Origin of the sequence: Marinobacter sp. EhC06 (genome assembly GCF_001650915.1) — a bacterium.
Taxonomy (GTDB): Bacteria; Pseudomonadota; Gammaproteobacteria; order Pseudomonadales; family Oleiphilaceae; genus Marinobacter.
The window spans coordinates 1-57,671 of sequence record NZ_LXYO01000023.1; the positions used below are offsets into that span (position 1 = coordinate 1).

The 57,671-nt window shown below is 55.9% G+C and carries 55 protein-coding genes and 1 pseudogene (1 of these 56 running past the window's edge); 35 read left to right on the forward strand and 21 right to left on the reverse strand.

The window, feature by feature from the left end; translation table 11 throughout:
* A partial coding sequence (locus A8B84_RS09970) for a hypothetical protein (RefSeq protein ID WP_227512785.1) occupies positions 1–649 on the forward strand: 649 nt, incomplete at its 5' end.
* A 75-nt stretch (positions 650–724) separates the two neighbouring features.
* Here A8B84_RS09970 and A8B84_RS09975 read toward each other — a convergent pair.
* Together A8B84_RS09975 and A8B84_RS09980 are read right to left on the reverse strand one after the other, a co-directional pair.
* Positions 725–1,225 (reverse strand): cyclic nucleotide-binding domain-containing protein, encoded by a 501-nt coding sequence (locus tag A8B84_RS09975; protein ID WP_064229053.1) that lies wholly within the window; start codon positions 1,223–1,225, stop codon positions 725–727.
* A 100-nt stretch (positions 1,226–1,325) separates the two neighbouring features.
* The gene (locus tag A8B84_RS09980; protein ID WP_064229054.1) at positions 1,326–2,981 is read right to left on the reverse strand and encodes a sigma-54 interaction domain-containing protein; all 1,656 of its coding nucleotides are present in this window, start codon (positions 2,979–2,981) and stop codon (positions 1,326–1,328) included.
* 214 nt (positions 2,982–3,195) lie between these two features.
* Between A8B84_RS09980 and A8B84_RS09985 the strand changes: the two genes are divergently transcribed.
* The 6 genes from A8B84_RS09985 to A8B84_RS10010 all read left to right on the forward strand — a co-directional run bounded on the left by A8B84_RS09985 (position 3,196) and on the right by A8B84_RS10010 (position 9,608).
* On the forward strand, positions 3,196–4,422 hold the full coding sequence (locus tag A8B84_RS09985; RefSeq protein ID WP_064229055.1) for a CaiB/BaiF CoA transferase family protein: 1,227 nt from the start codon (positions 3,196–3,198) through the stop codon (positions 4,420–4,422).
* A 16-nt stretch (positions 4,423–4,438) separates the two neighbouring features.
* Positions 4,439–5,218 carry an enoyl-CoA hydratase-related protein gene (locus A8B84_RS09990; protein ID WP_064229056.1) on the forward strand — a complete coding sequence of 260 codons (780 nt, stop codon included), beginning with the start codon at positions 4,439–4,441 and terminating at the stop codon, positions 5,216–5,218.
* A 26-nt stretch (positions 5,219–5,244) separates the two neighbouring features.
* Positions 5,245–6,903: a class I adenylate-forming enzyme family protein gene (locus A8B84_RS09995; RefSeq protein ID WP_064229057.1), complete on the forward strand. Its 1,659-nt coding sequence runs from the start codon at positions 5,245–5,247 to the stop codon at positions 6,901–6,903.
* Positions 6,904–6,912: 9 nt separating this feature from the next.
* Positions 6,913–7,680: an enoyl-CoA hydratase/isomerase family protein gene (locus tag A8B84_RS10000; RefSeq protein WP_064229058.1), complete on the forward strand. Its 768-nt coding sequence runs from the start codon at positions 6,913–6,915 to the stop codon at positions 7,678–7,680.
* A gap of 2 nt (positions 7,681–7,682) precedes the next feature.
* Positions 7,683–8,270, forward strand: coding sequence for an SDR family NAD(P)-dependent oxidoreductase (locus A8B84_RS10005; protein ID WP_064229059.1), 588 nt, complete (start codon positions 7,683–7,685; stop codon positions 8,268–8,270).
* A 90-nt stretch (positions 8,271–8,360) separates the two neighbouring features.
* On the forward strand, positions 8,361–9,608 hold the full coding sequence (locus tag A8B84_RS10010) for an IS256 family transposase (protein ID WP_064229060.1): 1,248 nt from the start codon (positions 8,361–8,363) through the stop codon (positions 9,606–9,608).
* Here A8B84_RS10010 and A8B84_RS10015 read toward each other — a convergent pair.
* Positions 9,593–10,336 (reverse strand): sulfatase-like hydrolase/transferase, encoded by a 744-nt coding sequence (locus A8B84_RS10015; RefSeq protein ID WP_064229061.1) that lies wholly within the window; start codon positions 10,334–10,336, stop codon positions 9,593–9,595. The two genes, A8B84_RS10010 and A8B84_RS10015, sit on opposite strands and share 16 nt — an antisense overlap.
* 312 nt (positions 10,337–10,648) lie before the next feature.
* Here A8B84_RS10015 and A8B84_RS10020 point away from each other — a divergent pair, with 312 nt between their 5' ends.
* The 4 genes from A8B84_RS10020 (at position 10,649) to A8B84_RS10035 (ending at position 16,234) form a co-directional block, all read left to right on the forward strand.
* On the forward strand, positions 10,649–11,602 hold the full coding sequence (locus tag A8B84_RS10020) for an alpha/beta hydrolase (protein ID WP_064229062.1): 954 nt from the start codon (positions 10,649–10,651) through the stop codon (positions 11,600–11,602).
* Between the two features lie 35 nt (positions 11,603–11,637).
* Positions 11,638–12,558: a transporter gene (locus A8B84_RS10025; RefSeq protein WP_082905140.1), complete on the forward strand. Its 921-nt coding sequence runs from the start codon at positions 11,638–11,640 to the stop codon at positions 12,556–12,558.
* Positions 12,559–12,632: 74 nt separating this feature from the next.
* Entirely contained in the window at positions 12,633–14,279 is a 1,647-nt protein-coding gene (locus tag A8B84_RS10030) for a flavin-containing monooxygenase (RefSeq protein WP_064229063.1), read from the forward strand.
* Positions 14,280–14,527: 248 nt separating this feature from the next.
* Positions 14,528–16,234, forward strand: a complete 1,707-nt coding sequence (locus A8B84_RS10035; protein WP_064229064.1) for a sigma-54-dependent Fis family transcriptional regulator — start codon at positions 14,528–14,530, stop codon at positions 16,232–16,234.
* On the opposite strand, the gene A8B84_RS10040 is transcribed toward A8B84_RS10035, so the two are convergent.
* A complete protein-coding gene (locus A8B84_RS10040; protein WP_064229065.1) occupies positions 16,223–16,519 on the reverse strand; it encodes a fumarylacetoacetate hydrolase family protein in 297 nt (98 codons plus the stop codon). The genes A8B84_RS10035 and A8B84_RS10040 overlap by 12 nt on opposite strands.
* Positions 16,520–17,438: 919 nt before the next feature.
* Between A8B84_RS10040 and A8B84_RS10050 the strand changes: the two genes are divergently transcribed.
* The 9 genes from A8B84_RS10050 to A8B84_RS10090 all read left to right on the forward strand — a co-directional run bounded on the left by A8B84_RS10050 (position 17,439) and on the right by A8B84_RS10090 (position 26,839).
* Positions 17,439–19,811: a TonB-dependent receptor gene (locus A8B84_RS10050; RefSeq protein WP_227512786.1), complete on the forward strand. Its 2,373-nt coding sequence runs from the start codon at positions 17,439–17,441 to the stop codon at positions 19,809–19,811.
* A gap of 12 nt (positions 19,812–19,823) precedes the next feature.
* Positions 19,824–20,615: a DUF3450 domain-containing protein gene (locus A8B84_RS10055; protein WP_064229067.1), complete on the forward strand. Its 792-nt coding sequence runs from the start codon at positions 19,824–19,826 to the stop codon at positions 20,613–20,615.
* A complete protein-coding gene (locus A8B84_RS10060; RefSeq protein ID WP_064229068.1) occupies positions 20,612–21,994 on the forward strand; it encodes a MotA/TolQ/ExbB proton channel family protein in 1,383 nt (460 codons plus the stop codon). Before A8B84_RS10055 ends, A8B84_RS10060 begins: the two co-directional genes overlap by 4 nt.
* Complete coding sequence (locus A8B84_RS10065; protein WP_064229069.1) at positions 21,978–22,502, forward strand: MotA/TolQ/ExbB proton channel family protein; 525 nt, start codon at positions 21,978–21,980, stop codon at positions 22,500–22,502. Before A8B84_RS10060 ends, A8B84_RS10065 begins: the two co-directional genes overlap by 17 nt.
* Before the next feature lie 22 nt (positions 22,503–22,524).
* A complete protein-coding gene (locus A8B84_RS10070) occupies positions 22,525–22,935 on the forward strand; it encodes an ExbD/TolR family protein (protein ID WP_064229070.1) in 411 nt (136 codons plus the stop codon).
* Between the two features lie 15 nt (positions 22,936–22,950).
* Positions 22,951–23,565, forward strand: a complete 615-nt coding sequence (locus A8B84_RS10075) for an energy transducer TonB (RefSeq protein WP_064229071.1) — start codon at positions 22,951–22,953, stop codon at positions 23,563–23,565.
* A gap of 143 nt (positions 23,566–23,708) precedes the next feature.
* A complete protein-coding gene (locus A8B84_RS10080) occupies positions 23,709–24,878 on the forward strand; it encodes a tetratricopeptide repeat protein (protein WP_161487089.1) in 1,170 nt (389 codons plus the stop codon).
* 54 nt (positions 24,879–24,932) lie between these two features.
* A complete protein-coding gene (locus A8B84_RS10085) occupies positions 24,933–25,610 on the forward strand; it encodes a response regulator transcription factor (protein ID WP_064230054.1) in 678 nt (225 codons plus the stop codon).
* Entirely contained in the window at positions 25,610–26,839 is a 1,230-nt protein-coding gene (locus tag A8B84_RS10090) for a sensor histidine kinase (RefSeq protein ID WP_064229073.1), read from the forward strand. The genes A8B84_RS10085 and A8B84_RS10090 overlap by 1 nt, the downstream gene beginning before the upstream one ends.
* A 129-nt stretch (positions 26,840–26,968) precedes the next feature.
* Here the strand turns inward: A8B84_RS10090 and A8B84_RS10095 are convergent, their stop codons facing one another.
* Both A8B84_RS10095 and A8B84_RS10100 read right to left on the reverse strand, forming a co-directional pair.
* A complete protein-coding gene (locus A8B84_RS10095) occupies positions 26,969–28,594 on the reverse strand; it encodes a GMC family oxidoreductase (protein ID WP_064229074.1) in 1,626 nt (541 codons plus the stop codon).
* The gene (locus tag A8B84_RS10100) at positions 28,591–30,570 is read right to left on the reverse strand and encodes an alkyl/aryl-sulfatase (RefSeq protein WP_064229075.1); all 1,980 of its coding nucleotides are present in this window, start codon (positions 30,568–30,570) and stop codon (positions 28,591–28,593) included. Before A8B84_RS10100 ends, A8B84_RS10095 begins: the two co-directional genes overlap by 4 nt.
* A gap of 144 nt (positions 30,571–30,714) precedes the next feature.
* Here A8B84_RS10100 and A8B84_RS10105 point away from each other — a divergent pair, with 144 nt between their 5' ends.
* Complete coding sequence (locus A8B84_RS10105) at positions 30,715–31,611, forward strand: LysR family transcriptional regulator (RefSeq protein ID WP_008177359.1); 897 nt, start codon at positions 30,715–30,717, stop codon at positions 31,609–31,611.
* A gap of 66 nt (positions 31,612–31,677) precedes the next feature.
* Here A8B84_RS10105 and A8B84_RS21500 read toward each other — a convergent pair whose 3' ends face one another.
* The 6 genes from A8B84_RS21500 to A8B84_RS10130 all read right to left on the reverse strand — a co-directional run bounded on the left by A8B84_RS21500 (position 31,678) and on the right by A8B84_RS10130 (position 37,341).
* Positions 31,678–31,764 (reverse strand): hypothetical protein, encoded by an 87-nt coding sequence (locus A8B84_RS21500; protein ID WP_138103187.1) that lies wholly within the window; start codon positions 31,762–31,764, stop codon positions 31,678–31,680.
* A 29-nt stretch (positions 31,765–31,793) separates the two neighbouring features.
* Positions 31,794–33,023, reverse strand: coding sequence for a cytosine deaminase (gene codA / locus A8B84_RS10110; protein WP_064229076.1), 1,230 nt, complete (start codon positions 33,021–33,023; stop codon positions 31,794–31,796).
* A gap of 33 nt (positions 33,024–33,056) precedes the next feature.
* A complete protein-coding gene (locus A8B84_RS10115) occupies positions 33,057–33,758 on the reverse strand; it encodes a PucR family transcriptional regulator (protein ID WP_064229077.1) in 702 nt (233 codons plus the stop codon).
* Entirely contained in the window at positions 33,759–35,042 is a 1,284-nt protein-coding gene (codB, locus tag A8B84_RS10120; protein ID WP_064229078.1) for a cytosine permease, read from the reverse strand.
* Between the two features lie 250 nt (positions 35,043–35,292).
* Positions 35,293–36,474: an acyl-CoA dehydrogenase gene (locus A8B84_RS10125; protein WP_053113905.1), complete on the reverse strand. Its 1,182-nt coding sequence runs from the start codon at positions 36,472–36,474 to the stop codon at positions 35,293–35,295.
* 90 nt (positions 36,475–36,564) lie between these two features.
* Positions 36,565–37,341: an enoyl-CoA hydratase gene (locus tag A8B84_RS10130; RefSeq protein WP_064230055.1), complete on the reverse strand. Its 777-nt coding sequence runs from the start codon at positions 37,339–37,341 to the stop codon at positions 36,565–36,567.
* A 215-nt stretch (positions 37,342–37,556) separates the two neighbouring features.
* Here A8B84_RS10130 and A8B84_RS10135 point away from each other — a divergent pair, with 215 nt between their 5' ends.
* Genes A8B84_RS10135 through A8B84_RS10155 form a run of 5 tightly spaced genes read left to right on the forward strand, consistent with a single transcriptional unit; the run spans position 37,557 to position 42,590 of the window.
* Complete coding sequence (locus tag A8B84_RS10135; protein ID WP_064229079.1) at positions 37,557–39,221, forward strand: AMP-binding protein; 1,665 nt, start codon at positions 37,557–37,559, stop codon at positions 39,219–39,221.
* 35 nt (positions 39,222–39,256) lie between these two features.
* Positions 39,257–40,024 (forward strand): SDR family NAD(P)-dependent oxidoreductase, encoded by a 768-nt coding sequence (locus A8B84_RS10140; RefSeq protein WP_064229080.1) that lies wholly within the window; start codon positions 39,257–39,259, stop codon positions 40,022–40,024.
* 32 nt (positions 40,025–40,056) lie between these two features.
* On the forward strand, positions 40,057–40,839 hold the full coding sequence (locus tag A8B84_RS10145) for an enoyl-CoA hydratase-related protein (RefSeq protein WP_064229081.1): 783 nt from the start codon (positions 40,057–40,059) through the stop codon (positions 40,837–40,839).
* A gap of 57 nt (positions 40,840–40,896) precedes the next feature.
* Positions 40,897–42,036: a cyclohexanecarboxyl-CoA dehydrogenase gene (gene aliB / locus A8B84_RS10150; RefSeq protein WP_064229082.1), complete on the forward strand. Its 1,140-nt coding sequence runs from the start codon at positions 40,897–40,899 to the stop codon at positions 42,034–42,036.
* Positions 42,037–42,044: 8 nt separating this feature from the next.
* Positions 42,045–42,590 carry a MarR family winged helix-turn-helix transcriptional regulator gene (locus A8B84_RS10155; protein WP_264753893.1) on the forward strand — a complete coding sequence of 182 codons (546 nt, stop codon included), beginning with the start codon at positions 42,045–42,047 and terminating at the stop codon, positions 42,588–42,590.
* A 121-nt stretch (positions 42,591–42,711) separates the two neighbouring features.
* Here the strand turns inward: A8B84_RS10155 and A8B84_RS10160 are convergent, their stop codons facing one another.
* From A8B84_RS10160 to A8B84_RS10170, 3 genes are all read right to left on the reverse strand, one after another.
* Positions 42,712–43,545, reverse strand: a complete 834-nt coding sequence (locus A8B84_RS10160; protein ID WP_064229084.1) for a nucleotidyl transferase AbiEii/AbiGii toxin family protein — start codon at positions 43,543–43,545, stop codon at positions 42,712–42,714.
* Positions 43,511–44,566, reverse strand: a complete 1,056-nt coding sequence (locus A8B84_RS10165) for a type IV toxin-antitoxin system AbiEi family antitoxin (protein WP_064229085.1) — start codon at positions 44,564–44,566, stop codon at positions 43,511–43,513. Before A8B84_RS10165 ends, A8B84_RS10160 begins: the two co-directional genes overlap by 35 nt.
* A 168-nt stretch (positions 44,567–44,734) precedes the next feature.
* A complete protein-coding gene (locus A8B84_RS10170; RefSeq protein WP_064229086.1) occupies positions 44,735–45,127 on the reverse strand; it encodes a glutaredoxin family protein in 393 nt (130 codons plus the stop codon).
* 160 nt (positions 45,128–45,287) lie between these two features.
* On the opposite strand from A8B84_RS10170, the gene A8B84_RS21715 reads away from it, so the two are divergent.
* Positions 45,288–46,130 (forward strand): FAD-binding oxidoreductase, encoded by an 843-nt coding sequence (locus tag A8B84_RS21715; protein ID WP_201257884.1) that lies wholly within the window; start codon positions 45,288–45,290, stop codon positions 46,128–46,130.
* Positions 46,131–46,145: 15 nt separating this feature from the next.
* Positions 46,146–47,003 (forward strand): annotated as a pseudogene (locus A8B84_RS21720) (FAD-linked oxidase C-terminal domain-containing protein); the annotation flags it as partial.
* On the opposite strand, the gene A8B84_RS10180 reads toward A8B84_RS21720, so the two are convergent.
* Both A8B84_RS10180 and A8B84_RS10185 read right to left on the reverse strand, forming a co-directional pair.
* The gene (locus A8B84_RS10180) at positions 46,981–48,135 is read right to left on the reverse strand and encodes a putative sulfate/molybdate transporter (protein ID WP_064229087.1); all 1,155 of its coding nucleotides are present in this window, start codon (positions 48,133–48,135) and stop codon (positions 46,981–46,983) included. The pseudogene A8B84_RS21720 and the gene A8B84_RS10180 sit on opposite strands and share 23 nt — an antisense overlap.
* Before the next feature lie 38 nt (positions 48,136–48,173).
* Positions 48,174–49,058 carry a helix-turn-helix transcriptional regulator gene (locus tag A8B84_RS10185; protein WP_064229088.1) on the reverse strand — a complete coding sequence of 295 codons (885 nt, stop codon included), beginning with the start codon at positions 49,056–49,058 and terminating at the stop codon, positions 48,174–48,176.
* Between the two features lie 118 nt (positions 49,059–49,176).
* Here A8B84_RS10185 and A8B84_RS10190 point away from each other — a divergent pair, with 118 nt between their 5' ends.
* The 7 genes from A8B84_RS10190 (at position 49,177) to glp (ending at position 54,903) form a co-directional block, all read left to right on the forward strand.
* On the forward strand, positions 49,177–49,875 hold the full coding sequence (locus A8B84_RS10190; RefSeq protein ID WP_064229089.1) for an ABC transporter permease: 699 nt from the start codon (positions 49,177–49,179) through the stop codon (positions 49,873–49,875).
* Positions 49,872–50,615 (forward strand): ATP-binding cassette domain-containing protein, encoded by a 744-nt coding sequence (locus A8B84_RS10195; protein WP_064229090.1) that lies wholly within the window; start codon positions 49,872–49,874, stop codon positions 50,613–50,615. The genes A8B84_RS10190 and A8B84_RS10195 overlap by 4 nt, the downstream gene beginning before the upstream one ends.
* Before the next feature lie 68 nt (positions 50,616–50,683).
* Positions 50,684–51,490, forward strand: coding sequence for a substrate-binding domain-containing protein (locus tag A8B84_RS10200; RefSeq protein ID WP_064229091.1), 807 nt, complete (start codon positions 50,684–50,686; stop codon positions 51,488–51,490).
* Positions 51,491–51,671: 181 nt separating this feature from the next.
* Positions 51,672–52,541 (forward strand): formate dehydrogenase accessory sulfurtransferase FdhD, encoded by an 870-nt coding sequence (locus A8B84_RS10205; protein WP_064229092.1) that lies wholly within the window; start codon positions 51,672–51,674, stop codon positions 52,539–52,541.
* Positions 52,542–52,553: 12 nt separating this feature from the next.
* Positions 52,554–53,141, forward strand: coding sequence for a molybdenum cofactor guanylyltransferase MobA (gene mobA, locus A8B84_RS10210; RefSeq protein ID WP_064229093.1), 588 nt, complete (start codon positions 52,554–52,556; stop codon positions 53,139–53,141).
* Positions 53,138–53,629, forward strand: a complete 492-nt coding sequence (gene mobB / locus A8B84_RS10215; RefSeq protein WP_064229094.1) for a molybdopterin-guanine dinucleotide biosynthesis protein B — start codon at positions 53,138–53,140, stop codon at positions 53,627–53,629. Before mobA ends, mobB begins: the two co-directional genes overlap by 4 nt.
* Positions 53,630–53,655: 26 nt before the next feature.
* Entirely contained in the window at positions 53,656–54,903 is a 1,248-nt protein-coding gene (glp, locus tag A8B84_RS10220; protein ID WP_064229095.1) for a gephyrin-like molybdotransferase Glp, read from the forward strand.
* Here the strand turns inward: glp and A8B84_RS10225 are convergent, their stop codons facing one another.
* The 4 genes in view from A8B84_RS10225 to A8B84_RS10240 are tightly spaced (at most 17 nt apart) and all read right to left on the reverse strand, a layout consistent with a single transcriptional unit that may run on beyond the window.
* Complete coding sequence (locus tag A8B84_RS10225; protein ID WP_064229096.1) at positions 54,904–55,380, reverse strand: DUF6505 family protein; 477 nt, start codon at positions 55,378–55,380, stop codon at positions 54,904–54,906.
* The gene (locus A8B84_RS10230) at positions 55,377–56,081 is read right to left on the reverse strand and encodes a biotin/lipoate--protein ligase family protein (RefSeq protein WP_064229097.1); all 705 of its coding nucleotides are present in this window, start codon (positions 56,079–56,081) and stop codon (positions 55,377–55,379) included. Before A8B84_RS10230 ends, A8B84_RS10225 begins: the two co-directional genes overlap by 4 nt.
* Complete coding sequence (locus tag A8B84_RS10235) at positions 56,078–56,926, reverse strand: Mrp/NBP35 family ATP-binding protein (RefSeq protein WP_082905141.1); 849 nt, start codon at positions 56,924–56,926, stop codon at positions 56,078–56,080. Before A8B84_RS10235 ends, A8B84_RS10230 begins: the two co-directional genes overlap by 4 nt.
* Before the next feature lie 17 nt (positions 56,927–56,943).
* Positions 56,944–57,671, reverse strand: the end of a protein-coding gene (locus A8B84_RS10240; protein ID WP_064229098.1) for a 4Fe-4S binding protein. It continues 1,252 nt past the right edge of the window; the window shows 728 of its 1,980 coding nt (coding positions 1,253–1,980); the start codon falls outside the window, past its right edge; it ends in the stop codon at positions 56,944–56,946.

Genomic DNA, 57,671 nt, shown 5'->3' on the forward strand with positions numbered 1-57,671 from the left:
AAATTCTACTTTTGATCACCGCTGTTTTTCGGGGGGATTACCCTATCAGAAGTACTTTTCATTAAACCCACCAAATACCCGAGTACCTCAAAAACTCTGGCACCAGTACCAAGAAACTCGAGCCCGATATTACGATGCCCGATACATGGCGCGATCTGCCGCCTTACAATACCTGGACTTCATAAACAAGGAACACCCCACAACCCGGCCCCACCGTGGAGTTGGGTTTCATGGCATTACACTTGGCATGGGTGCAGGCAGAGGTAACGCCAAAGAGTTTTGTTATTTCTCAGTCAATAAGCTTGGATCGGCCAAGAAATTCTACATTGATGAGCAATTGACGCTTTCAAAGGCGTGGCAGCAGGCTGTTTTTCATTGGGGAGAAATCTATGAGATTAGAGAAAAGGACGTTGCTGAAAAGCTGAAGCTTGTACCCTATCCCGGTCAGTTCAAAGCACTTAGGAAATACTTAAACGAATATGAGGACTACGATCTTCCGCCAAGCGTGCTTCACCACGTTTATACGGAACAACGTAGCGAGATCGAGAAGCAGAAAACCCAGAAAGATACCGACGGAAGGCTCGAGCAAGATGAGTTATTAACCATGTACGCTAACCTTGAGCGCGAAGTATCGGAATTCAGCAATTAGAAGGATTCTCGCCTTTTCTTCAGATAAGATTGCAGTTCACTCTGACGAGCGGAAAGCACTGTCATTAGTCGCAATTTAAACGGTGTCGACTAGTCGGACATCCTTTTTCGCCAGTGCATATGCCATATTAATGATAGCCCTGGCCATTCCTCGCGTGAGATTCAACATCATCAAACCAAAAGCATCAGGATCTTTTCCGTGTAGCTGGAAAAAAAGATCAGAACTTACCTCAAGGACAACAGATTGAGACTTCGCAACCGTCATTGCCGCTCTGTCTCGCAAGGCGATCATCGCCGCAAAGCCCATATCCTCTCCGGCTTCGTGGCAACGAACAAATGACCATCGATCCTTTTTTCCAGCCATAAAAGTCTCACTCGCCCCTTCGAGCACGATATAAAACGCATCACTTCTATCGCCTCGAGAATAAAGGGTATCCCCGACATCCAAGCTGATTAGTTTGCCTTCTCGGAGTAAGTATAGAATTATCTCGTCCGGCAGGGCGCCAAAACTGGAGAGTTCACGGAAATAGGAAATGCCTTTCGCTTCCCAGAAATCAAGGCCGTCAGTTTCATGCATGAGCCTGTCTCCCTTCCGCCGATCCACACCTTAATATTAACTCTCCTTCCTCTACTAAGCATCAGTGCCGCTCCGGGAATTCGGCGACGGTTTAACTGATTTATCCAAAATCCCCTACGACACACAGATCCGACTCATCCTCATTCAGTTTTTTGTAAAGGTAGGACCTAGAGATCCCGAGCTCTTCTGCAACCCTCTTTTTGTTGCCATTGTGTCTGGCCATCGCTTTCCTGATCAACGATAACTCATAGCTCTGGAGCAAAGACTTCATTGAACCCGTCTCATCCTCTTGTTCAGGTATTGTCGGAGTCCAGATCTTCATACCCTGGGGCCTGAAGTCCTCGACCCCCAGCTCCGACGATTCACAGAATATGGTTGCTTTTTCAACCTCATGCATGAGCTGACGTATATTTCCAGGCCAAGCTTTTTCACGCAGGTAGTGGTACACCCTCGGATCGATATGCTTGATCTTTCGTACAGTTGGCGAGTTGGAGTTGTTAATAAAAGATTGAACGAGATCCGGAATATCCTCGAGGCGTTCAGAGAGGGCCGGAAGCTCTATTGTAACAGTACTCAGCCTGTAGTAGAGATCGAGCCGAAACTGATCTTCTTCAACCATTTTGCTCAAGTCTCGGTTGGTCGCCGAAATCAGCCTGAAATCTGAATGCTTGTTAGATTCACCTCCAAGTCGAGTGAAATTGCCATCTTGCAGCACTCTCAGCAGTTTAACCTGAACATCTGTTGGCATCTCGCCAATTTCGTCCAAGAATATAGAACTGTTATGGGCTGCTTCGAATTTACCTCTTCGACCCTTGCTGTGGGCTCCAGTAAAAGAACCCGACTCATAGCCGAATAGTTCACTTTCGACAAGCTCACCGGGAATCGCACCGGAATTCACGGTAACCATAGACTTCTCTCTGCGTTCACTAAGACTGTGAATCGCTTGAGCCGCCAGTTCTTTTCCGGTACCGCTTTCTCCCAGTAAAAGCACAGGAACATCCAGTCCCGCAACTTTCGATAGATCCGATTTCAATTGCCGTATCGCTTCGCTTCTGCCGACGAGATCATTCAAACCATGGGAATGATCCCTCAAGTTGCGAGCTTCCCGCCTGTAATACTGCAACTCAGATTTAAGTTTGGCGATCTGCTGGTTCATTTCTGCCAACTTTTCCGGCCCCTTAAACATTACCCGCCCAAATGCACCAACGGCCTCGCCATTTTTGATTACTGGGAACCGACTGACTACGCGGGTGATTCCGTTCATTTCCTGAAGTTGACCAATTTCAGCCACGCCGGTCTCCACCACCTGGTGCAGCCGGGTATTCTCAATCACTTCAGTAACGTGTTTACCGACCGCATCGCCGCGCCCCAGATCAAAGAATTTTTCATGGATACTCCCCAGGTAAACAATCTTTCCGTTTCGATCCACAACCGTCATACCAGAATACGGATGATTGAAGAACTCGTTGAGCAGATCGTAGCCAAAATCGACGGATGAGATGAACTCGAATAGCTCCTGATTCAATTCTTCCGGGTCAATCAGAAAGGCACTGTGCTCGTCAGTAATCCAGCCCATCACGAAGTAGTTGTCTCCATCTACCTTCATGGGGGAAAGAAATCTTTCCTCATTTTCTCTCTTCTTAATGAGGTCGAACAACGCAGTCTGAATTCCCTGGCTCCGGCCCAGACCACTTCTGAATATCAGTTCACCATCAGCATCAAGGATGACAACGCCACCAGTTCTGGAAAAACTCATAACCTCTCCTCGCCCGACATATGGTGCATTTATCGAAAACACTGTCGCGACATGAAAGTGTCTTGCTGAAGAACACATTATTTAGAAACGAGAGGAAAGTCAGGAAATATATTCTCTACGCTAGCGTCAGGTCTTTGTTTTTAATTACCTTTTTTCAAATAAATAGTTTTGGCCCGGACTTTGCCTCACCACCATTAAATTTGGAGGTGGACAGATGTCAGAAAACCAAGCAACCGCGCCATTTGAAAACGGATTTGATTTATTGTCGGGCGTCAGAGTCCTAGATCTCACTACTTCGATCGCAGGCCCATACGCCGCAATGATGCTGGGCGATATGGGAGCAGATGTAATAAAGGTGGAGCGTCCCGGGATCGGTGATGACTGTCGTCATTGGATTCCACCCGAGAACGACGGAGAGTCGCTATGGTTTCAGAGCGTCAACCGCAACAAGAAAAGCATCACAATCGGTTACAACACCTCGGAGGGCTATGACCTTCTCTCTGGTCTGATCGAACAAAGTCATGTCGTCATTGTTAACCAACTACCGAGAGTGCAGAAGAAACTGAAGGTTGACTTTGATTCCCTGAAACGAATCAATCCTGGCATCATCTTCGTCTCTCTCACCGGCTTTGGTCTCGACGGTGAACGTAGCGAGCATGCCTGTTACGACCTGATTGCTGAAGGCTACAGCGGCATCATGGACCTGACAGGCGAGCCCGACTCTCCTGCCCAAAAAGTCGGAACACCAGCGGCAGACATGCTGGCAGGTATGGATGCTGCCTATGCGGTCGCATGTGCTGTTTTTGCCAATCTGAAAGGAGCTCCCCGCGCCCGGCAAATCGACATTTCTCTGGTTGAGAGTATGACCAGATTTCTAACCCCAAGGATCGTTCCGTTTATGGGCGGTGGTGAGTTGCCAAGACGCAGTGGCGGCCGCGACAGTGTTATCGCCATCTATCAGGTTTTCGATACACAGGACGACCCTCTGACACTGGGGCTGGGCAATGACAATATTTGGTCACGCTTCTGGCAGTCAGTGGACCGGCCGGAATTCGGAGACACTGAACGCTGGCAAAGTAACCAGGAACGACGCCAATGTCGGGCGGAGATCGTCGAGTTGATTCAGGAGGTTCTGCGGACAAAGCCTCGCGAACATTGGCTTCAAAAATTTGCCGAGGCGCGGGTTCCTGCAGGCCCAATTAACCGAATCGATCAACTGATTGAAGACAAAGAGCTTCAGCGGCGGGGACTTTTCTACAACATTCCTAATGGCCAGGGAACCATCCCGCAGGTTGGTACAGGCATTCAACTAGATAGCCAAAGCAACACACCGCGCTTCCCGCCCCCCAAACTTGGTGAACACACAAAGCAGGTGCTGGAAGAAATGTTAGGACTGGACGCAAGCACGATTTCAACGCTGAAAGAAAAAAACGTCATCTAAACGAGAGGTATTTGTCATGGCATATGAAACCATTTTGTATGAAGAAATCGGCCCGGTCGGAAAGCTGACACTGAACCGTCCAGATGATGGCAACATGTTCACTGAAACAATGTGTCACGAGATCCGCGACTGCATTAATGAAGTGCGCAGGGAGACCCGCACACGCGTCCTGGTGATTACCGGTTCCGGAGATAAGTTTTTTTGTGTCGGCGGACGAAAAGATGGCATGGAAAACTCCCTCCTATATGCCGGCGTGCTCCCAACCTTGGAAATGTATGAAAGCATCGAGAAATTGCAGAAGCCGGTAATCGCCTCTGTCAACGGCTACGCAGTAGGGGGCGGTAACGTTCTCCAGGTCGTCTGCGATCTCACGATTGCTAAGGAGAGCGCAGTATTCCGTCAAGTAGGCCCGTCAGTCGGCAGTTTCGACGCCGGCTACGGCACTTGGTATCTGGAAGACTTGGTTGGCAAAAAGAAAGCCAAGGAAATCTGGTTCTGCAATGACAAGATGAGTGCTCAAGAAGCTCTCAACATCGGCATGATTAACCGAGTAGTACCGGATGATCAGCTGGAAGAAGAAACCATGAAGTGGGCACTGCACGTTGCCGAGAAAGGTGCCTTTGCCCTCGCTTCAGTGAAAGGCGCATTTAATGCTCGTCATGGCGGCGTTGGCGGTCTCGGTCGGATGGCTCATGACCTGCTCTTGCGTCCATATCTTGATACCAAGGAAGCCAAAGAGTTATCAGCTTCCTTCGCAGAACGCCGCAAGCCTGACCCTGACACGTTCGGCCATTAAACCAATCGCCAGCTCGGGGTTTTAACATGAGCACTATACTGACACTACAAAACCCATCGGTAGCCCGGAGTTACTACGAAGCCGGGCTATGGAAGAAAGACACGTACTATTCACTCCTTGAGAAACACGCACGGACCCAACCCGACGCCTATGCTATTCGGGATAGCCGACACAGGCTCACCTATCGAGAGCTACTCGACTGGACCAATACGCTTGCGGATGACCTTAACGAGTCAGGCATTCGACAAGGCGAGCGCGTGTCAATCTGGCTGCCTAATTGTGTTGAAACCGTCGTCATCTTCCTGGCATGCAGCAGGAACGGGTATGTCTGCAACACGTCCCTCCATCAAAACTATACCGTTGAGGAGATCGTCAATCTGGTAGGGCGCCTGCGAAGCACTGCACTCTTCGTGCAGCCCGGGTTTGGCGCTGACGCGACCCAAAACGATATTTTCGATGCGGTAGACCGGTTGCCATCCTTAAAGCAACTCTACACGGCCTCGGGTGATTCAGATCGCGCCAAGCCATTCCCGAGCGGCAAGCATGGCTATACCGCCTCAACGCCGGTGGACTCTGATCCAGACAAGGTGTCCTACCTAGCGTTCACATCAGGAACCACCGGCGCACCCAAAGGCGTCATGCATAGCGACAACACCCTGCTTGCCAACGCACGAGCGATGGTTGATGACTGGCACCACAATCACGAAACCATTCTTTTCCTTGCCAGCCCTCTGAGCCACCACATTGGCACCGTCGCCCTCTCCCAGACACTCGTCGCCGGTTCCGAAATGGTGATCAATGATGTCCCCATGTCGCAAATGCTCGACCGCATTATTAATAGCGAGGCCAGCTACGTCATGGGCGTACCCACACACGCCATGGATATCCTCGCCGAGGTAACACGGAGGGGCCTGACGGAGCTTGGCTCGGTGAAAACCTTCTATATGGCCGGAGCCCCGATTCCCACGGAAACCGCAGAGAAGCTGCTGTCTCTCGGTGCCACGCCGCAGAACGTCTATGGTATGACGGAAAACGGATCACACCAGTACACGCTTCCGAGTGACGAGACTCGAACCATCGTCGGAACGTGCGGAAAAGCCTGTAAAGGGTTTGAGATTCGTATCTGGCAGGAAGGCGACCCGAACACGGAAGTCGCCCAGGGTGAGATCGGTGAAATCGGCAGTCGTGGCGCACTACTCATGCTCGGTTACTACGACAACCAGACCGCGACCGAACAATCGTTCAATGAACACGGCTGGTTCATGAGTGGTGACCTGGGTTTTGTGGATGAAAACGACTGCCTTCACATTGTAGGTCGTGCCAAAGACCTCATCATTCGTGGCGGTCACAACATCCATCCAGCAAGGATCGAGGAGTTGGCCATTCGTCTTGAGGCGATCGCCAAAGTTGCTGTGTTTGGGGTTCCTGACGACCGGCTCGGAGAAAAAGTATGTCTGGCGGTCATCTGCCACGAAAAACAGGCCCGGCTAGTCCCTCAGGAAATCCTCGATTATCTGAAAGAGGCGGGTCTTTCCAAATACGACATGCCGGAATACTTCTCCCAGCTTGACCAGTTTCCGCTAACGCCCAGTGGAAAAATTCTCAAACGAGAAATGGTTGAGATGGTGAAGAACGGCACTCTCGTCCCCGAAGCAGTCCGGTGGGTCGATCCAGCGAAAAGGTAGGTTTGCAACATGTCCATAGAAATTACCCGGGAGGGTGACGTAGCCATCATCACCCTCAACCGTCCAGAGGCGATGAACGCTCTGAACTTTGAGATTATCGAGCAGCTTGGTAAGGCTTTCGACGAGGTTGAAAACACCGATGCCAGGGCGTTGTTGATAACAGGCCAAGGCGAGAAATCTTTCTGTGCAGGGGCCGATATCAAAGAGCTGATCGGACGCAGCCTGGTAGAACAAAAAAAAGGCGCCGAATTGGGCCAGAAAGTCTTCGCCAAACTAGATTCTCTCCGCATTCCAAGCGTTGCTCTCATCAATGGCTATGCTTTCGGTGGCGGACTGGAACTGGCCCTTTCCTGTACTTTCCGTTTGGCCACGCCGAACGCCAAGTTGGGCTTACCAGAAATCAAACTTGGTTTGATCCCGGGATATGGGGGAACACAAAGGTTGCCCAGGGTCATTGGAGAGGCCAAGGCGATGGAAATGATCATGAGCGGAAAAACCATTTCAGCATCTGAAGCAGAGCAGATGGGGCTAGTCAGCCGCATCCTGCACGAAGACGCCAAGGCAGAAGGCCTTCAATTTATTAACACCTTCAGCCATCACAGCCTGCCCGTTCTGGGATTCATCCGAGAGGCCGTTACCCGAGCTCAATCCGCCTCTTTGCACGAGGGGTTAAAGGTAGAAGCCGATCTATCAACACTCGCCTATCAAATGGAAGATTCTGCAGAAGGTATGCGCGCTTTCATCGAAAAACGGCCAGCCAAGTTTAAGGATCAATGACAATGGGTTCTACAAAAGTCATCGTAGTTACGGGCGCAAGCCGAGGCATCGGTGCCGCGATCGCAATTGAGCTTGCAAACCGTGGATATAAAGTCGCTTGCCTCTCAAGAAAAGGACTGGGTGTAGAGGAAACATCTGCCACCTCAGAAAATTTACTGCCTTACGCCTGCGACATTACTGATGAAGGTCAAATGAGAAAAGTGCTGCAGCGTATCCAGGAGGAGCTCGGAGGTATCCAGGGACTGGTAAACAATGCTGGCATCCATCTCAATGGCCGCAGCAGTGACTTCAGTTCAGAAGATTTCAGCAAGGTACTGGAAACCAACACCACCGCTCTGTTCAACGTCTGTCGGGAAACCTTCCCGTACCTTGCGGATAACGGCGGTCTGATCGTCAATATAGGCTCGTTCTATGACAAGCTAGGTGTGCCTTGGAATACGGCCTACTGCGCGTCTAAAGCGGCTGTAGCCGCCATTACCCGCTGCCTGGCAGTGGAATGGGCCAAGAAAGGGATTAGGGTAATGAATGTGGCTCCCGGCTATATTGAAACCGATATTAATAGAGAGGCATTGCAGATGGATGAGTTATAACTGAATCTGGTGTTTGAAGATTTGAAAGAAAGCGGCGTATCTGGTTGATTTGTTGTCGCCAAACAGTCAACCAACCAAGAGTACACCGCCATGGGAAAGAGTAACGTTGTCGGGATATCAGGTCGAGAGGAATCGGTTGATCCTTTGACCGAGTTGCTGCGTCGAGGCGCACGGGAGTTGATTCATCAGGCAGTCGAAGCTGAGTTGTCTGAGTTCATGGACACCGTTGGAGGGCGTAAGCTGGAGGATGGTCGAGCGGCCGTGGTTCGCAATGGGTATCAACCTGAGCGAGCCATTCAAACGGGGGTTGGCCCGATCACCGTCAAAGTACCGAAGGTGCGAGCAAAAGATGGTCACCCGGTGACCTTCCGGTCGGCCTTGGTTCCGCCGTATGTCCGCAAGACCCGCTCGCTGGAAGCGGCGTTGCCCTGGCTGTACCTCAAAGGGGTGTCGACTGGTGAGATGGAGAGTGCGCTGGAGATTCTGGTGGGCCCGGAGGCCAAGGGCTTGTCGGCCAGCACCGTCGCCCGACTGAAACGTCAGTGGGCCCAGGAGTATGACGCCTGGCGCCAATGTCGATTAGACCGGGACCGTTGGGTGTACCTGTGGGCGGACGGCATCTACAGCGGTTTGCGGGCCGAGGATGCCAAGCTGTGCGCCCTGGTCGTGATCGGTGTGAATAACCGCGGCGAGAAGCGCTTCTTGGCGATTGAGGACGGTGTCCGCGAGTCCACACAGAGCTGGCGTGAAGTGTTGCTGGATCTCAAGGCGCGAGGCTTGAATGCGCCCAGCCTGGCCATTGGCGATGGCGCCATGGGCTTCTGGGCGGCACTCGAGGAAGTATACGGCGAAACACGTCAGCAACGGTGTTGGATGCATAAGACCGGCAATGTGCTGAACTGCGTGCCCAAGTCGGTCCAGTCCAAGATGAAGACGGCCCTGCACGACATCTGGCAGGCGGAGACCAAGGAGGACGCCGAAACCGCCTTCGATCGGTTCGAGAAGCGATTTGAAGCCAAATACCCAAAGGCCGTCCAGTGCCTGCAAAAGGATCGCGAAGAACTGTTGGCCTTTTATGATTTCCCGGCCCAGCACTGGCAGAGCTTGAGGACGACCAATCCGATTGAGTCGACCTTCGGCACCATCCGCCACCGGACCAAGAGAACAAAGGGCTGCCTGAGTCGGGACGGCATGTTGCAGATGATGTTCAAGCTCGGGGAGTGTGCGCAGAAAAACTGGCGCCGTCAGCGCGGCTTCCACTATCTGGGCAAGGTCATCACTGGGGTTAAATTCAGAGACGGAATCGAGGTGGATACAGACAATCAGGATGTTGCTTGATCAAGTCTCTGAACACCAGATTTGACGATAGCTCGCCAATGGGGTGCGGTAAATGCAAGAAAACTAAAGAAAGGCTTATCTTCTGCGGCGTCGATATATTCGATGACCTTGTCGGCGTAGAAGTTAGATGAGTAGAAACCTTCAGGCGCCTCAACCTGCTTCCCATCCTCCAGATAGATTGCCTTTGGATCGACACCAATAATGGCGCGCCCATCATCAAAATGGCTGGCGCCACCTTGGACAAGCACCCAGGAGTTATCGAAACCACGGGCTTCCGGGCTCAGCTCTTCCGTCCGACCGAGGTGCCATTTACCGGCTATCGACGTACTGTAACCATTGTCTCGAAGGACTTCTGGAAGGGTTGCTACGAGATCGTTCAGATACCCTTCGTAACCGGGTTTACCTTTCTGCTCTGCAGTGAGTAGTTCAGCCATGTTACCGATACCGGCCTGATGACTATCAGTACCGGACAACAGCATGGACCGAGTAGGCGAGCAGGTCGGTGCTGTATGGAAGTTGGTCATGCGGATGCCTTCATCCGCCAAAGCATCCAGGCTTGGGGTTTCGATTTCCCCGCCGTAGGCGCCGATGTCCGAGTAGCCCAGGTCATCGGCCACAATCAGGAGAAAGTTGGGTTTGCCCGCCTTATCAGCGGAGGCCATCATCGAGGCTGCCATCAGCCCCAGGGCCATACCCAACCGACGAAGCAGTGCATTGTTGTTGTACATCTCATGCCCTCAGTCAGTTTGTTGTTGTGCCACCTGTGAGTGGTCAACTTCATTCTGCTGAGGGTTGTGATGTAAGGGTTATCCCGTATGCGCAGGCACTATCATAATAGCGCAACAAATTGATTGCGGATTTGCTGAAACCAACTAGAGAATTTCATGAAACGCCATCGTCGGTCATGCGTTGACATTCACTGTCAAAACCAAGAATAAACACTCTATCCAATTGAATAAAAAAGCCATTTCAAAAAAAGCATCTCTATGGCATAGCCGTTGCAATCCCGTTGACGACAACAACAATCAAGGGGAAACGTTATGGCTCTCGATCAAGCAAGCAGTCAATTCCTTCAGCAACTCGCCGCTCAGGGTGCACCGGCTTTTCATACGCTGAACGCCCCCGACGCACGGGCGTTCTTCTCCACCCTGAGGGAAATCATCGGCAAAGGGCCCGTCGTCCACCGTAGTCAGGAATTCAGCATCACCTCCGGTAGCGCTGCCATATCACTCCGGGCGCTGGTACCCAGCTCCGAGCCGGACGGCATCATCGTTTACCTGCACGGCGGCGGTTGGGTGGTTGGTGATCTGGACGATTACGACACCCTGGCAAGATTCATGGCGACCGAGAGCAACTGTGCGGTGGTTCTGGTGGATTACCGGCTGGCTCCTGAACACCCCTTCCCTGCGGCCATTGATGATGCCTGGGCCGCGCTCCAATGGGTTTCGACTAACCAGAGCATGGTGTCAGGTCTGGACAAGCCGCTCCCTCTGATCGTGGCCGGAGACAGCGCTGGCGGTAACCTGGCCGCCGTCGCGGCCCGCAAAGCCCGTGACGCCGGTGGCCCCGTCCTGACCCAGCAGGTCCTGATCTATCCGGTTACTCAACCGGATCTCGCCACACCGGGTTATCAGGATCCCGCTAATCAGGGCCTGTTAAGTCAGGACGATATGATCTGGTTCTGGAACAGTTATGTGCCAGACACCGCCCAACGCAATGATCCCGACGTCTCCCCACTGCTGGCGAAAAATCTGTCCAATTTACCGCCAGCAGTCGTCATCACCGCGGAACACGATGTTTTGAGTGACGAAGGGGCCGCCTACGCCAGACAACTGGAAGGCGCCGGTGTTCCAGTCGTCTATCGCCAATGCCAAGGCCAGATACATGGCTTCTTCACCATCCTGAACGCACTGCCTGAGAGCAAGCCGGCCAGAGAGTTTGTAGTGAGCGAAATCGGCCGTGCGATCCGGGAAAGCAAAACCGCCAACGCATGATCCACCCGACAAAAGCAACAAAAAGGAGAACCAACATGAAACTAAAAAAACAGATACTGACCCGAAAAATCCTCGCCATGGCAATCTGTACCGGTACAGCGGTCACGGTCCAGGCCGTCGAGAATGGAGTGACCAACTGGCCCAACGGTGTGAATACCGTATTACCGGCAATGATGCCTGCCCCGGGAGAAACACAGTTCTACGGCTACACCGTGTTCTACTCCGCGGATGAATTTAAAGATACCAACGGCGACACTCTGCCCGGAAAATTCGAACTGGACGTGTTTGCCCAGGCATTTCGCCTGAATCACACCTGGGACTACCAAACCGATTCCGGAATCACCTTCACCAGCGGCGCCATCCTCTCTGGTGGCCGCAACTCCCTCGATGTGGGCGTGGCTGATGACTCGGAAACCGGTCTGAACCAGATATACCTCACGCCGCTGTACGTGAATTGGTCAGCCTCAGAAAGCCTACATTTTTCAACCGGTTTCAGCGGATTCATTCCGTTGGGCGACTATGACCGCAACAACCTGATCAACACCACCAGCAACACCGCTTCCTACGTTCAGGAGTTCAATATGACCTGGTTCGCGAACCAGGAGTGGGAGCTATCGCTGTCCCCCACCTTCACGTTCAACTTTGAAAATGACGACACCGACTATGAATCCGGTGACGTGTTCAACGTTGATTACTTTGCCGGCTACCGCCCCGCCTCCGCGCCACAGTGGCAAGTCGGCGTTGCCGGGCATTACACCAAGCAGTTCTCGGACGACGAGATCAACGGCCAAACCGTTGGTGATGGCAATCGCCTGCAGAAGTTGGCGGTAGGACCTCAGGTTTTCTACGGCCTCGGTCCAAAAACTGCCATAGTTTTCAAATACTTACATGAAACGGAAGTGGAGAACAGTTCCGAAGGCGGCTCCTTCTGGTTCCAGTTCGCCATGCCCCTTTAATTATCCGAACGCGTTGTAAACACGGGTCAACCGGCCCGCTTTGCTGAAGCAGACAAAAACAAGAGGTTAGTATCATGACGACACAAACCAACACCACCCACACCGATGCCGTTGTCGTAGGCGCCGGCTTTGCCGGTCTCTACATGCTCCATACCCTGCGCGACAAACTGGGCATGAAAGCCGAAGTGTTCGAAGCCGCCGATGATGTAGGAGGTACCTGGTACTGGAACCGTTACCCGGGCGCGCGCTGCGACATCTCCAGTTATCATTACTCGTTCTCTTTCTCTGAAGAGATCCAGCAGGAATGGAGCTGGTCTGAAAAGTATGCGGGCCAGGCTGAAATTCTCGATTACCTGGAATTTGTCGCAGACAAATTGGATTTGCGTGATGACATTACCTTTGAGACCCGCGTGATCTCGTCGGATTTCGATGAGCGCACCAACCGATGGACCATCAAAACTGACCGGGGCCACACGGTGATCTGCAAATACTACATTTCCGGTGTTGGCACCCTCTCCACGGCGGCTATCCCGAATTATCCGGGCAAGGACTCGTTTAATGGCGAGGTTTACGCAACCTCCAACTGGCCTCACGAAGGTGTCAGTTTCACCGGAAAAACAGTCGGTATTATCGGCACTGGCGCATCTGCTATTCAGGCCATACCCCTGATTGCCGAAGAAGCCAAACACCTTACGGTCTTCCAGCGCACGCCAAACTACGCCACACCCTTGCAGAACAGCCCGATGGACGAGGCAGAGGCCAGTGCCATCAAGACGAACTATGGTGAGTTCCGTAAGGAAGCTCGCGCGGCACTGGCCGGAGTGCCCTTCCCGAACATGCGGGAATCCATCTTCCAAGACAGCGCCGAAGACGTTCAGAAGCATTTAGAAAGCTGCTGGAATGAAGGTGGTTTTGCTCTCTGGCTGGGCAGCTACGGCGATGTACTGTTCGATGAAAAAGCTAACGAAATTGTGGCCGAGTTTGTGCGCAACAAAATCCGCGAACGGGTCAAGGACCCGAAAACTGCAGAGCTTTTGTGCCCAGATTACCTTTACGGTACCAAGCGCCAGCCCTGCGAAACCAACTACTTTGAGACCTACAACAGGGACAATGTTTCTCTGGTCGACATCAAATCCAATGCAATTGGCCAGATTACTGATCATGGTCTGAAGCTGGCCAATGGCGACAACTACGAATTCGATTGCCTGATCTACTCCACTGGTTTCGATGCCTTCACTGGCCCGCTGTTCAAGCTCAATCTGACCGGGCGCAACGGTGTGCGGCTACAGGACTACTGGAGCGAAGGCCCTCGCACCAACCTGGGCCTGATGTCCAACGGATTCCCGAACTTCTTCATGATCACCGGTCCGCAGAGCCCCTCAGTACTATTCAATATGCCTCTGGGCATTGAGCAGCATGTTGAGTGGATAGCCGACACCATTCGACACATGGAAGCCCATGGAATCGACACCATTGAGCCTGAAAAAGCCAAGGAAGACGAATGGCGCGAAGTGGTGGAAGGCATTGCCAACTCAACTCTGCTGCCAAAAACCAATACCTGGTATACAGGCTCTAACATTCCGGGTAAGCCTCGCTCCTTCATGGTGTATCTGGGCGGTGGCGCATCCTACAAACAGGTTTGCGAGGAAGTCGCTGACAATGGGTATGCGGGATTCATCCTTAAGAACGCAAACTCCAACCAGGAGGCCATTGCATCGTGACCTCTTTGACAGGGAGCTAATGCTCCCTTTTCCCGGCACCCCAAAGGGTGCCGGTTTTTTAGGTTTCATTATTTCATGAATTGATTTGCTTATATCCTGAAGCTAGTCTGCACTACAGCGTCCTCTCCCCAAAAAACAGCGCCTTCTCCCCGTCCTTGTCCTTGGGCACGATTCCTGCTCCGATAGGGAGTATTCCTGTCGTCAGGCAACGTTTACTCTTGATAATTACAACAATCCGGAATGATCCAATGCCAACAACCACCGATCTCAAATTCCCCACCAGCCAAGATCTGGTAAACCAAATTCGGTTCGAGCCCAAGTTAGGCAGGGTATGGATGCAGGAACAGCGTATGTTGCTGGTCCACAGCATCATGTTCCTAAACTTGCGCGATGAGCTGATTGCAACCATTGGTGAACAGCGTTCCAGAGGTTTGCTCATGCGCCTGGGATTTCACTCGGGCTGGCGTGACGCTGAGCTTGCCCGCAAGCTCAGACCAGAGCTAAGCACAGCCAACGCCTTTGCCGCCGGTCCACAACTTGCCATGATCAAAGGTATGGTGAACGTTAAACCGGTCCGGATGGATTTCGATCTTGATGAAGGAAGTTTTTACGGAGAGTTTCTATGGGATGGGGCCTTTGAAGCCGATCTACAATTGGCATCAGGAAATCAGAACGAGAATCCAGTTTGCTGGCTACTGACCGGGTATTCCAGCGGTTTCACAACGTTTTATATGGGGCGCCCGGTTCTTTTTCGCGAAGTGGAGTGCCAGGCTAGGGGAGATCAACAGTGTAGAATAGTCGGAAAGCCCGCCAACGAATGGGAAGACCCCGAAGAGTTGAATCGTATTCTTCAGCCGGATGCCCTGGCTGATGAGTTGTTCTCGCTTCAGAGTCAACTTAGCGAACTTAGGGCCAGCCAACATGAGCACTACGACCATGACGATATGGCGGTTAATTCCGTCGGTAACTCGCGACGATTCCGAGAGGCCTGGAACTTGCTCCAAAAAGCAGCCGACAACAACGTCAGTGTGCTGCTCCAGGGTGAGACGGGTGTTGGCAAAGAAGTGTTTGCCCGAAGCCTGCACCTGCATTCCAAGCGTAAGGATAAACCATTCGTTGCCATTAATTGTGCCTGCATTCCACCCGATCTGATTGAAGCTGAGCTGTTTGGCGTAGAGAAAGGAGCCTTCACTGGAGCCCATACCAGCCGCGAAGGAAAATTCGAACGAGCCAATAGCGGAACCCTGTTTTTGGATGAAGTGGTAGAGCTGTCTCCCCGTGCTCAAGCAACCCTGTTGAGGGTAGTGCAGGAAGAGGAACTCGAGCGCGTCGGTGGCACTGAAACTCGAAAAGTTGACGTTCGACTGATCGTAGCGACCAACGAAAACCTCGAAGAAGCCGTCAGAAAAGGAAAATTCCGAGCTGATCTATATTACCGGCTTAATGTTTACCCGGTCCATATTCCCTCCCTTCGTGAACGCCGGGATGATATTCCATTGCTTGTCGAACACTTCCTTAAAAAATTCCAGACCCAGTATCAAAAAAAGATTCCCGGAATCTCCGATAAAGCCAGACAGGCACTGATGGAATACAACTGGCCCGGCAACATCCGGGAACTGGAAAACATGGTTGAACGTGGCATTATCCTTACGGACAACAACCAACTCATTGATATCGAATCGCTTTGTCCCGCTCTGGAGAGGCCTGAAGAACCAGATGTTGAAATAACCCAGGGCGGGCACCTGAAAGAATCGCAAAGTCACCATTTCAGTAAGCCGGATCCGACGTGCGAGGCAATGCTCGAAGATGGATTCGAGTTCGGAGATTTTGAAAGGAGACTGATCTGTACCGCCATGTACAAATCAGATGGCAATGTGTCCCAGGCTGCCCGTCTTCTCGGACTCACTCGCGCACAGCTTGCCTATCGTCTCGAAAAGGTTACCTCAGACTATTGATCCATGCTCGGGAACAACCGTATTTTCGATATACCCTAGATGGCCAATCTCCACCCGAACAACATCACCCGGCTGCAAGAGTTTTCCAGTCGCCATACCGACATTCGCACAGGTTCCAGTGGCAATAAGATCCCCCGGTTCCAGAGTCATCACCTGAGAGAGATAACTGATCTGCTGCCAGATGTTGTAGATCATTTCCGAGGTGTTGGTGCTTTGGCGAAGCTCGCCATTCACCCAGAGGCGCATGTCCAGATTGTGGGGATCATCGATCTCGTCATCAGTCACGATCTACGGCCGATGGGCCTATGTGTATAGAATGATCTTTTAGAGGGTGAGGTTTGCCGCCCGCCAGCGGCGGGCCGATACTTAATTGCCTACCAAACGTCGATGACGATCCAGTTACCTTGCTGAAGCTCTGACTATAACCGTAAAGCTTGTTCCTATACCTGCTCAGAAATAGGCCATACTGTCCAACTTAGGACACCCTAAACCGGACAAAATTTCGTGTGTTGCCTATCACTGAATAGCTACGTAGAGTAAATAAATGAGGCCACAGGGCAGCGGTCAGATTGGGAGATTTCGGACAACGGTAACCAGACAACCCTGTGCCCACAATCGGCTTAAATCGTGCAAATCTCGGTTTAAAAAGGGTTTTCCATAAGGCCGAACTTGAAGCGTTACCGCTCGAACCGCCTCTCTTTACATCGATCGACCCCTAACTAAAACACCTTGGTAGGCTGCCCTCCGGAGGCAAAGGTCATAGGTTCGAATCCTATCGGGCGCGCCATTATTTTCAAAGGCTTGCGTGAAAACGCAGGCCTTTTTTATTTGGCGGTGTCCAAATTGTGTCCACGGTGTGTCCGTACAAATTCGGAAGGAAATTGGGGCGATCGCAATCTGACCTTTGCACTGAACGAAACCAAAGCGCCTCCGAAAAAGAAGATTCATTGAGGTCGCTACGGTCGCAAAGCGAACGTTCAGAATTTACTGATTGCCGAATTTCAGGCGCGCTCTCTAACACATCCCAGAGATGTCTTGCTCAAAAGAGTTACTCTTTTTCTGTTGTCCCCGACGACATAGGTCCAAGCATAATTTAGCCACCACATTTCAGCGACGTTTCGGCGACATTCCCATTGTTAACCTCCCAGCGTTTCGTCACATAAATTCGGCCGATTCCTGGGAGGAAAGCAATATGAGCCGGCACTTGAGACAGATATCTTGGTGGACTCTTTGGGCGCTCTTGATTGGCTTTCCACTTTTCACCCATGCACAGGAAGCGCCCGGTGCGCTGACCATCATCGTCAAGAATCAGAATACGGATCGCGCTCTTCCTACTGTGCAGATCACGCTCACGGAACGGGAAACCGGAACCACTCAGTCTTTTGAGACCAATTCCGAAGGTAGTATTGTCGTTGAGCAGCTCGATCCGGGGCTGTACTCCGTGGGCCTAGCCAAGAGCGGCTTCGCTTCAGCCTTTGAGCCAAGCGTGCGCGTGGTCACGCGCAAAAACATCAAGATTGAATATGCGCTTCGAGAACAGCCCATCGAGGAAGTGGTGGTTCTGGGTCAGCAAGCGGAAGTATTGGAATCACCCAGCAGCACTTATCTCGACAGAGAGGCGTTGCGGGGTGCCGTAGGCGGTGGCGCAGACCCCCTGCTCTCTCTGGACGGACTACCTGGCCTGGCATCCGCTAATGAGTTTGCGAGCTTTAGTGTCCGCGGCCGTGGGCCAAGAGACAATTTGCTGTTCGTTGATGACTTTCCCTTCGATAAAGCCGTCCACTTTGATGCGACCCTGGGTGAGGAAGAGGATGTTGGCGGTGGTGGCCGATTCTCAATTTTTGCACCGAATGTCATCAGTAGTGCGGAGTTCTCTCCAGGTGGCTGGGGGCCGGCTTATGGCGGCCGCGCGGCATCGCTACTGAAGCTGGATGTTGCCGATGGCAACCCCAGTCCGTCAGCAAGCCTGCGTCTTGACCTCGCCGGTTATGAAGTGGGCTACGACGGGCCTACCGGGATCAAAGACGATTCTACTCTGCTTGTGTCCGCCCGGCGCTTGGACTTCGGCCAGCTGTTCGAAACCATTGAGGAACTGGACATTGGTGACCCCGTGATCAGGGACGTCATCGTAAAGTCGGTGAACCCGATTAACGAAAAACACACGGTCGAAGTTCTACTGATCGATACTCACGAAGACTATACCCGCGACGTGTTTAACGTAGCCGAGTCGCCCAACTTCGAAGACACGGCGCTTCAGGATTCTGAACAAGACAGCGATTTGTACGGCCTGACCTTACGATCATTGGTCGGTGACACTGGCGTTCTGACCAACAAGGTGTATTACCGCGCGAGCGACAAGATCAGTTCAGAGGGCGAAGCCTTTCCGGAACAGGCACCCGAAGGCGCACCTCCCTCCGATTATCCGGTTCGCGAAGACATCATTACCGTCGGTGAAGAAGAAACAGAGATCGGCTGGCGAAGTGATTTCGAGACATTGAATCAATGGGGTGTGTTCACCGGGGGCCTTCAGGTCACGCAGGTAGAGCTGGACTACAACACGGTCCTGGACGGTGATTGGAACCGGTTTGTCTACGACCAGGATGATTTCAGACCAGACCCCAATCAACGCTACATCGTGCTGACGCCTGAGAACATCAACTCCTCGCTCAATCGCAAGGAAACAAGCTATGCCAGTTACGTCGAGCAGGTTTTTGAAGTCGGGGATTGGGACTTTGGTACGGGTCTGCGCCTCGAACGTGACGGTTTTACCGATGAAAACCTTGCGTCGCCTCGGTTCAGCGTCAATTGGCGCCCGAACAACGCGGTTCGGTATTTTGCGACCGCAGGGCTCTTCTATCAGTCGCCCCGGTACTTGGAGCTTGCGGCCGACGAGTCAAACAACCTCAAGAACGAAAAAATCACCCACAGCAGTATCGGGGTCGAGTACTTCCCCAACTACAACTGGTCGATATTAACGGAGGCCTACTATCAAATCCTCGACGACCTTGTCGTGGATCAAGACCGGGCAGACGGTACGTTTGACAACATTGGTGACGGCACGTCCTACGGTGTGGATGTCGTGGTCAACGGCACGATCACCGAAGGGGTTTACGCTACCGCTACCTATTCCTACAACGACGCCGTGGTCGACCAGAAAGACGGTCGTGGCGATGTTGCCGCTGAATTTAATCGAAAGCACGTCGCTACCCTTGGCCTCACCTGGGAGATCAACGACCGCTGGAAAGTCGCCGCGCGCTACAAATACCTGTCTGGCCGGCCAGATGACCGGTTTGTGATTTACGAGGACGTGTTGGGCCCAGGCGAACCACTGCGTTACTCGAAAGAGATCACCGAAACCAATGTTGGGAGAAAGAGCGGTTCTGGTTCATTGAACGCTCGTGTCGACTATCGGCGCGCCTTTGGTCCCATCGATCTGACGGCCTTTCTCGATGTCATCAACGTGACGGCGACGTCGTCGAGCGACGACACCGAGTTTGACTATCGCCGAGGCGTCGAAGTGAAGGACGACGCCGAGGCGGAACCGTTGATTGGCCTGCGGCTGGATTATGCCTGGTAAGGGATAGAGACCATGAGAACCCGAAATAAGTCCGCAAAACGCCGCCTTTCAATGCTTGTGTGTTGTGGTTGCAGCGCCCTACTCCTGAACTCATCGGTGCTGGCTCAAGACCTGGACCAGGTGACCGCCACCAACAATTCCGCTAACGAGGCCGCAAAGGCCTCACAGCAGAGGATCGACAGCGTGGCGGAACAAACCGACAGGCTGCTCAGTGAATACCGGGTGGTGATTAAAGAGATCGATGGCCTGCGGGTTTACAACAGGCAAATGGAGAAGCAGATCGCCGGCCAGATGAAAGAGATGGAACAGCTACGAGACTCCATCGACCGGGTAACGGTGATCGAGCGGCAGGTCGTTCCTTTGATGCTGCGCATGGTGGATGGCCTGCACCAATTTGTGGAGCTGGACGTGCCGTTTCTCGAGCAGGAGCGCCAAGAGCGGCTTGAGTACCTTGATTCGCTCATGGACCGCGCCGACGTATCGGTCGCAGAAAAGTTCCGAAAAGTTCTGGAAGCCTATCAAATTGAAAACGAGTACGGGCGCACCATCGAAGCATACTCCGGCACCCTGAACCTTGACGGCAACCCTCGCGAAGTCGATTTTCTGCGCATTGGCCGCGTGTCGCTCATGTACCAAACAGAGAACGCCCAGCGCAGTGGCCTCTGGGATCAAACCGAGCGCCAGTGGGTGTCCCTACCCGACAAGTACCACACCCCAATCAAAAAGGGTTTGCGCATTGCCCGTAAGGAAGTGGCGCCAAACCTGTTGAAGTTACCCATCCCCGGACCGGAGGCGGCGCAATGAGTCCTATTAAACGCGTATGCCTACCGGTGATCGCCACCCTCATTCTGGCCTTCAATGCTAGCGCGGCGACCCCGATTCAGGATCTCAATTCTCTATTGGACCTAGTGAAACAGGGAAAACTGGCGGAAGTCAGAGAAAACCAGGCAAGGGAAGCCCGGTTCAAGGCCGCCCGAGATGACCAGGCAGCACTGCTGGCAGAAGCCAGAGCGACTCGCGAACAGGAAGAACAGCGCAGTGCCGAGCTGGAAAACGCCTTTGAAGAAAATGAACAGCAACTGGCAGAACTGCAGGCCGCGCTTGATGAGCGGCTGGGTTCCCTGAAAGAGCTGTTCGGCGTCTTGCAGCAAGTCGCCGGTGACACGGCCAGCAATTTTGAGAACTCCATGATCAGCGCGCAGTTTAAAGGCCGGGGGGACTTCCTTTCAGAACTGTCACAAAAGATGGGCACCAGTTCGCAGCTGGCGTCCATCGAGGAAATGGAGCGCCTATGGTTCGAGTTGCAACGGGAAATGACGGAATCCGGGAAGGTGGTCCGATTTGCCACCACGGTGGTCGATCAGAGCGGCGTCGAGCAGCAGGGCGACGTCATCCGTGTGGGCGCTTTCAACCTGGTGTCTGACGGCAAGTACCTCCGCTATAACCACAGCACCAACAAGGTCGCAGAACTGGTACGACAACCTTCTGGCCGTTTTACCGAAACCACCCATAATCTTGCCTCGGCCAACCACGGAGAGCTGGTTCCGTTCGGCATCGACCCGTCGCGGGGCACCCTGTTGGAGGCGCTAATCAAGGAACCGAACCTGCGGGAGCGGGTCGAGTCGGGCGGCATCGTCGGCTATATCATTATTGCGGTGGGCATCCTGGCCTTGCTGTTGGCATTGGAACGCATCATCACGCTCTGGGTGACGCGCAGCAAAGTTAAATCCCAGATGAAGTCCTCTGACGTTAAAAGCAACAATCCCCTGGGACGGGTATTGGCGGTTCACAACGATAATCGCGCAATGGATCCAGACACTCTGGAGCTGAAACTGGCAGAAGCCATTATCCGGGAACGTCCGCGCCTGGAGCGATTCATCCCCCTGCTGAAAATCATCGCCGTCACGGCGCCGCTGATGGGGCTGTTGGGCACCGTGATTGGCATGATTCTGACCTTTCAAGCAATCACCCTGTTCGGCACTGGCGATCCCAAACTGATGGCTGGCGGCATCTCACAGGCTCTGGTGACTACAGTTCTGGGTCTGCTGGTGGCCATTCCCACGGTGTTCATGCACAGCATCGCCAGCACCATGGCAAAGGGCGTGGTTCATACCCTGGAGGAGCAAAGCGCGGGACTGATCGCGGAACGGATGGAGCAGCAGGACCATGGCCACACTGCTTGATGCCTATGAAGCCATTCTGATCTTCCTGGAAACCGGAGGGGATGTACTGGTTATCATCGGCGTCACCATATTCATTATGTGGATGCTGATCGTCGAAAGGATCTGGTTTTTCCAGATTCAATATCGGGCGAATCGGCGTCACACCCTGGCGCAGTGGGAAGGTCGAACCGAACGCAAATCCTGGCAAGCGCGACAGATCAGGCAAGCGATGGTTTCAAGGTGCAAGCAATCGTTGACCGCCTCCCTGCCCCTGATTCAAACGCTGATTGCCATCTGCCCCCTACTCGGCCTGCTGGGCACGGTGACCGGGATGATCGAAGTGTTCACATCCATCTCTTTTGGGGGCACCGGCAATGCACGAGTGATGGCATCGGGCGTCTCGAAGGCAACCATCCCTACGATGGCCGGCATGGTGGGTGCCCTGTCCGGGTTGTTCGCAATCACCTATTTAAAACGTTTCGCCCAACGGGAAAGCGAGCTCATCGAAGACCGCCTGACCATCGATTAACGCACTGCGAGAGGAACCATCCATGCGCCGAGCCCTGGGCAAACTCCAAACAGAGGAAGAAGAATCGGACATTGACCTCACGCCCATGCTGGATGTGGTGTTCATCATGTTGATTTTCTTCATTGTTACGGCCTCCTTCGTGAAGGAAGCGGGCATTGACGTAAATAAGCCCGAAGCTACCACGGCCGTCATGAAGGAACGGGCCAATATCCTGGTGGCCATTGATTCGCGTAACCAGATCTGGATCGACAAACGGCAGGTGGACCCTCGCTCCGTGCGCGCCAACATCGAACGGCTGCACGCGGAAAATCCCCAAGGCACCGTGGTTATTCAGGCCGACAGGGACTCCAAAAATGAACGATTGGTGCAAGTAATGGACGCGGCCCGTGCGGCAGGCGTTTATAACGTGGCCATTGCCGCCAATCAAAACTGACGGCTGCTACTGACAATGTTTCCAAGATTGCTCGTCTCAATTATTCCCGCTGGCCTGGTGACCTTGGGCTTGTTCGCAGCCATGATCACCTTTATCAGTACGGCCAACAACGAGCTGAAGGATGACAGCGAACGCTATATGCTGGATTTTGTCCGGCTCGAGCAAGAAGAGACCGTGCAGACCCGGGAACGCAAACCGGAAAAGCCACCGGAGCCGGAACAAACACCGCCGGAACCGGTCACGCCCCGGTTTGAAAGCCCCCGTATGGACGAAGCGCCACCTGACCTATCCGGCCCGCCCCTTGCCATGGAATCCGGCCTGGACATTTCGACTGGATTCGGCCTGAGTGCCTCCGACGGGGACTACTTGCCCATCGTGAAAGTACAGCCCGTCTACCCGCGCCGGGCTTTGTCTCGCGGCATTGAAGGTTATGTCCTTCTGGAGTTCACCGTTACCCGAACCGGAGCGGTCAGGGACCCAGTGATCATTGAGTCCGAACCGCCGAATGTATTTGACGACGCGGCCGTTCGCGCGGCGTTGAAATTCAAATACAAACCCAAGGTGGTCAACGGCGAAGCCGTGGATGTGGCGGGCGTGCAGAATCGAATTACCTTTCGGTTGGAAAAATGAAATCAGGCAAAGCGATCCAGAAAACTACGTCGTTGATCAGAGCGTTGGCCTTCCGAGCCGGCTTTTGCCTCTTTTTTGTGCTGCTGCAATCGCCGCTGACGGCGCACGCACAAACCGATCAAAACCGCTCCGAACGGAGAACCGTGGAAACGCCTACCCTGCGGGAAAGGGTGTTCAGTACCCTGTCCGAAGCGCAGAAACAGGCCGACGCAAATCAGACCGCCGAAGCAATCGCCACCCTGGATCGACTCCAAAGCCGGAGCGGTCTTAACAGTTATGAAGCCGCCATGATGTGGCGTTTCTACGCCTCACTGTATTTTTCCCAAGACGACTACGACAAAGCCATTCAGGCCTACCAGAACCTGCTGAATCAAAGCGACCTGCCAGAAGCTCTGGAGACCGAAGCCCTTTACAGCCTGGGGCAGCTGTATTTCGTACGCGAGGACTACGAGGGCGCAATCAGGCTTCTGGAGCGCTGGTTCGAAGTGGTGACCAACCCCAATCCGAGAGCTTATGTTTTCCTTGCTCAGGCCTACTATCAACTTGGGCAGTTTTCCAAAGCCCTCGAACCGGCGCAGGAAGCGGTCAACTTTTTGGAAAATCAGGGCGAGGTGCCCAGAGAAGACTGGTATATGCTGCTACGGGCCATTCACTTCGAACGGAACGATTACGCCGCCATGGCCAGGGTGCTGGAAAAGTTGGTGAAACACTATCCGAAGAAGAGCTATTGGATGCAATTGTCCGACGTTTACGGTGAGCTAAACCAGGAAGACAAGCGACTCAGTGCCCTGGAGGTCGCCTACCGTCAGAATCTGTTGAATGAGGAAAAGGAGCTAATCAAGCTCTCCCAGTTGCTTTTGCAGGCGGGCGTACCCTACAAAGCCGCCAGGGTACTGGAAAAAGGCATGAAAGACGGCAGCATCAGAGAGAGCGAGGACAACCTTCTATTGCTTTCCAGCGCCTGGTCAATGGCTCAGGAAGCGGAGAAATCTCTGCCTGCGCTGATCCAGGCGGCCAAGTTTTCAGATACCGGAGAACTGGATGTGCGCCTCGGCCAAACCTATTTTCAATTGGATCAGTGGGAGCAGGCTGTAGCTTTTCTTCGAAAGGGCCTGGAAAAAGGCGAGCTGGGTCAGGCCGACAATGCCTACCTTTTGCTAGGGCTGTCCCTCTACAATTTGGACCGGCTGAATGAGGCCATCGACAGCTTCCGCCAAGCAGCGGAATACGATGACAGCAAAGATGAAGCCCGTCGTTGGATTCAGTATCTTGAGAAGGAGATACAACGACGCGAACAACTGGCCCGCAACTGAATTACCCCTGGTAACGGAGAGCTGCAGATGGAAAACGTTCTTGGTGTGGCGCCAATGAGAGTGTTGATCGTTGAGGACAACCGCGACATTTGCGAAAACATCGCTGCCTACCTTGAAAAGCATAGGTATGTTCTGGACTTTGCCTATGACGGCATCAGCGCGATGTACCTGGCGTTGACGAATCCTATTGACGTTATCGTTCTGGACCTGATGCTTCCCGGGATGGATGGTCTGAGCTTCTGCAAGAAGCTTCGAGCTGAGGCTAAAGCCGAAACTCCCGTGCTGATGCTGACGGCGAGTGACACACTTGACGATAAACTCAAAGGTTTCGAGGCAGGAGCTGATGATTATCTCGTCAAGCCATTCGCCTTGCAGGAGCTTCATGCGCGATTGCAGGCATTGTATCGACGTAGTCACGGGAAAACCGACGACCTGCTTACGGTCGGTGATCTGACGTTGAACAGGTCCACGCTGCAAGTCCACCGCGCCGGGCGGCGTGTCGATCTCAGCCCTGCTTGCCTGAAACTCCTTCAACGGCTTATGGAAGTAGCCCCGTCTGTCGTGGCTCGCGATGATCTCGAAACGCTATTGTGGGTTGACGAGCGGCCTGATGGGGATGCCCTTCGCTCGCACCTGTACAAGCTGAGACAGGCAATCGATCGCCCGTTTGATAGGCCGCTGATCCATACCGTGCATCGCATCGGCTACCGCATTGCAGAGGATGTCCAGTAATGTACCGGCACAGTTTACGCACCCGCGTCGCGCTTGCGTTTGCCTTGTGCGTGGCTGTGCTCAGCGTTGCCTGGGGATTCGCCTTCTTTGGTGCAATCAAGTTAACCGAAGACCACGTACTGCAACATCAACTGCAGCGTGCTGCGGAGAGCTACCCGTCTATGCCGAACAATTTTCGCGCATACGATGAGATTGGTAGCTTGCCTGAGTCGCTACGGGGTTGGGCCCAAACAAACCCGAGTGAAGGGTTGTATGAATTCGAAAAAATTGAACTGCATGTCGCGGTCGTACCGACCGACAATGGGCAGGGTAACGGCTTTGTGGTTTTCAATGTTGCAGGGATTGAAGCTGCGTCATCCGATGATTGGTGGTGGTTGCTCTTTATTACCGGTGCCGTGGGGGCGCTTGCCGCTCTTGGCTTCGGGCTTGGTATTGTCGTCATGCGCAAAGCCGTCGCCCCCGTGGTACAACTCGCCGGCGCCGTCGCTGACATCAACCCAGAACGGCTTTCGGTCGAAGATCAAAAGCGCATCGAGGCCAAACGGTTTGGCGACGATGAAGTTGGCGTGCTAGCACGGACTATCGAAAAAACCTTTGAACGTATCCGTGCCTTTGTTGAGAGGGAACGTTACTTCACCAGTTCTGCCAGTCATGAGTTGCGGACGCCGATCACCGTTATAATCGGTGCACTTGAGTTGCTGGAACAAAACGACCTGTCAGCGGCCGATGCTAAGGCGGTTGATCGGGTCCGACGCGCAACGCTCGATATGAAGACCACAATTGAAATGTTCTTGTGCCTTGCACGCGAAACGGACGATGGATTGTATGACGAGCAGTTTTTAGTCATGCCGCTGGTGAACAAGGCGGTTGATCAACAGCGCTACCTGCTCAGCCAAAAATCGGTCGATGTTGCAGTAGAGGAACTCGCCAAACCGAGTGTTGACGGTCACCCGCAGGCTTTTTTTATTGCAGTCAACAACCTGGTGCGAAATGCGTTTGAGCACACTCTCAGCGCTCAGGGACCAATCACCATTCGAATTAAACCCAATGAGCTCTTGGTCACCAATCAATTGAGCAAAGTTGAAAACGAGCGGCAGACGCAAACTGATGCGGCCAATTCTGGGTATGGCCTGGGTCTGGGCATTGTTCAGCGGCTTTGTGAGCGAAATGGCTGGTCCTTTTCGCTAGTCGCCGATGAGAAGCGTGTTGTCGCTCGACTTTCCTGGTGAAAAGGGGAACCAAGTTGAGATTTTCACTTGCTCACTGAGTTAATCGCTCTTACCTACACGTCTGAAGAGGCGCTCTAAATTGCTCTCAGCCAATGAACTGAATGTTCGCTTTTGTTTAAAGGCTGACAATCAGATATCGCAGCCCTCCGCCTTTTCGAGAATCATGTCAGCAGCCTTTTCGGCAATGGCAATCGTAGGCGCGTTGGTATTGCCGCTGGTCAACCGTGGCATGATGGACGCGTCGACCACACGCAGGCCTTCGAGCCCATGCACCCTCAGTTGTGGGTCCACTACCGCCATCCTGTCAGTACCCATTTTGCACGTGCCCACCGGGTGGTACACCAGGCCCACCTTTTCCTTCACCTTTTCAATAATCTGCTCGTCGGACTGGCAGTCTGCGCCCGGGTGGATTTCCTCACCGCGATAATCGTCAAAGGCCTTCGCCGCCAGAATTCGGCGCGCCTGGCGGATACCGTTTACCATGACTTTGCAGTCGTCGGGATCTGCGAAGAAGTTGTAGTCGATGTCCGGTGCCGTAAACGGATCGGCCGATGTGATATTGACGGTACCTGAACTCTTCGGCCGCAGCACACAGACATGCACAGAATAACCGGGGTTGGACATGAGCTTCAGGTCACGGCCGCTGTCATCAAACAACAGCGGCAGCATGTGAAGCTGGACATCCGGGCGATTAACGCTGTCACTGGACCTGATAAAGCCGCCAGCCTCGGTGATGGATTTGGCCAGCTTGCCCTGCTTGCTGAGGGTATACCGAATGGTATCCGGGAGCATTTTCAGCAGGCCACCGAACGAGGCAGTGAAGCCATTGTTCTTCCTGCTTGAAACCAGGACGCAGGCGTCCACGTGCTCCTGAAGATTCTTACCCACTCCCGGTAATTCGTGCAGGCACCCAATACCCAGGTTTTCCAGGATGTCGCGGTCTCCGATGCCGGAAAGCTGAAGCAACTGGGGCGAGTTGATCGCTCCACCGCTTAGAATGATTTCCCGGTTTGCCCGCAACACCCAATCTCTGCCCTTGTGGCGGAGCTCTACCGCAACAGACCGTTTGCCCTCGAACACCACTTTTTTCACCTGTGCGTCGGTGAATACAGTCAGGTTCTGGCGAGTCATGGCCGGCTTCAAATAGGCGTCGGCGGCACCGAATCGACGGCCATTCTTGATGTTCAGGTGGAAATAGCCCACGCCTTCCTGGTTGGCGCCGTTAAAATCGCTGTTGCAGGGAAAACCGGCCTGCCGTGCCGCATCTACGAAAGCTTCGGACATCGGGTACTCCGCTGTTTCCGGTACACTGATGTGAAGGTTGCCACCTTTGCCGTGATAAGGGGTTCCGGAAAGCGTCTCGTGGTGTTCCGATTTCAGGAAGTAAGGCAACATCTCGCGATAGCCCCAGCCTTCGTTACCGAGTGCCTCCCACTCGTCGTAGTCCTCTTTCTGACCGCGCACGTAGAGCATGCCGTTTATTGACGAACTACCACCAAGCCCTTTTCCCCTGGGGGTAAACAAGGGCTCACCATCTCGCAGTTTCTGGTCGGGCCTGGCGTTGAATGCCCAGTTGTACTTCTTGAGAAACATGTGGGCGGCAAAGGCGCCCGGCGTCCGGATGGTGAACGAATCCCCACCCGGCCCCGCCTCCAGTATGCAGATCGAGTATCGGCCATCGGCTGAAAGCCGATCCGCCAGTACGCTACCGGCAGAGCCGGCACCGACCACGATGTAATCAAAATTCTCGTTCACGGTTGTTCCCCCACCGGTTCAATGATGGAGAAGTTTGCTGGTGGTTTTTCCAGCATTTGCAGCAGGCCAAAGAAGGCATCCACTGCCCCCTCGACCTGGATCTCGCCAGACTCCACCGCCTCCGGGAAGCTGGTTTTTTGAAGAAGGATATTATCCAGTACCGCTCGGGGCATACTCACACTGGCGTGGGCACGCTCGTCCAGCTCCCCCGACCGATGGGTCAGTGTGGCATTCTGCAGGTTCAGCCGGTAATCCTCACCCTGGTCGGTAATAGACCAGTTGATCACCAGATGCTCTCCGGCGGCTTTTTCCGGGTCAATCCTTACTGCCATCGAATCAAAAAACATACTGGTTTGCAGTGCCTGCATCAGATCTGGCTGCAGCCCCACATGTTTCGGCGTGATTACACCGTGGCGCAATTCGTGCGCGCCAACGAGGTAGGCGCTACGCCAGGTGCCCGCCTCGGCCTGGTAACCAAGCTGCTCCAGAGCGTCCGCGCCCAGTTCGCGCGCTTCACGGTTTTCAGGGTTGGCATACACGAGATCACGCATCACTGATGCAACCCAGCGATAGTCGCCGTCCGCAAAATCTTCGCGGGCCTTTCGGAGCACTTCTGCCTCACCGCCCATGTAGTCGATGGTGCGTCTCGATTCTTCACGAGGTGGCAAAGGGTTAAGGTTGGCGGGATTGGCGTCATACCAACCCATGTAGCGCTGATATATACCGCGGGCATTGTGGCTGACGGTTCCGTAATAACCGCGCGCTGACCATTCCTGGTTCAGGCTTTCAGGCAACTGCAGGTTTTCAGCAATATCGCCGGGCAACATGCCACGGTTCATCATACGGACCGTCTGATCGTGGATATGCTTGTACAGGTCCCTTTGAACCTCCAGAAAATGCGTGATGTCCTCAGGGTTCCAGATCGGCCAGTGGTGCTGGGCCACCAGAATGTCCGTGCGATCAGCGAAGCGAACCAGTACCTTGTCGATAAACCTGGACCAGGAACTGGCGTCGCGAATGGCGGCTCCGCGGATGGTGTAGATGTTATGCAGGTGCTGACTTGTGATCTCGGCGGTGTTGAGCACACGGAACTGAGGGAAATACATCATCATCTCAGATTCGGCTTCGGTGCCGTGCGCCATCTGGAACTCAATCTCGATACCATCGATGGTCAGGTTGGCGTTGTCAGGCACCGTATCGGTGGGAGCAATAAGGCTGAGCCCACCGCTACCCAGTGCCTTGCCAAGCCCGGTGTCGACATGAGCTCTCACGCCTGGAGTCAAACCAGCGCCGAACTGGTAGGTGGCGCGACGGGTCATGGCATTGCCGGCAATGACGTTTTCAGCGATCGCATGCTCCATGAACCCCTCCGGAGCATAGATCCGGACCTTACCGGCGCGAACATCCTCCTCATTAACGACACCCTTCACACCGCCGAAATGATCCGCATGGTTGTGTGTGTAAAGCACTGCCACAACGGGCTTTTTGGTTCGATGCTGGTAATAGAGTTCCAGACCGGCGCGCGCCGTCGCGGGCGTCAGAAGGGGGTCGATGATGATCAGGCCGCTGTCGCCCTCAAGGATGGTCATATTGGACAGATCCATGTTGCGGATCTGGTACATGCCTTCGACCACTTCGAACAGCCCATGGATCGCATTCAGTTGCGCCATGCGCCACAGGCTTGGATTGACGGAATCTGGAGCCGCATCGGCCTCCAGAAAAGCAAACGGCGCCATGTCCCAGGCCACGTGCCCCTCTTCATCCACCACCCTGCCATTCGGCAACGCACCCATAAAACCGCGGCGCGCATCCTCAAACGATTGAGTGTCGGCAAACGGCAGCTCATTCAGTACTGCCTGATTGAACTGGGCCGTCGCCTCGGTGGCCGGCTTGGACGTTTCGGCCTGAGCGATCATCGGGAACAGTAAACCGGCACCTAACGCTGTCAGCATGGCCTTCTTGAATAGGGGTAGCATGCGGAATCTCCTCTTTTTGGCGGCACCTGGGTTTTGTTGGTTTCGAATCGTGCGCCACGTAACTGCAGTTTGAAGCGAGGTGTTCCGTTCATCCAATGCAATGTTTCTTGACTTAATATGCGCAAAACGCATAGATATAGTGCCATGGACACACGACACATCCGGCATTTCATGGCGTTAGTTGAGTGCGGCAGTTTTGCCCGCGCCTCGGAAGTCGTGCACCTGTCTCAACCGGCGTTAAGTCGCAGCATCCAGGAACTGGAGCGCCAACTCGGGGCAAGACTGTTCGATCGGGGGCGCTTCGGGGTGGTTTTGACCGCGCACGGGCGAGCCGCTCTACCCCATGTCCGGGGCCTGCTGGCAGCGGCAGAGTCTTTAAGACAGGAAGTCGAGGCCATCGACGAGCTTGAGACAGGCGAATTGAATATCGGAACCGGCCCCTACCCGGCGCTGGCCCTGATGGATAAGGTCTGTGCCCGGTTTGTGGATCAGTACCCGGGAATCCGCCTCAACATTCGGACAGATAACTGGCAGGATTTACGCCTTGCGCTGTTGGACCATGAGATAGAGCTCTTTGTGGCCGATACCGGCGAGTTGTCTGGCGATCCCGATCTGGAAATAACCCACTTGCCGCAGCCCGAAGTTGTTGTGTTTTGTCGTCATGATCACCCGTTGGCTCAGGCGACGGGGGTGGTATGGGGAGATTTACTCGATTATCCAATAGCCATGACACGTGTTCCTGAAGATATGGAACGGAATATTCAGGCCATGAGCGCGCAACAAGGGGGGCTGAAACGAAGAATCGAGTGCGACAATATTGCCATGCTTGCCGCCATTGTTACTGGCAGCAAGGCCATCAGTATCGCACCCAGACCTATAGTGGCCGATTTGCTTGATAGCGGAAAGGTGACAACCGTTTCTGTATCCGGGATTGAGACTCTTCGGACCCGCTATGGTGTCTTGCAGCGTTGCGGGAGGCCGCTTTCACCGGCGGCAGCCAAGTTCCATTCCATGGTTCTGGAATTCGCAAAACTGAAATGAACCAGGAACATGGCATTTAAGGCGCATTCCAGAAAGCCGGGTTTGTGAAGCGGCGGCAAACATGATTCAGACCGGACCGTGATCAATGGCGGACAAGGCCTCGTTCACCTGGAACACTTTGCCGTTGACCTTCGGTACACCGAATTCTTTCAGCCGGGCCGCCCAGCCTGTTCAGATACCATTTAGCTGCCACGATTGACCAAAACGCGGCCATCACGCACCGACGCCAGAACCGGCAACTGCCCAAGCAGCACCTCATAGGGCGACCGCCCCTGCAGAACAACACAGCGAGCCGGAAGGCCCTCCTCGATGCCGTATTCTTCCAGATCCAATGCTGCAGCACCGTTGTCGGTGATCAGCTCCAGCGACCGATCAATCCAACCCATGCCCAGCATGTGGCAGGCGTGCAGGCCTACGTCCAGGGTACGGAGCATGTTGCCGTTGCCCAGTGGATACCAGGGATCGCGGATGGAATCCTGGCCGAAGGCCACCTTCAGCCCCGCATCCAGCAGTTCCGGAACCCGGGTCAGGCCACGGCGTTTCGGGTAACCATCGAATCGTCCCTGCAGGTGCAGGCTTTCGGTGGGCATGGACAGGAAACGCAGGCCGGATTTCTTCAACAAGCGGAACAGCCGGCTGCAGTAATGGTCGTTGTACGAGCCCATGGCACAGGTATGGCTGGCGGTGACCCGTGAGCCATAATCCAGCTTGAGCGCCTCTGCAGCGAGCACTTCCAGGAAACGGGACTCGGGATCATCAATCTCGTCGCAATGCACATCCACCAGAAGGTCGTGTTTGTGGGCCAACGCCACCAGCCATTGAACCGATTCAACACCGTAGTCTCGAGTGAATTCGAAATGGGGAATGCCACCGACAACATCGGCCCCCAGACGAACCGCCTCTTCCATCAGCTCCTTGCCCTGGGGAAATGACCAGAGGCCTTCCTGGGGAAAAGCGACAATCTGCAGGTCGACTGTGTCAGCCATGCGCTCACGCACTTCCAACATGGCCTTCAGCCCTGTCAGCTTGGGGTCCGTCACGTCCACGTGGGTGCGGACGTGCTGAATGCCGTTATCGGCAAACAGCTTCAACGTCTGTTCGGCCCGGCCAATCACGTCGTCATGAGTCAGGCTGGCTTTGCGTTCAGACCAACACTCGATCCCTTCAAACAAGGTACCACTCTGGTTCCAGCGTGGCTCGCCGGCGGTCATGGCCGCGTCCAGGTGGATGTGCGGCTCCACGAAAGGAGGAGCGACCAGATTTCCGCCGGCGTCCAGCTGGTTCTCGGCAACGCTTTCAGTCGCATCCTGCGCCGTGACACTGCTGAATTTTCCATCAGTGATGGTCAGCCGGAATAACCCCTCACGGCCCTGCAACCGAGCATTGATAATAGCGTTCAGATTTTCACTCATAACATCTCCACACAGATTTTCCGCTGGTTTGAATCATGGCCTCGACAACAGATGGGCCAGCACCAGGGTTTTGAAATATTCATTCGGTTCAGCCGCCGGAGGCATCTCCGCGACCAACCGATTCATCCGGTTCCGGATGGTGTTTCTGTGGCAGCCAAGGGCTTCGGCCATGGCGCACTGGTTTCCACGCTCCTGAAGCCATGACTCCAGAAGATCACGACTGTTCAGCAACTCGGCTTCCATCCCGGGCAGGTACTGCCGGATCAGTCGTTCGAGCTGGTGACTGCCGATACCGGCTATCAACGCCTCCGCCAGCCCGTCTTCCCGGGGTTCTTGCGCTCGCTCCGATGCGACAATCGCCCGGGCGATGGTTTCGGTCACATCCACCAGTGGCAGCGAATAAGGCTGCTCAAACAACGGAATGGCCAGCTCATCCGCCAGACGACTTAACATGGCCGGCAGCTGCCCGATGTAGGCATCGCCGGTCAGCACAACCAGCCCCGATATGCCGCAGTCCCGGCCTTCATAGAGGCACTCGGCCAGGTTGGCCGGGCTACGATGGCGGCTGATACCGGTGACAAATACCAGCTCGCCACCCCTGACCCAGTTGGTGAAAGACCGGTTCTCCGCCAGATAAGGCCAGCGCACCGTGTTTTCTGCGCCGGAACTCCCACCCCGCAGATGGATGGCCCCAAGGCCAGGGAGTTCCGGAATGTCACGGCACGTCAGGGCCATTTACACCGCTCCCAGAACCTGGGCCCGGCGATCACGCACGGCCTCACTGACCACAAGCACTACACCATAACTGGCCGCGGCAACCAGTACGCCAACAATCGGCGCGATCCATGGCGAGGTATAGGCCGCTGCCGAGCCTATGGCATAGGCCGCCAGCCCGGGAATATTGAACGCGGGCAGCGTCGCCGTTTCGAGTGACGGGTACTCGCGCTTATAGCCAATGAAATAGCTGGCCATGATGACCCCGCCAATGGGCGGAATGAAGGTTCCAAGCAACACCAGGAACGGGACAAGCCACTCATACATACCCAGAACAGCCAGCACTGTGCCGATGGCGGCACCGCCCACTGTCACCAGCTTGCGCCGGCGGGTTCGAATCATATTGCAGCCGGCCACGGCGAAGTTGTATACGGTATTATCCTGCGTTGTCCAAAGATTCAGGAAGAGCATGAGAATACCCAGGGTCGCCAGCCCCTGCGCCACCATGATGTCGACGATATCCGCCTGCTGGTAAACCAGAGCACCAAAGGCGCCGATCAGCGTCATCAATCCATTACCGAGGAAGAACGCCAGTAGGGTCGCAATCACCGCCGTTTTTCCGGATTTGGCAAAACGGGTCCAGTTGGTAGCCTGGGTGCCTCCACTGACGAAAGTGCCGAACACCATGGTAATAGCAGCAGCTACGGTCATTTCGTCTGAGGGGGTAATGGCGAGTAATCCCGAAAATCCACCGGCGTCCGAGGTGGCGATTGTCATACTCACCGCTACCAAAATAATCATCGCCGGCACCGCAAAGCGGGACAGCATTTCCAGCCCCTTGTAGCCAATGAACGCGGTGATACAGAAGCCGAAACCGAACACCACCATCAGGGGCGTGGTCCAGCTCTCGGGCAAGCCCGTCAGCTTGACCAGGAGAATGGCCATGGTAGCCGTGCCCCAGGCGTACCAGCCGATCTGGGTAAAGCCCAGGATGAAGTCGGAGAGTTTGCTGCCCAGCTCACCGAAGGTAAAACGGGACATCAGTGCCGTATTCAGCCCCGATTTGGCAGCGATGTAGCCAAGAATGGCGGCATAGGTACCCAGAAGAAGGTTCCCGGCTGCCAACACCAGCAGCATCGTTAAAAAATCGAATGCAACACCGATACTGCCGCCCGCCCACATGGTGGCTGTGAAAAAGGTGAAGCCAAGCAGAACCAGGCCCATGGACCAGATACTGCGGCGCTGGTCCATGGGCACCGGGCTGAGCGGGTAGTCCTGTTCCTGAGGAGTCACTTGTGAGGTCATTGCCTTGTCTCTCTTTGATAAAAACACGAGAGAAAGATGGCAACGTCTGTGCCATGTGGTCCTCACGGCCATGATTTGAGAGAGTGGATGACACCTGACCTGTGCACTTTGCACAATCACACCAGGTCAGGATGTAGTCGCATCCCGGGTTCGCCCTGACCTGGTGCAAAAAAGCAGGCCAACGCTCATTTCAGTGCAGGACTGCCCAAAGACCAGACCCTGCAATACCGGCAATCCTGGATGGGAATGATCAAAAGAACGCCTGAATACCGGTCTGGGCTCGACCCAGAATCAGAGCGTGCACATCGTGAGTGCCTTCATAGGTATTCACCACTTCCAGATTCACCAGATGTCGCGCCACCCCAAATTCATCACTGATTCCGTTCCCCCCGAGCATATCCCTGGCCAGGCGGGCAACATCCAGGGCCTTGCCGCAGGAATTGCGCTTCATGATGGAAGTGATCTCGACGGCAGCCGTGCCCTCATCCTTCATCCGACCAAGACGCAGGCAGCCTTGCAGGGCCAGGGTGATGTCGGTCTGCATATCTGCCAGCTTTTTCTGGATCAGCTGGTTGGCGGCCAGGGGCCGACCGAACTGCTTGCGGTCCAGCACATACTGGCGAGCGGTGTGCCAGCAATCTTCGGCGGCACCCAGAGCACCCCAGGAAATACCGTAGCGGGCGGAGTTCAGGCAGGTGAACGGCCCCTTCAGCCCTCGCACGTCCGGGAAGGCGTTTTCTTCCGGCACAAAGACGCCGTCCATCACGATTTCACCGGTGATCGAGGCCCGCAGCCCTACCTTGCCGTGAATGGCCGGGGCACTCAGGCCCTCCCAGCCTTTCTCAAGCACAAAGCCGCGAATTGCGCCGTCGTCGTCCTTGGCCCAGACCACGAACACATCAGCGATTGGGCTGTTGGTAATCCACATCTTGCTGCCGGTCAGGCGGTAACCGCCGTCCACCTTGCGGGCGCGGGTCGCCATGTTGCCGGGATCGGAGCCATGGTCTGGTTCGGTCAACCCGAAACACCCAATCCATTCTCCGGAAGCGAGTTTGGGCAGATACTTCTGGCGGGTTTCCTCATTACCGAATTCGTAGATGGGCACCATCACCAGAGATGACTGCACACTCATCATGGACCGGTAACCGGAATCCACCCGCTCCACCTCGCGAGCGATCAGGCCATAACACACGTAATTCAGGCCGCTACCGCCGTATTGCTCGGGAATGGTACATCCCAGCAGGCCTGTCTCGCCCATTTCCCGGAATATCTCCGGGTCGGTCTGTTCGTTGCGGAAGGCTTCCAGCACCCGGGGCCGGAGCTTACTTTCGGCAAACTGGCGAGCACTCTCGCGCACCATGCGCTCGTCTTCGGTCAGTTGCTGGTCCAGCAACAGCGGGTCTTCCCAGTTGAAACTTGCCTGGTTGGCCATGATGTTTTGTCTCCGTGTCGTTATTCGTATTTGGAAAGCGCTCGAGCCCCACTCGATCCAACTTGCCTAAGATCCTGGCATCTGCGCAGATTAACGGTGCTTCCACTGGGGCTGGCGCTTCTCGAGAAATGCGGTCATACCCTCGTTGCGATCCTCACTGGCAAAACTGGACCACAGTAGCCGGCGCTCGAATTCCACTCCGGCTCTTAACGTGGTCTCGAAGGCCTGGTTCACAGCCTCCTTGTTGATCATGGTGGCCATCTGAGAGTAACCGGCGATTTCCGCTGCTGTTGTCAGGGCTGTTTCGATCAGATCCCCGGCTGGCACGACCCGGCTGACCAGGCCGCTGCGTTCGGCTTCCTGCGCATCCATCATCCGCCCGGTCAGGCACAGGTCCATGGTCTTGGCCTTGCCAATGGCCCGGGCCAGGCGCTGGGTTCCTCCAGCTCCGGGCAGGGTGCCAATTTTCACTTCCGGCTGGCCGAAGCGGGCGTTATCGGCGGCAATCAAGAGGTCACACATCATCGCCAGTTCACAGCCACCGCCAAGTGCCAGGCCGGCCACCGCGGCAATCACCGGCTTTCGGCATCGGGTAACGATTTCCCAATTGGCGGAGATGAAGCGCTCACGGTAGGCCCGGGAAAAGTCCAGGGCATGGACTTCGGCAATATCCGCGCCGGCGGCAAAGGCTTTCTCGTTGCCGGTAATGACGATGGCGCGGATGGCCTCATCCGCTTCCAGGACTTCCAGAGCGGAAGTCAGTTCGTTCATCAGTGCATTGTTCAACGCGTTGTAGACCTCTGGTCGGTTGAGTCTGACCAGGGCCACAGCCTCGTGCTTTTGAAGCAATATGTTGCTGTACTCCATAACCATCTCCACTAAAAGGCGTTTTCTTATTACTTCCTTATGAAAGCCATGTAAGCTTATTTGTTCGATTTACAGAGGCTACACTCGAACATTTTTTAAGGCAAGATGTTGACATATTATTTTGAGAAGGCGTATGTTGAAACTGACAAGGCAACGACCTGCTTATGCGGGCTGGCCACCCAACAAAAACAAACCGGACACAACAGGTGAATCAGATGGATACAGGCATCACTCTCAATCCGGAACGCCGTGACGCCATGCTGGAAAGCGGCGCCTGGAACGAAAAACTCATTACCGACTACCTGGATCAGGCAGTCGCCAGCACTCCGGACCGGGAAGCCATCGTCGACTACCAGGTCACCAGCGACACCCGCACCGCCCTCACTTATCGGGAACTCAATGACAAAGTCACCCGCATGGCGGCGGGCCTGGCCGGCATGGGCATCGGTAAAGGCGACGTGGTGGCCTGCCAGCTACCGAACTGGTGGCAGACCACCGCCCTGCATCTGGCCTGCATGCGCATCGGCGCGATTCTGAATCCGCTCATGCCCATCTTCCGGGAGCGGGAACTGCGGTTCATGCTCAAGCATGGCGAGGCCAAACTGCTGGTGATTCCGAGAGTGTTCCGGGGCTTTAACTACGAAGCCATGATCGACGGTATTCGCGGAGAGCTGCCGAACCTGGAAACTCTGCTGGTGATCGGCGGCGAGGGCGAACGCAGCTTCGAACAGCGCCTGATGGAGACTCCCTGGGAAGAAAAGCAAGACACCAAGGCCCTGTTTGCCGAGCGCCAACTAACCGCCGACGACGCCATCCAGATCCTCTACACTTCCGGTACCACAGGCGAACCCAAGGGGGTCATGCACACCTCCAACACCCTGTTCTCCAATGTACGTCCTTACGCCGACCGCCTGCACCTGAGCTCGGACGACAAGGTGTTGATGGCCTCTCCGGTGGCCCACCAGACCGGCTTCATGTACGGCATCATGATGCCCATTTACCTGGGCACCACCGCCATCCTCCAGGACATCTGGGACGCGGACTATGTCTGCAAGGTGATTGCTGCCGAGAGACCGGCCTTCACCATGGCCGCCACGCCGTTCCTGGCGGATCTGGTGAAAACCGCACCCAAGCACGAGGGCGAACTGGATTCCCTGCGCATTTTCGTCTCGGCCGGCGCACCGATCCCCAGTGCCGTGGTTGAGCAAGCCGGCAAGGTGCTGAAGGCAAAGATTGTCTCGGCCTGGGGCATGACCGAAAACGGGGCCGTCACCATGACCTGCCCGGAAGATCCCGCCGAGCGGGCCAGCCAATCCGACGGCAAGGCCATGCCCTTCATGGACGTGAAAGTCACCGACTTCCAGGGCAACGAACTGCCTGCCGGAGAAGAAGGTAGCCTGCTGGTCCGGGGCTCCAGCCTGTTTGTGGGCTATCTCAAACGGCCCGAGCTTTACGGTGTGGACAAAGCCGGCTGGTTCAATACCGGCGACCTCGCGCGCATGGACAAGGATGGCTACATCCGCATCACCGGTCGCACCAAGGATGTGGTGATCCGCGGCGGCGAAAACATCCCCGTGGTTGAAGTAGAAAACCTGCTCTACAAGTACCCGGGCATTGTCGATGTGGCGCTGGTGGGTTGCCCGGACGAGCGCCTGGGTGAGCGCCTCTGCGCCTACGCCACCCTCGACGAGAACGCCACCGACCTTACCCTGGACCAGTTAAAGGCCTACCTGACCGAACAGCAACTGTCCAAGAACTACCTGCCGGAATACCTGGAAGTGATCGAGGCCATGCCCCGCACCGCCTCCGGCAAGATCCAGAAATTCAAACTGCGCGAGCAGGCCAAAGAGGTTCGTCTGGAACCGGCCAAGCGCAGTTAATCACATTGATCTAACAGCAACAGGAGCAAGTCATCATGAGAGGCCTTAAGGGAAAAACCGTCATCGTGACCGGCGGCGGGGGCGGCATTGGCCGCGCCGTGTGTCAACGTTTTGCCGAGGAAGGAAGCCTGGTGGCCGTACTGGACCGTGATGAAAGCGCGGCTCAAGCCACGGCACACCTGATCATCGAAACCGGAGGCAAGGCCCGCGCCTACGCCGCCGACATCACCGATTACGCCGCGATTACTGACACCGTGGCGGCCATCGAGAGCGATCTGGGCGTGCCCACAGTGCTGGTAAACAACGCCGGTTTCGACCGCTTCATGCCGTTCCTGAAAACCGAGCCCAAACTCTGGGACCAGCTGATCGCAGTGAACCTGACCGGTGCGCTGAACATGCATCATGTGGTACTGCCGAAAATGATTGCCGCCGGTGGCGGCAAGGTCATCAACGTCGCTTCAGATGCGGCCCGCGTCGGCTCCTCCGGCGAGTCCGTCTACGCCGCCTGCAAGGCCGGTCTGGTGGGCTTCAGCAAGACCGTGGCCCGGGAACTGGCCACCAAGAACGTGTGCCTGAATGTGGTCTGCCCCGGCCCCACAGACACTGCCTTACTCAAGGGCGTCGCGGAATCCGCACCCAACCCGGAAAAATTGCTGGAAGCCTTCCGCAATGCCGTGCCCATGAAGCGCCTGGCCCAACCGGAAGACTACCCCGGCGTCATCGCCCTGCTCGCCAGTGACGATGCCAATTTCATTACCGGCCAGGTGATCAGCGTGTCCGGCGGCCTGACCATGGCCGGCTAAGCGGCCAGTTATACGAGCTAGGAGAACGCACCATGAATTACGAAGACATCCTGTACGACGAAAACAACGGCGTCGCCACCATCACCATCAACCGTCCGGACCGCTACAACGCGTTCCGCGGCCAGACCTGCATGGAGCTGCTGGACGCCTTCAACCGCGCCGGCTGGAACAAGGACATCGGCGTCATTGTATTCACCGGCGCTGGTGAGAAAGCCTTCTGCACCGGCGGCGACCAGGGCGCACACGAAGGCCAGTACGACGGCCGCGGCCTGATCGGCCTGCCGGTGGAAGAGCTTCAGCGGACCATCCGCGAAGTACCCAAGCCGGTGATCGCCCGGGTCAACGGTTTCGCCATCGGCGGCGGCCACGTGCTGCACGTGATCTGTGACCTGAGCATTGCCTCGGAAACCGCCGTTTTTGGCCAGGTTGGCCCGAAAGTCGGCTCGGTGGATCCCGGCTTCGGCACCGCTTACCTGGCGCGGGTTGTCGGTGAGAAACGCGCCCGGGAAATCTGGTACCTGTGCCGCAAGTATTCTGCCCAGCAGGCGCTGGAGTGGGGCCTGGTGAACGCCGTGGTACCGCCAGAGCAGCTGGACGAGGAAGTGCAGAAGTGGTGTGAGGAAATCCTTGAGAAGAGCCCCTCCGCTCTCACCATCGCCAAGCGCTCGTTCAATGCCGACAGCGACAACATTGCCGGCATCGGTGCCCTTGGGATGCAGGCATTGAGCCTGTATTACGACACCGAAGAGTCCAAAGAAGGCGTGAAAGCCTTCAAGGAAAAGCGCAAGCCGGACTTCCGGAAATTCTACAAGTAAGCAGATCGACCCGGTGGCCACCGGTCACCGGGTCACAGACAACGCCCGGAGAACACCATGAATTTCGGATTCAATGAAGAACAGAACGCAATTCGCGAAGTTGTGGCCCGCTTCAGCGCCGAGGTGCTGGCTCCGGGCTATCGCAAGCGGGACCAGGCCGGCATCATCGAGAAGGATGTCATCCGCCAGCTCGGCGAGATGGGGCTGCTTGGTGGCGAACTGCCGGAAGAATTCGGTGGCAGCGGTATGGACTGTGTTACCAGTGGCCTGATCATTGAGGAAATCTCCAAGGGGGATTTCAACGTTGGCTACATTCCCCTGCTGACTTCCCTCAACGGCCAGATCATTGCCAGCCACGCCGCGCCGGACCTGGCAAAGGAGTGGCTGCACGGAATGACCTCCGGCCAGAAGGTGGCGTGCATTGCCCTGACCGAACCCCACGGCGGTTCCGACGCTGCCAACCTGCGCCTGAAGGCGGAGAAAAAGGGCGACGTATACGTGCTCAACGGCGAGAAAACCTCCATTTCCATGGCCGACCAGGCCGACGTGGCGGTGGTCTTTGCCCGCACCGGCACGGTGGAACAACGGGCGTCTGGCATCAGCGCGTTCCTGGTGCCCATGGACAGCCCGGGCATCACCACCACCCGGTTCGAGGACAACGGCCAGCGCGCCATCGGTCGCGGCTCGATTTTCTTCGATAACGTGGAAGTGCCCGCCGTCAACATGATGGGCGACGAGGGTAAAGGCTTCAAACAGGTCATGCAGGGCTTTGATTACAGCCGCGCCCTGATCGGCCTGCAGTGTCTGGCCGTGGCCCAACAATCCCTGGATGAAACCTGGCAATGGCTCACCGAGCGAACCGCCTTCGGCCAGAACCTGTCCGCATTCCAGGGCCTGACTCATCCGCTGGCTGAATACCAGACCTATGTTCATGCTGCTCGCATGCAGTGCTACCATGCGCTCTGGCTCAAGGACAACAACCTGCCCCACAACGCTGAAGCCGCTATGAACAAGTGGTGGGGCCCGAAACTCGCCTTCGATGTGGTGAAACAGTGCCTGCTGGCCCACGGCCACACCGGTTGGGGAGAAGATTTGCCTTTCGCCCAGCGGTTGCGGGATGTTCTTGGCCTTCAGATAGGTGACGGTACCGCGCAGATCATGAAGAACATTATTGCCCGCGAATACCTGCCAAAGTGACGCGTCCCATGCCTTCCGTGATTCAGGACGCCGAAAACCGCCATCGCCGGCCCAGGGGCCAGCAGGGCACTACAGGAGCACAAATGATCGTCAACGAATCCGGAGGCATCCCCAACCGCCTGTTTTTCCGCCTGTTCCAGACAGGAAACATTCTGCAGCGCCAGGTTCAGAATGAAATGGGCATCAGCGCCGTGCAGTGGGCAGTACTGGGTGCATTATCTCGAGAAGGCTTCGAGGACGGTACCTCATTCAATCAACTGAAAGAGTACCTCTACGTCAGTCGCCAAAACCTCGATGGCGTGCTCAAACGAATGGAACGAGACGGGCATGTTGTTCGGATACCGGATCCCCAGGATCGCCGAGCCAGACTGGTATTACTGACGGAATCTGGTCGGCTTTTCTGGGATCGGCTGCAAGACACCATTGCCGAGTTTTACAGACAGGCCATGCAGGGGATGAGTTTTGATGACGGTGTCAGCTTGCTTCATCTTCTGAAAAAGCTTCAGCATGGACTTATTGACGTTTCTCTGGAATCTCCCCGCCAAGACCTGTGAAGGACCGAATGTTGGTAGTTTTGCGACAACCATAACCGAACAGCTGTGTGCCCAGATTCGGTGTGAATCCATCCTGAGCTTTCAGCGATTTGCGGACTTGGCTAGGCCCTGAGCTCTTTCCCTACCCAGTACCGAATAGCCCACCAACCAATGCTGAAACGATATCTGTGGTCGCATTGCCACAGGCATTGCGCGCCTCCCTCACCAGATTGGCAACCAGGTCCTCATCCAGCGAGCGCTTTAAAAACGCCAGCGTTGATTCACTGGCAATATTTGCAATCGCCATACCGAGCACGTGAGCTCCAGCCAATCTCGTATCCCAGTCATGCGCCTCAAGAACGGCTTCATGCTGTTCGTAAAACCGGTCCGTTTGTCCTGGGATATTTTCATAGTTAGACGCCAGGTAGGCAATATCGGCAGCGTCTTTACGCCTAATTTGGGCGTCTCTTTCCAACCAAGCAACCAATTTTAAAAGGGTTAATCCCTCGGGGCTTGCAACTGGCAGCTCTAATCTCGGCTCTTTTTTTACCGTCAACCAATCAGCATTATCCAGTGCATCCTTAAAACCGACCACGCTCATCTGCACTTCCCCAGAAGGCGGCCACGCAATGATTGAATGGTCACTTTCAACCGCGCCAAAAGGAAGAATGTCGATAGGTCCGCCCTGTGGGCCCTGTAAACGATGAGGGAGATCGGTTTTGGTATAACCTTCACCAATCAGGCTGTCGCGAATGCGTTCAAAACCAGCCCAATCCGGGACCTGAACGGCAAGGTCGATGTCCATTGTCGCCCGTTGAATAGGCGCCCCATAGGCGTGATGCATCACCAAATCACGAGCTGATGCACCTACAATGATAAACGGCACCTTTTGATGCAGGGCAACACGCTGGATAGCTTCGTAAACTCTTAATTGGATCGGATCAATATTCTTGGAGTCGATCTCTAATCTTGCCATAGAGCCGCTCCGCTGCTTCCAGGTTTCGGGGTTCGCCGCTCGCTACCAGATCGGCATAAACAAGAATGTCCGGCGCAACACCGGAATTCTGATGCAAGTTATCTGGATCGTAGTGCCAGAATTTCTCGTAAATCTGCAATACGTGAGACTTACTGGCCATAGTCTCGGAAGACTTCCGCAGCCTGTGTTCCACCACCAGGTTTTTTAGTTTGTCTCGGGGTAAATAGATCGTGCCTTGGGCTGGCGATAGAAAATCGTCCAAGAAAGATGCGGCAACTTCCCCCCCCCAGCACCCACCGAAAGCTTCAGGCCTGATTTCCTTCCAGGGCACCTCAGATTTCGCCTGAAACAAGCCCATGCCTAACTCAGGCAGCAATTTTTCCGGGTAAGTCTCAACCCAGCGATCGAACAACTCCATTGCTGATTCAAGAGACCTGGAGCCTTTTTTCCCGTGCTCTCGCACATAGCCCTTGTCTTTCAGGTCGTTCAGAACCCAGCCAATTGCACCGAGTGAAACACCGCTGGCTTCTGCCATTTTTCTGTAGCTTTGACCGACAAGATGAGGGTCTGTTAGAAAACTGAAAATCAGCTTTAAACCAGATGCGTTGAAGGCTCTGGAGGTTTTTCGTGGCGAAGCACTGAGCGAGTCAGGGCGATTGCCTTTTACGAAAATAAAGAATGTCCGTTCGTTCAGATAGGCATTGCCGGCAGCATCAATGAACTGAATGCCGGCCCCTTTCAGACGATCTGCCATATTGGGATTCACGTAATCAGCCACAAGCAATGCAGGCGGAGGCAGTCGTCGCAGCTGAGTAGCGATAGTGCCCACGTTTGCCTGCTGCGCCCATCGCTTGAGCTCGACGCTATATTCAATACCCGTAGAGCCCAACTCAAGAAAAAAGCCGTCAGAATAAGGCCTGACCTCACTCGCTTCGCGCTTGTGTAGCTCAAATCCAGTTTCATGATGGAAGGCGTGAACTGCCTGATTCAGGAGTTCTTGCTCATTGATTAATGTTTTCATAGCCACTCCTCACCCTTGTTCACAAACTAACATCGTTCATTAATAATGAACAACCATTTCTAGTGAACAAAGATATGAAAGCGCCATCTCTTAGCGGCCGGACTTCCCTCCAGCGGAAAGGTCACAGGCCGAACCTATCCAGCAGCCCCCACCAATCAGCGATTACAATCAGGCCGGCTCAAACCGCTCCTGCAACCACGCCTTGATCTCATCGGATTCGTAAAGCCAACGCTCACTGCCATCCTCCTGATGAATCTTCAGGCAGGGTACTTTGATGCGGCCGCCGCCGGCCTCCAACGCCGCACGATGTTCCGGATCATGCTGGGCATCGCGGGTTTCAATGTTCAGGCCAAGCCGGGCGATTTCCTTTCTTACTTTGATACAGAACGGGCAGGCTTTGAACTGGTAAAGGGCGAGATCCTTGCTGGCCTCGTCGGCGCGGGCCTGCTCGTCAGCAGAGCGGGTAACGCTTTCGGGCGTGCTGAGTTTTTCACTGAGCAGCATGAAGGGCGTCAGTACCAGGCGCAGGGTGCGGAAAAAATAGCGAATAATAACTCTCATGAGTAAGACTCAAACTCCGGGTTTCTTGGTAGAAGGTGGCCTGAAAGATGTCAGCCTTCAGGATTGATTTGCGTACTTGATAGCGGTGTACGAGGATATCATTTCAACAGATGAAGTGTTCAGAGTAACGGGTGCAGAACCCGCATTGATGGAGAACCCGATGTCTGAGTCCGGCACAAAGTCACTTCGCAAACCCCTGCGATTCTGGGGCTGGGGCTATGCGAATGAGGATCTGCACCCCGAAGAACACGCCATGATCGAGACCGTTACGAAAATGTTCGTGCCGGAAGGCGTGGTGGAGATTGAACCACCCAAGGTTGAAGACTTTGACCTCCCGGCATCCCGGTTGCCCGCCATTCCCGAGCATCTCTCAGACATCATCTCCACAACGCCCTACGATCGCCTGGTGCATAGCTACGGAAAATCCTACGCCGATATGGCCAGAATGCTCATGCGGGAAGTGCCCAACCCGCCCGATGCCGTTGCCTTTCCCAGGACGGAAGACGATATCCAGCAGCTGTTCCGCTATGCGTCCGAAAACAACATTGCACTCATTCCGTTTGGTGGCGGCACCAGTGTCTGTGGCGGCGTGGAGCCCGATGTTGGCGACACCTACCAGGCGACGATCAGTGTCGACATGGAGAACCTGAACCAGATTCTGGAGATTGATCCTGTCAGTCGTCGCGCACGGATCCAGGCCGGCATCAAAGGCCCGGATCTTGAGCAGCAGCTAAAACAGCACGGTTTGACGCTGCGCCATTACCCGCAGAGTTTTCCGTTCGTGAGTCTGGGCGGCATGCTGGCAACCCGCGCTGGTGGCCATTTTGCGACCGTATACACGCACATCGAAGACATGGTGGAAGCAACCCGGCTGGTCACGCCAAAAGGCATCATCGAGACCCGCGCTTTGCCCGGCTCGGGCGCGGGACCCTCGGCAGACCGCATGATCTGTGGCTCAGAAGGTACGCTGGGGATCATTACCGAAGCCACGATGCGGTTATAGCATCGCCCCGAATGGCGGGCCACTGCATCCGTGGGTTTTGATCACTTCATGAACGGTGTCGATGCTGTCAGACAGATTGCGCAATCGGGTTTATTCCCGTCGAATTGCCGTCTACTGGATGAGGCCGAAGTGGTGATCAACAGGATCGCTGACAAACCCTGCGCCATTCTGGTTCTCGGTTTCGAATCCGCTGATCATTCGCAAGACCAGAAAATCGAGCGGGCCGTCGCCATTGCCGAAGAACATGGCGGTGTTCTGCAAAAGGATGGCATTACCTATAACCCGGATCATTCAGAACAAGGGTCCAGCGAAGCCGAATCCTGGAGAAATGCCTTCATTCGAATGCCCTACTGGCGCAATCGATTAACCGCCATGGGCATGATTGCCGACACCTTCGAAACCGCGATCACCTGGGACAAGTTCCCTAGCCTTTACAGAGCGGTAAAATCAGCCATGGAGTCCGCGCTTCGCGAGATCACACAACGGCCTTTTTCATTTTCCTGCCGCTTTACCCACGTCTACCCGGACGGGCCGGCGCCCTATTTCACGTTTTATTGCGTGGGCGACACGACCGGAGATCTGGGCAAGGCCCTGGAAAAGTGGAAAAAGCTCAAGCGCATCTCGATGGAAGTGCTGGCTGAGCAGGGTGCGACCGTTACTCACCACCACGCGGTCGGCCGGGATCACCGTTATGGCTATGAACAGCAGACGTCACCGCTGTTTCGTCAAACTCTGGCGGCGGGCAAACACTTCCTGGATCCACAGGGTATTCTTAATCCCGGAGCCCTGATTGACCCGCGGGAAAAAAGCGTTGGCATTCGGGGTGTGTTATCCGATTCGGACAATGCTCTCAGTCCTGATGGGCACCGCTAACCCTTCCCCGCACCCAGGCTGCCCGGAAAGTCTCCGAAGCAACCCCGGCCAGGACCCCGAAAAACGGATCAGCCCAGAAGGTGACAAGCGCCGTTATGCCAATCACAGGCCAGCAGGAAGGCTTGGCAGTCCAGAGGCGCCTGGTCAGGCCAAGCTCGACAGCCGCCACCATTAGCAGGGCACCGAGACCGGCGGCAGGAACGGCGGCGATGAACGACAGGCCGCCGGGCACGAATGCGATCAGGAGTAAACCGGTGCCCAACAGAACCGGCGCCAGGCCAGTCCTGGCGCCGAAGCGGTAATGAGCCGCCACACCGCCCGCGCCGTGGCACATGGGCAGCGCACCGAACGGCACCAGGAAGAGGTTGGCGAGGCCGGTTGTCACCGACAGACGTGCTGGCGAGACGCGACGCGACTGCTCGCCGAAGTAGTCACCAACCACCAGGGTGGTCAGGACGATGGCGTTGGTAATGGTCAGCGCCAATTGCGGCAATACCAGCACCGAAAAACCCTGCTGCCACTCATCCATGGTTGGCAACTCAGGCATCGAGAAGATTGCCGAGCCAGCAGCGGGTAGGGGCAGCCCTGGCGCGCCAATCAGAACGCCCAGGGCCATGGCCACGGCAAGGCCCAACAATGCCGCCGGCCAGCTCGGGAAAAGTTTCAGGGTAACCACCAGCACCGCCAGCGTGACAACGCCCAGCGGCAGAGACGTAGCCATCAGCCCCAGGCTCATGCCGGCCAAGAGCAAACCAAGCCCGAGTTGCAACCCGCTTAACACGGAGCCCGGCACCAGGCGTGCCGCCCGGTTGATCCATCCGGTTGAACCCAGAAGCAAGAGAATGGCACCGATCAGAACGCCACTGGCAATAAGGCTCTGGGCACTGACCTGGGTGGTAAGCAGGAGCGCGGCCACCGCTTTCATGGGCTGCACAGGTACCGGCAGACGGTAATACAGCCCGGTCGCAATATAGAAGACGGCAAAACCCAGCAGCACCGGCACCGGAGCAAGTCCGGCCACGCCAATGGCCCCGAGACTCAGCGGCAACAGGGTACCGATATCCCCCAGCGCGCCACTGACCTCATGGCTGAGTTTTTTCCCGATCGAACCCTTGATCCCGGTTGAACCCATGTGGGCTCCTGCCTGAAAGGTCTGCTTATTGTTGTCGTTCAAGCGTTATAAATAACTTTACCAAGCTCACTTATATCATACCCCCCCAACGCCTGTGCACGCTGAATAAAACGCTCGCAACGGGCGAACTCCAGCAATCGCTGCATGGCAGGCTCGAAGTAGTGGCGCCTGCGCATGGCCAGGTCAAAGTGCTCCTGCTGCAGGGGGATGAATGCCAGGCCCTGACGCCGGGCAGCCGCTTCAATACCCACTCCCACATCCGCCTCCCCCTGACGAATGGCCAGGGCCAGATCGTCCTCACTGAGCGAGGGATGCGCGGCCCAGGTAAGCCGACTGGCCTCTATACGATGGCGGGCAAGCAAACCCTGCAGCAGATGACTGACGCCGGCATCGGGCTGGCGGTGGGCGAGACGTAGGCCAGGTCGGGCGATATCCTCAAGCCGCGTCAGTCCGTGAGGGTTGCCTGTCGCCAGTAGGAGTCCCTGCTGGCGCTTTGCCCAGCGAATCAGCACCAGGTCTCTCATGCCGATCAAACCCAGGGTGTCCGGGTCGTTGTAACGCTCACTCTCCGCGTGCCAGATATGCATGCCAGCGACCATCGCGCGCCCGTCGACCAGGCGCTGAACCCCATCGCCGCTACCCTGGCACAAGGTAGCAAGCTCGGCGTTGCTCTCCTTGACCGCCCAATCCAGCAGGGGATCCTGACTGCCCACCAGCACCTGCGGGGTTGGAGCACTGATCGCATCGTCACCTTCCAGGTGGTTCATCAACCACAAATCAATACGCTGGCGTGGGAACAATAGCTTTCCCGTTACCCTTACACAGGGAATAACACCCTGGCTGACCAGATCGTAGACCTTTCGTTCTTTCAGGCGCAGATACTCAGCAGCCTCGGCCGTGGTGAGGTAAGCGGGAAGGGGCATGAGCATCTCCGGATGGGTCAGGCAAAGCACCAGACTGTTTCTGACTGCATTATTTTCAGAAGGCTGTGCAAAGCGTAGTCAAAAACGCCACGATGCTCAACATTAAGGAGACGCAGCTGTGGAAGAAAATGCGTTTTACGTGGCGCTGTCGCTACTAGTGAACCTCGACGCTTCGCTGTACCAGATTGTGGTGCTTTCACTGCAGGTCTCGCTATTGGCGGTCGTGATAGCGGCGATCTTGGGGTTCCCCCTGGGTGCGGCAGTGGCGTTATGGCAATTCCCCGGGCGCGGCGGCGTGATTGTTGCGCTTAATGCCTTGATGGGACTGCCTCCGGTTGTGGCCGGGCTCGGCGTTTACCTGCTGCTATCGCGGGCCGGACCTCTTGGTGAACTGGGACTTCTGTTTACGCCCAGCGCCATGGTGGTTGCGCAGGTGATACTGGTATTGCCCATTCTCGCCGCGCTCTCGCGGCAGAAAGTGGAGGAGTTACTGGGCGAGTACCGGGAACAGTTTGTCTCGCTGGGCATGTCAAGGGCGCGCATGATGCCCACCCTGTTGTGGGACGCCCGCTTTGCCTTGCTGACCGTTCTGCTCGCAGGGTTCGGCCGGGCCAGCGCAGAGGTGGGCGCCGTCATGATGGTAGGCGGCAATATTGACGGCGTAACCCGGGTCATGACCACCGCCATTGTGCTGGAGACAAGCAAAGGGGCCCTGCCCCTGGCGTTGGGCCTGGGCATTGTCCTCCTGACGCTTGTCATGGTGATCAATGCCACAGCCTACATCTTGAGTGAAACGGCTAAAAGGCGCATGGGATGACTTCTTTGAACGTGCCCGTTAACGATCCGCTTGAGCTCAGTGCACCGCCGTCGCTGCATTTTGAGAGCGTCGAATTCAACCCTTTCGGCCACCGGCTCTTTGGCCCCTGCTCATTTACACTTGACGGCCCAGGCCCCACGCTTGTTATGGGGCCCAATGGCGCGGGCAAGAGTCTGATGCTGCGCCTGGCACATGGCCTGCTCGCAGCAACTGCAGGGACTGTGAGCTGGTCAGGCCGCGGAGCGCCCCGCCAGGCCATGGTTTTCCAGACACCGGTTCTCTTGCGCCGCTCCGCGCTGGCCAACCTCACGCACGCGCTGGCAGTCAATAATATCCCACGCAAACTCCGCACACAGCTGGCCCGGGAAGCCCTGGCGCGATTCGGTCTGGCTGCCAGTGCCGATACGCCCGCCCGGGTGCTATCGGGTGGCGAGAAACAGCGCCTGGCACTGGCCCGGGCCTGGGCCCTCTCACCCGCGGTACTGTTTCTGGATGAGCCCACCTCCGCACTGGATCCGGCCGCCATAAAAGAAGTGGAAGCCGCCGTTCAGGAATTCCACGAAAGGGGCACCCGCATCGTAATGACAACCCACGATGTGCATCAGGCCCGGCGCCTTGCCGGGGATGTGCTGTTCCTCGCCGGTGGCAAAGTGCAGGAGCACACGCCTGCGGACATCTTTTTCAGCGCCCCTGTCTCGCGCCAGGCCCAAGCCTTCATTAGCGGTGAACTCGTCATCTGATCCACCACCACAGAAACTACCGAAGCGTCGCTTCATTGATGAATGAGATACGAAAAGGAGAAAACAAGATGAAAAAAAACCTGAATCTGGTTCTGGCAGCGGTCACCACCATGGGTCTGACGTTCAGTGCCCATGCCGAAGACTACATTACGCTGGCTTCAACGACTTCAACCGAGAACTCCGGCCTGTTCGACTCAATCCTGCCAAAATTTGAGGATGCCACTGGCATCGAAGTGCGCGTTGTCGCCGTTGGTACCGGCCAGGCGTTTGAAATCGCCCGCCGTGGTGATGCTGATAGCCTTCTGGTACACGACACCACCGGCGAAAAACGTTTTGTCGAAAACGGCTACGCTACCGAGCGCGCCGATGTCATGTACAACGATTTTGTATTAATTGGTCCTGCCGATGATCCAGCCAGCATAAGTGAAGCTAAAACCGCTGCGGAAGCGCTCTCGGCCATTGCCGAGTCAGAGGCGCCGTTTGCCTCTCGTGGCGACGACAGTGGCACCAACCGCGCCGAGCTGCGCCTGTGGGAAAGCGCTGGTGTTGAGCCGGGCGGAAGCTGGTATCGGGAACTGGGCAGCGGCATGGGCCCAACCCTCAACACCGCCGCCGCCATGGATGCCTACGTAATGTCAGACCGCGCCACCTGGGTGGCCTTCGAAAACCGCCAGAACCTGAAACTACTCTTCGAAGGCGACAAGGTGCTGTTCAACCAGTACGGCAGCCTGCTGCTGTCCGAAGAGAAGCACCCACACCTGAAGCACGACATGGCTGCGAAATGGCACAACTGGCTGCTCTCGGAAGATGGCCAACAGGCGATTGCCGACTTCAAGGTGGATGGGCAGCAGCTGTTTTTCCCCAACGCGCAGTAGGCTTGGAGGGCTAAGAGTTACTGCCCCCCCTTCTATACTCTGACCAGACTCAACCCCGGCATCGCCGGGGTTTTTTATTGGCTGACAGCCAGCTGTTTTTCCCGAATGCCAAATAGGCTAATCTCTGGCAATCTCCGTAGATATTCCATCCCGCGGCATTCATGAAACGGCTATATCAAAAATGACGATTGATCCCATACTTCCCGATCCCAAGGATCCCCGGCTTTCACGGCCGGTAGAGGGTGTTGACGAAAACGGCGAGGCCAAATCGATCAGCGTGATCGAGGAACGCCCCCTGACCATTTACCTGAACAGCCAGGAGATCGTCACGGCCATGACCATTGGCGATCACCCGGAGTATCTGGCCCTCGGCTTCCTGCTAAACCAGGGCATGCTGAAAGAGAGCGACCAGGTCACGGGGATCGATTTCGACGAGGAGCTTGAGGTCGCGGTGGTTCGCACGTCGGGGGTTACCGATGTCGAGGACAAGTTGGAAAAGAAAACCCGTACTTCCGGCTGCGCCGTGGGCACGGTTTTCGGCGACATGATGGCGGGCCTTGAAGGGCTGTCGCTACCGGACACCCCGGTACACACCAGCAGCTTTTACGATCTCTCCTATCAGATCAACCACACGCCCAGCCTGTACATGGAAACCGGCGCCATTCATGGCACCGCGCTTTGCCAGGGCCAGACAATCCTTGCCTACATGGAAGATGTTGGAAGGCACAACGCGGTCGATAAAATTGCTGGCTGGATGCACCTGAACAACATTTCTGCAGCCGACAAGGTCCTGTACACGACCGGACGACTGACTTCGGAAATGGTGATCAAGACATCGCTGATGGGCATTCCCACACTGATCAGCCGTTCCGGCTTTACTGCCTGGGGCGTCGATATTGCCCGGCAAGTCGGATTGACCCTGATCGGCCGGATGCGAGGCAAGAAATTCACCTGCCTGAGCGGCCAACACCGACTGGTGTTCGATCAGGACTTGTCGCAGGTACCCGATGAAGACAAGAAGCTGCGTCGCAAGGGCGCTCAACATGATTGACGGAGGCACTGCATGACCCAATGTGCAGTCATCCTGGCGGGCGGCCAGGCAAACCGGATGGGCGGCGGCGACAAGGGCCGGCTCATGCTCGGCGACCAGTCTCTGATCGAACGGGTGATTGAGCGGATCACGCCTCAGGTCGACGCCGTGGTATTGAACGCCAACGGCGATTTAAGCCGGTTTGACGATCTGGGTTTGCCGGTGGTCGCGGACTCCATCGAGGACTTTCCCGGCCCGCTGGCCGGTGTTCTCGCGGGCATGGACTGGGCTGCCGAGCATGGCCACGACTGGCTGATCAGCGTTGCCGCTGATACCCCGTCCTTTCCCCGGGATCTGGCCGCACGACTAGCCGAGCATGACACCCCGGTGGTGCTGGCGGCCACACCGGACCCCGAACGGGGCCGACTGCCTCAACCGACCTTCGGCCGCTGGCAGGTCGCTTTACGGCATGAGTTGCGCGCCGCTTTGAACGATGGGGTTCGCAAGATCCGCCAGTGGACGCAGGCCCAGGGCGAAACCCTGGTGATTTTCGACGAAGGCGATTTTTTCAATATCAATACGCCAGACGATCTGGCCTGGGCGGAGCAGCACCTGAAGTGAACGTTATCGGCATCGTAGGTTGGAAAAACTCCGGAAAGACCACACTGGCCGCGGCCCTGATTCGCGAGCTCTCCAGCCGGGGGTTAACGGTCAATTCAATCAAGCACGCCCATCACATGGTGGATGTGGATCAACCCGGAACTGACAGCTACAAGCATCGTGATGCCGGGGCCCGGGAAGTCATCCTGGCTGGCGGTCAGCGCTTCGCGATCATGCATGAACTCCGGGGAGCAGCGGAACCGACGCTGGATGATTTGCTGGCGCGGCTGAGCCCCTGCGATTGGGTGGTGGTGGAAGGATTCAAGACCCACACCCACGCCAAGATCGAGGTGCACCGCCGGGAGGGTTCCCGGTCACCGCTGTTCACCGAGGACCCCAGCATTGTTGCCGTGGCGTCGGACTACGCTGCCGAGTTCTCGGGCCCCGTTTTCGATATAAACGATATCCCCGCCATCGCTGATTTTATTCTCAACCGCCAGCAACCCTGAACAGCATCACCAGGAGCCAAAGATCCATGAAACCGCTTCGCAACGACTGCTTTGCCCTGCCCCCCGGCGTCAACTGGACCCCGGTTGAAGAGGCCCTTGAGCGTTTGCGTTCACGGTTACATCCTGTGGTGGAGATTGAGCGCGCCGTTCCACTCTCCCAGGTAAACGGCCGCATCCTGGCAAATGATGTCCATGCGCCCCGGGCTCATCCCCCAAGCAACAATTCCGCCGTCGACGGCTATGCCCTGGCCGGACCGGTGACAGACGTGCCCTGCACCCTACCACTGGTCGATGGCCGCAGTGCCGCCGGTGAGCCGTACAAGGGCCAGGTGCCCGAAGGCTACGCGATCCGGATTCTGACCGGAGCGGTCATTCCAGCCGGCACGGATACCGTGGTGCTGGAGGAAGACTGCGACGTCGCGGATGGCCAGCTGCATTTGAACGGCACGCTGAAAGCAGGCGCCAATGCCCGCAAAGCCGGTGAAGACATAAAGGTACAGGACAAGATCCTCACAGCCGGAACCCGCCTGAGCCCGACCCAGATTTCCGTGCTTGCCAGCGTGGGCGTGGAATCCGTCGACGTCTATCAACGATTGCGAGTTGGTGTGCTGTCCACTGGTGATGAGGTAAAACCGGTCGGCGCAACGGTTACCGACTGGCAGATCTACGACGCCAACCGGCCGATGCTCAGCGCCCTGATCTCGCAACTGGGCTACGAGCTCGTCGATCTCGGCCATGTGCTGGACCGGGCCGAAGAGGTGAAAGCGGCGCTTGAGCGGGGCGCGGAACACTGCGACCTGATCCTGACCAGCGGCGGTGTATCTGCCGGCGACGAAGATCACGTATCGAAAACCCTGAAAGCCCACGGCGACATCAGCAACTGGCGCATTGCCATCAAGCCGGGCCGGCCTCTTGCCCTCGCCATGTTCCAGGGGACGCCGGTAGTCGGCCTGCCGGGCAACCCCGTGGCCGCCTGGGTTTGCGCTCTTCGATTTGGCACCCCGGCCATGGCATTACTGGCGGGCGGAGAATGGTTCGAGCCACAGGCTTATGCGATGCCGGCCAACTTTTCGAAGAACAAAAAGCCCGGACGCAGTGAGATGCTGCGGGCACGAGTCCGGGATGGTCAGGTTGAGGTATTCGGTTCCGAAGGCTCCGGCCGGGTGACCGGTCTGGCCTGGTCCGAGGGACTGGTGGAACTGGATGAGAGCGCCCGACAAATAGAGCCGGGCACCCCAGTGCGGTTTATTCCCTACGGCAGCTTCGGGCTGTAATCAGTCAACGCTGCCGTGTACCGCAAAGGCTTCCAGTGAAGCATCCTGAGGGCCCCGGGAACGGTAGGTTTCCTCGACACCCAGCTCGGTCAGGGTGCGGCTGACCATCAGCAGGGTGTTGTCCTCGAAGTCTTCACACATGCTGCGCATCTGGTCGATTTCTTCACAGGCAACCGGATAGGCCGCATCGATATCGGGCGCGCCGTAATGGTCAACAAACGTCTGCGCGAGGGTACGGCGCACATGCTCGAGTTCCGGTTCGGTGATGTTGCATACCCCCACGAAGCTGGCGCGCCCGCCTGATTCAATGCTGTACCAGCCGTTACTGAATGCCTGGCGGGCTTTGCCTTTCAAGTCTGCCTCGGTCCAGTTAGAGAACTCGAAGCCACCGGATATGGCCCACTCACCGCTGGGTGCAGGCTTTTCAAATACGTTTTCGTCCGATATGTCCAGTTGCAGGGTTCGGGCCAGCTTCATACGTGCTCCGCGAATTCGATCAAACTCAGTGTCTCGGTCATGACATCCTGACGCAACAGCATCCGGCCTTTTTCATCCAGACCAACAAAAATGCCGGGCCGGGGCCGTTCGATTGTCTTGCCCAGGGTGTCGCATCTCGGCCTCCATTCGTTGTGCACCCGTTCGAAACCACTGTCCATAAAGTAGGTCAGCCACAGCAGCGTGTGCTTGGACCAGCTTTCCAACAGGGCCATGGGCGTGATTTCAACGCAGCCTTCCTCGTACAGACAGGTTTCGTTTGGATTTTCTCCCGGCTCGTCGGTCATCGGGATAAAGGGCACATCAACGCCAATGACCAACCAGTTGGGATAGGCCTTGGGGTCAGAAACATCCGCGGCGAAACGGACACTGCCGCACAGCGCACCGTTGACCTTGATTCGGTCGGGCCATACAAAATGTACGGGGACTTCAGGCGGGGCCAGAGCACCAAGGCTCTCGGCCAGACCTATCTGGGCAACATAGACCGCCTGAATGGCCTCTTCCAGGGGTGTTTCCGGCGCCAGCACCAGGGCCGCACGCAGGCTGTCGCCTTGCTCGGAGTAGAACACCGTGCCGGAATCGACACCCGCAATTGCCCGGCTCACAGCCTTGTCAAAAGGGTCGGTGTGCCTGGGCACCACCTCCCCGGTCAGTAACGGTGGGAACTGGGGTGACTCGATCATTGGATAGCCCGGGCGTAGACGTCAGAGGCAACAATTTCATCGGCGATGCGCTGGAAAGCCTGCGCCTGAGGACTGTCAGGCTTCGAGACGACGATGGGAACACCGCCATCCGATCCCACCCGGATATCGAGATCCAACGGAATCTCTCCCAGGAAGGGCGAACCGAGTTTCTCGGCCTCTGCCCGCGCGCCACCGTGTCCGAAGGGATGGTGCTCTTTGCCGCAGCCATCGCAGATAAACGAGGCCATGTTTTCGATCAGCCCAAACAGCGGCACGTCCATGCGCTTGAACATATCAATGCCCTTGCGGGCATCCATCAGGGCAATGTCCTGAGGCGTCGAGACGATCACCGCGCCCGCAACGAAGAACTTCTGACTCAGGGTCATCTGGACATCACCGGTGCCCGGCGGCAGATCCACCAGCAGCACATCCAGCCTTCCCCATTCCACCTGGTTCATCATCTGTTGCAGCGCGCCCATCAGCATAGGCCCGCGCCAGACAATGGCTTCGTCATCCGGGGCCATCAGGCCCAGAGACATCAGCGTTACACCGTGGTTTCTCAGCGGCAAGATGGTGCTGCCATCCGGACTGGACGGCCGGCCGGAAACCCCCAGCATGCGGGGCTGGCTCGGGCCGTAGACGTCGGCATCCAATAGGCCGACCTTGAGACCTTTCGAGGCCAGGGCAACGGCCAGGTTGGACGACACAGTGGACTTGCCAACGCCACCCTTGCCCGAGGCGATGGCGATGATCCGATCAACGCCCCTGGGGTTCTTGTCCTGAGGCCGCGGAGCGTCAGTTCCAATCAGATTCGGCTTTTTTCCTACTTCGGTGTACTCAACCATGGTGTGTCCTGTTGTTTTTAGCTGTCCAGATAATCATCACTGGTGCGGACGCGGGGGCGTTCACCGCCCGCCAGGGGTGCGGTATCCCCGTGGAACTGGGCTTTAACCCGACAGTCGTCACACATCTTGATCAGCTGCACGTTATCAGAGTTCTTGTACATCCAGTGCTGGTTTTCCAGTTTCTCGACGATCCGGTTGATAGTGCTGGCAACGCCGAACGGAGTTCCGCACTTAATGCATTCGAACGGCTCTTCTCCATGCAATGCCCGGGCACTGAGCGCCGCCTTGGATACATCGAGCTGGGGCTTCAGGTTGATGGCGGTCTCCGGGCAGGTACTCTCGCAGATGCCACACTGGACACAGGCGTTTTCCGTGAACTGGACCTCCGGGCGATCCGGATGGTCACCAAGCGCACCCGTCGGGCATAGTGATACACAGGCAAGACAAAGGGTGCATTTATCGGAATCAATTTCGATGGCACCGTAAGGCGCGCCGACGGGCAGCGGAATCGGCTCTTCGATCTTCTCCGACATAGCAGCCACCGTCACCCGGGTGATATCCCGGCGGCCACCAACCAGCAAGACCGGGTCGCTCACTCGACCGGCATTGTCGCCGGCATCGCAAAGCTCGATGGCGGAGATGACCCGCACCCGGCTCGGTGAGTTGTGGGTACCTTTGAGCATGGCCTGGGCCACCTCAACTTCCGCAGTCACCGCACGGCGATCCAGCTCGTTGTCCGCAAGGA

Coding starts and splice junctions, on each gene's coding strand:
- A8B84_RS10235 (WP_082905141.1), bottom strand. CDS start 56,926: ATGGTTGAGTACACCGAAGTAGGAAAAAAGCCGAATCTGATTGGAACT.
- A8B84_RS09985 (WP_064229055.1), top strand. CDS start 3,196: ATGTCAGAAAACCAAGCAACCGCGCCATTTGAAAACGGATTTGATTTA.
- mobA (WP_064229093.1), top strand. CDS start 52,554: ATGACCCAATGTGCAGTCATCCTGGCGGGCGGCCAGGCAAACCGGATG.
- A8B84_RS10010 (WP_064229060.1), top strand. CDS start 8,361: ATGGGAAAGAGTAACGTTGTCGGGATATCAGGTCGAGAGGAATCGGTT.
- A8B84_RS10195 (WP_064229090.1), top strand. CDS start 49,872: ATGACTTCTTTGAACGTGCCCGTTAACGATCCGCTTGAGCTCAGTGCA.
- A8B84_RS10165 (WP_064229085.1), bottom strand. CDS start 44,566: ATGAAAACATTAATCAATGAGCAAGAACTCCTGAATCAGGCAGTTCAC.
- A8B84_RS10090 (WP_064229073.1), top strand. CDS start 25,610: ATGTACCGGCACAGTTTACGCACCCGCGTCGCGCTTGCGTTTGCCTTG.
- A8B84_RS10105 (WP_008177359.1), top strand. CDS start 30,715: ATGGACACACGACACATCCGGCATTTCATGGCGTTAGTTGAGTGCGGC.
- A8B84_RS10075 (WP_064229071.1), top strand. CDS start 22,951: ATGTTTCCAAGATTGCTCGTCTCAATTATTCCCGCTGGCCTGGTGACC.
- A8B84_RS10145 (WP_064229081.1), top strand. CDS start 40,057: ATGAATTACGAAGACATCCTGTACGACGAAAACAACGGCGTCGCCACC.
- A8B84_RS09975 (WP_064229053.1), bottom strand. CDS start 1,225: ATGCATGAAACTGACGGCCTTGATTTCTGGGAAGCGAAAGGCATTTCC.
- A8B84_RS10085 (WP_064230054.1), top strand. CDS start 24,933: ATGAGAGTGTTGATCGTTGAGGACAACCGCGACATTTGCGAAAACATC.
- A8B84_RS10180 (WP_064229087.1), bottom strand. CDS start 48,135: ATGGGTTCAACCGGGATCAAGGGTTCGATCGGGAAAAAACTCAGCCAT.
- A8B84_RS10030 (WP_064229063.1), top strand. CDS start 12,633: ATGACGACACAAACCAACACCACCCACACCGATGCCGTTGTCGTAGGC.
- A8B84_RS09980 (WP_064229054.1), bottom strand. CDS start 2,981: ATGAGTTTTTCCAGAACTGGTGGCGTTGTCATCCTTGATGCTGATGGT.
- glp (WP_064229095.1), top strand. CDS start 53,656: ATGAAACCGCTTCGCAACGACTGCTTTGCCCTGCCCCCCGGCGTCAAC.
- A8B84_RS10200 (WP_064229091.1), top strand. CDS start 50,684: ATGAAAAAAAACCTGAATCTGGTTCTGGCAGCGGTCACCACCATGGGT.
- A8B84_RS10100 (WP_064229075.1), bottom strand. CDS start 30,570: ATGCTACCCCTATTCAAGAAGGCCATGCTGACAGCGTTAGGTGCCGGT.
- A8B84_RS10070 (WP_064229070.1), top strand. CDS start 22,525: ATGCGCCGAGCCCTGGGCAAACTCCAAACAGAGGAAGAAGAATCGGAC.
- A8B84_RS10020 (WP_064229062.1), top strand. CDS start 10,649: ATGGCTCTCGATCAAGCAAGCAGTCAATTCCTTCAGCAACTCGCCGCT.
- A8B84_RS09990 (WP_064229056.1), top strand. CDS start 4,439: ATGGCATATGAAACCATTTTGTATGAAGAAATCGGCCCGGTCGGAAAG.
- A8B84_RS10225 (WP_064229096.1), bottom strand. CDS start 55,380: ATGAAGCTGGCCCGAACCCTGCAACTGGACATATCGGACGAAAACGTA.
- A8B84_RS10060 (WP_064229068.1), top strand. CDS start 20,612: ATGAGTCCTATTAAACGCGTATGCCTACCGGTGATCGCCACCCTCATT.
- A8B84_RS09995 (WP_064229057.1), top strand. CDS start 5,245: ATGAGCACTATACTGACACTACAAAACCCATCGGTAGCCCGGAGTTAC.
- A8B84_RS10035 (WP_064229064.1), top strand. CDS start 14,528: ATGCCAACAACCACCGATCTCAAATTCCCCACCAGCCAAGATCTGGTA.
- A8B84_RS10135 (WP_064229079.1), top strand. CDS start 37,557: ATGGATACAGGCATCACTCTCAATCCGGAACGCCGTGACGCCATGCTG.
- A8B84_RS10230 (WP_064229097.1), bottom strand. CDS start 56,081: ATGATCGAGTCACCCCAGTTCCCACCGTTACTGACCGGGGAGGTGGTG.
- A8B84_RS10025 (WP_082905140.1), top strand. CDS start 11,638: ATGAAACTAAAAAAACAGATACTGACCCGAAAAATCCTCGCCATGGCA.
- A8B84_RS10055 (WP_064229067.1), top strand. CDS start 19,824: ATGAGAACCCGAAATAAGTCCGCAAAACGCCGCCTTTCAATGCTTGTG.
- A8B84_RS10170 (WP_064229086.1), bottom strand. CDS start 45,127: ATGAGAGTTATTATTCGCTATTTTTTCCGCACCCTGCGCCTGGTACTG.
- A8B84_RS10000 (WP_064229058.1), top strand. CDS start 6,913: ATGTCCATAGAAATTACCCGGGAGGGTGACGTAGCCATCATCACCCTC.
- A8B84_RS10015 (WP_064229061.1), bottom strand. CDS start 10,336: ATGTACAACAACAATGCACTGCTTCGTCGGTTGGGTATGGCCCTGGGG.
- A8B84_RS10125 (WP_053113905.1), bottom strand. CDS start 36,474: ATGGCCAACCAGGCAAGTTTCAACTGGGAAGACCCGCTGTTGCTGGAC.
- A8B84_RS21715 (WP_201257884.1), top strand. CDS start 45,288: ATGTCTGAGTCCGGCACAAAGTCACTTCGCAAACCCCTGCGATTCTGG.
- codA (WP_064229076.1), bottom strand. CDS start 33,023: ATGAGTGAAAATCTGAACGCTATTATCAATGCTCGGTTGCAGGGCCGT.
- A8B84_RS10115 (WP_064229077.1), bottom strand. CDS start 33,758: ATGGCCCTGACGTGCCGTGACATTCCGGAACTCCCTGGCCTTGGGGCC.
- aliB (WP_064229082.1), top strand. CDS start 40,897: ATGAATTTCGGATTCAATGAAGAACAGAACGCAATTCGCGAAGTTGTG.
- A8B84_RS10205 (WP_064229092.1), top strand. CDS start 51,672: ATGACGATTGATCCCATACTTCCCGATCCCAAGGATCCCCGGCTTTCA.
- A8B84_RS10140 (WP_064229080.1), top strand. CDS start 39,257: ATGAGAGGCCTTAAGGGAAAAACCGTCATCGTGACCGGCGGCGGGGGC.
- A8B84_RS10065 (WP_064229069.1), top strand. CDS start 21,978: ATGGCCACACTGCTTGATGCCTATGAAGCCATTCTGATCTTCCTGGAA.
- A8B84_RS10185 (WP_064229088.1), bottom strand. CDS start 49,058: ATGCCCCTTCCCGCTTACCTCACCACGGCCGAGGCTGCTGAGTATCTG.
- A8B84_RS10130 (WP_064230055.1), bottom strand. CDS start 37,341: ATGGAGTACAGCAACATATTGCTTCAAAAGCACGAGGCTGTGGCCCTG.
- A8B84_RS10005 (WP_064229059.1), top strand. CDS start 7,683: ATGGGTTCTACAAAAGTCATCGTAGTTACGGGCGCAAGCCGAGGCATC.
- A8B84_RS10155 (WP_264753893.1), top strand. CDS start 42,045: ATGCCTTCCGTGATTCAGGACGCCGAAAACCGCCATCGCCGGCCCAGG.
- A8B84_RS10160 (WP_064229084.1), bottom strand. CDS start 43,545: ATGGCAAGATTAGAGATCGACTCCAAGAATATTGATCCGATCCAATTA.
- codB (WP_064229078.1), bottom strand. CDS start 35,042: ATGACCTCACAAGTGACTCCTCAGGAACAGGACTACCCGCTCAGCCCG.